This window comes from Streptomyces sp. NPDC058653, assembly GCF_042716895.1.
Lineage (GTDB): Bacteria > Actinomycetota > Actinomycetes > Streptomycetales > Streptomycetaceae > Streptomyces.
In genome coordinates this window covers 1-46,700 of the sequence record NZ_JBHXRM010000006.1, presented here as the reverse complement: position 1 = coordinate 46,700, position 46,700 = coordinate 1, and the positions used below count along the sequence as shown (strand labels likewise).

The window sequence follows — 46,700 nt, the reverse complement described above, 5'->3', positions numbered from 1 at the left end:
TGCGGCGCTGGGCGCCTTGGCGGTGGCTTTGGTGCTGCGGGGGGTGTAAGTTGGGCTTTCTCCGTTCTGTGTCGTTCCTTTGGCGGGGGTTGGGGGGTCGTTATCGCTTTACCCCTCCGCCGCCCTCCCCTATGACCTACGGCGCGTGATGACCTACGGCGCGTGCGACTCGCTCGCGCGGCGCGCGGGTCGCACGGATCAGATCCGCACCTGTACGGCGCGGCCGAGCCGGTCGTGCAGCCCGCGCCCGTCGCGGTCCCAGATGAGGGCGGGCAGCCCGAGGCAGAGCAGCGCGCTGCGGACGACGGCCCAGCCGATGCCGAGCCGCTCCCGGCCCTCGGAGATGACCCGCAGCCCGAAGACCCGCTTGCCGGGGGTGAAGCCGACGGTCCCGACGGTGACGATGTTCAGGACGAGGAGGATGCCGAGCGCGTAGTTGGAGGCGCTCTGCGCGTCGCGGGCGAAGAGCCCGTACGCGATCAGCATGCACAGCGCCCAGTCGAGGAAGAGCGCGCCGAAGCGCCGCCCGAAGGGGGCGACGGAACCGGGGCCCTCCTTCGGCAGACCGAGGCGCTCGCCCCGGTACCCGAAGTCCGCGCCCATCTCCTCGGCCGTCGCGCGCGGGCCGGAGAGCCACGATCCGATTGCTTGCCTGTTGTCCACCCGACCACGGTACTGCGCGGGGGTCCGCGCACAGGGCCCCGGGGGTACGGGGATACGGGACGGGCCACGGGGTACAACCGGGACAAGAGGTACGGCGCCGGAGGGCCGAGAGCCCGTCGGTTTCCGGCCGCCGTGGCTGATCTGTGGAACGCGGCACACCCGGGCCGGTTAACTTCGGCGAAACAAATGGGTCATGCTTGAGAAATCCCGCATACCTATGGTCGGGTCCTGCGTGTGCCACCGCACTGGCCGCACGACCAGTAGCGATAAACCCCCGCCCCTCCCCGGGGACGGGAGGAGGAGGAGCTGGATGTTCCAGAACGCCGACGACGCCAGGAAGTTCATCGCGGACGAGGACGTGAAGTTCGTAGACGTCCGGTTCTGCGACCTGCCTGGCGTGATGCAGCACTTCACGATCCCGGCGAAGGCGTTCGACCCGGATGACGAGCTGGCCTTCGACGGTTCGTCGATCCGTGGCTTCCAGGCGATCCACGAGTCGGACATGGCGCTTCGCGCGGACCTGTCGACCGCCCGGGTCGACCCCTTCCGTCGCGACAAGACGGTGAACATCAACTTCTTCATCCACGACCCGATCACGGGCGAGCAGTACAGCCGCGACCCGCGCAACATCGCCAAGAAGGCCGAGACCTACCTCGCCTCCACAGGCATCGCGGACACCGCGTACTTCGGCCCCGAGGCCGAGTTCTACGTCTTCGACAACGTGCGCTTCAACACGACGTCGAACGAGAGCTTCTACCACGTCGACTCCGAGGCCGGCGCCTGGAACACCGGCTCGACCGAGGACAACCGCGGCTACAAGGTCCGCTACAAGGGCGGCTACTTCCCGACCCCGCCGGTCGACCACTTCGCCGACCTGCGCGCGGAGATCTCCCTGGAGCTGGACGGCGTCGGCATCGACGTCGAGCGCCAGCACCACGAGGTCGGCACCGCCGGCCAGGCCGAGATCAACTACAAGTTCAACACGCTGCTCGCCGCGGCCGACGACCTGATGCTCTTCAAGTACATCGTGAAGAACGTCGCCTGGCGCAACAACAAGACCGCGACGTTCATGCCCAAGCCGATCTTCGGCGACAACGGCTCCGGCATGCACGTCCACCAGTCCCTGTGGGCGGGCGGCGACCCGCTCTTCTACGACGAGCAGGGTTACGCGGGCCTCTCGGACACCGCCCGCTACTACATCGGCGGCATCCTCAGGCACGCCCCGTCGCTGCTGGCCTTCACGAACCCGACGGTGAACTCGTACCACCGCCTGGTCCCCGGCTTCGAGGCCCCGGTCAACCTGGTCTACTCGCAGCGCAACCGCTCGGCCGCGATGCGCATCCCGATCACGGGCTCCAACCCGAAGGCCAAGCGCGTCGAATTCCGCGCCCCGGACCCGTCGTCCAACCCGTACCTCGCCTTCTCGGCCCTGCTCCTCGCGGGCCTCGACGGCATCAAGAACAAGATCGAGCCGGCGGAGCCGATCGACAAGGACCTCTACGAACTGGCCCCGGAGGAGCACGCGGACGTGGCCCAGGTCCCGACCTCCCTCCCGGCGGTACTGGAAGCCCTGGAGGCGGACAACGAGTACCTCCAGGCGGGCGGGGTGTTCACGTCGGACCTGATCGAAACGTGGATCGACTACAAGCGCACAAACGAAATCGCCCCGATCCAACTCCGCCCGCACCCGCACGAGTTCGAGCTGTACTACGACATTTAGGCCAAGGCTGCTGCTACCGGGAGCGCGGGGCGCTGATGACGCGTCAGTTCTGCTGCTGAGGGCCGTCGTCCTGATGTTCAGGGCGGCGGCCCTCGACGTTCTCTTGCTCGGAGAGTGTCAGGAGCCTGTCCCGGTCGCGGGAACGGTCGGAGCCTCCGCGAGTGGAAGTACGTATTCGGCAGCGAGGCGTGCCAGATGCAGCGGGAGGGGGCGGCCCAGCGGCGGGTAGTCGTCGTGATAGCGCAGTTGATGGGTGAGCGTGGCCCATTCCGCGGGGCGGTCAGGTGTCGTAGCGGCGCGGTCGGACTCGGTCAGGGCCTTCTCGGTGAGACAGCCGAGGACGGTCATCTCGAGTTGTGCGGGGTTCCAGGCGGTTTTGCCCGGTGCGGTACGGGATTCGGATGTCGGGACCAGCTTCCTCAAGCCCTTGGGGAGCACCGCCGTGTGGGGTGTGCTGGCCGTGCTGGCGAAGACCCGGTTCTCCGGCTCGGCCGAACCCCAGACGCCTTCGGCGAACCCGATCCGGTCGTCCCCGTCGTGTGCGTACCACTCGGGCACCTCTTCGCGGTTGTTCGCGTCACGTACCAGGACCACGCGCAGATCGCTTCCGTACATCGTCAAGCGCTGGTCCGGCTCGGTCCCGAAGCCGAGCATGTCCCGTGAGAGGGAGCCATTACTCAGCCGCGGCCAGCACTGACGTAGGTTCGCCGAGCTTGCCAGCAACAGCGTCGGCTGTTCCCTCAGTTGAAACAGGAGGGCCCTGATCTGCCGCTGGGCTTCCCTTTGCCACCGCTCGTCGACGCCATCGCTGTCGAAGTCGTGCCGCCGCCAACGGTTCCGAACGTTCCCGTCTGCCAGCGAGAGCAGAAGCTGCGGATAGGGGACCCACGTTGACCGCTCGTCGTCCCAGCCTTCAATTGCTCCCGGACCCTCCTGCGGACGTACGCGAACCGCGACGAGTCGACGGTCGGTGCAGCGGGTCGGCCCGTTAGCGGTGTAGCGCACCAACCACAGCGCCGCGTACTGAAGGTCGCCCGGGATACCGGCACCCACCCGGTGGGCGGGCGGGCTGATCGCGCCAAGTTGCCGGAAGGCGTCGAGCCAGGTCCAGCGGGCGCGGTGTTCCAGAGAGGTTGCCGCAGTGGGCAGGTTCATAAACTGGCTGATCCGCCCCTGCCTCGCCCACGCCAGGCGGAGCGCGTGCTTGGGATCGGAATCGGGCTGCGCGGCGAACTGGCTCTTGTCCGCGATCTCGGCGACCACGAGAGCAGCGCTGCTTCGTGGCGGTTCCAAGTGCTCGTCCGCCAGCGCGCAACGGTCGTTGATGGCATCGGCAAGACGGACAGCACGTCGCCGGGTGCGGTTTCCGGATGTCGGCAGCGGACTGAGAAGCGCTCCCGCAGGGCGCGTCCTGACGTTGATCTCGATGTCGTCCGCCCGCCACTGCCAGGTGTCGTCGCCGATCTCCCGTCCACTGCCGGGAGGCAGCCCGATGAGTTTCGGCAGTTCCACAAGTAGCGCCGCGCGTGTCTCGACGGATTGCCAGAGGACCTCGACATCCAGGGGACGGCCGCCCAGCGCACGGCCCAGCGCGGCCTGCCGGCGCAGGGCCAACTGCGCTTCGCGGGTCAAGGGTTCGTCCTTCTTGACCGAGCGGGGCAACAGCGAGGGGGTGTTCCGACGGGTGACCCGGCCCAGGTCGGCGACGCGGCGCAATACGGGCCGAAGCCCCTCCTCGACCCAGCCGTCGATCTCGGCCCGTTCGCGAGGCATGAGGCCCAGTCCGACCTCGTGGGAACCGAGCCTTGGGTGATGGACGATGCCGGCCGCGACATCGCCACGCCCAGTGATCCACTTGTCCGGTGAGGTGAACAGCTCCGCCGGGTCCGGATAACGGCGCACAATGTCCAGCTCGGGGACCAGCAGAGCGGGGCTGTGGCGGCGCCAAGCGATCTCCCGGCGCCGCCGGTCGTAACCGAGGGTGTTCCTCATGAGCCGGGGGTGCCGCCCGGGGCCCCCGGGCCAGGGAAGCGGGGCATCCAACAGGACGGTGGCACCGCTCATCTGATGTGGGCGCAGCTCCAGGCGGGTGGCCCAGCGGCGAACCCCGGTGGATACGTGCAAGCGAAAGCGGGGAGCGAAGGGCACCGTGTGAACAGTGATCTTTACCTGCGCGGAGTAGTACCAGGTCTCCTTGCGTCGTTCGTACCGCTGCGGTGGCCAGGAGATCAGTTCCGCGCCGCCGCCCGTACTCACCACCCGGAAGCGAAGAGTGGCCCCGCGGGTCCTGAAGGGGCGAGCGGCCAGACGCAGCGCGACCTGCTCAGGTAGCAGGCTGTAGAGGCGACGCAGGGGTTCCGCGGTGCCGCCAACGGACATCACGGTCTCAGTGAGGTCAACGGTCTCGGCCTCCCACGTCGGGAGCCCGAGCGCGGTAGCTGTTCCTTCGGCGAGCAGTTCGTCCTCAAGCTCCCAGTCTCCTGCGCCGTCCTCCTCGTCGTCCCGCCGAAAGATCCCGCCCGCCCAGGTCGCCACCAGCGGGGCAAGAACCTCGTGCGGTACGGGCTCGTGCGCGTACAGCCAGGGGAGCCGACCGTCGGTCCCGGCGTTGCGGCCAGTGGCGAGGACGCCGGGGGCCATGCCGAGCAGTAGGGAGTTGAGACGCTTCAGGGGGAGCCTGAGCGGGTGGTCGGCTCCGGGATGGGCCTGCTCCCAGCGACTCGTGAGTTCGGTGTGCAGTTGCTCACCGAGTCGCATCACCTGAAGTTCCTCCTGCCAGGGACCGTGCGCCGGATCAGGCTCATAGGCCGTGACACGGATGGTCTGATACACGCGGTACCTCCATGAACAGTGACATTGACGACGGGCTACGGCTGAGGACAGGAAGGGGTGTCGGCGAGGCAGCGGCCCAGCATGCGCCACAGGGGCTCGTAGAGAGCCCGGACCATGAACCGCTCGTCGGCGGGTTTGCTGTCATCGGCGAAGTACGGGTCGAGCACAGCGAAGACGCTGTGCAGCAGGCTGGACGTCTCGGTGTCGGGCCGCGACGGGCGCGCCGCACGGTTGGGGGCGAAGGCGGTGTCAACGAAGACGACCCGCGCCGGCACTCCGCCGCGCACCAGGCGGCCGATCACCTGCCACATCAGGACGAGCATGTCCCACGTGACCTGCTCCCGGTCGGAGCCCAGGCGGCTCCAGGCCAGCGGACGTTGCAGCAGTTGATACCAGCGTGAGCGGGCTTGGCGGCGGAACTCCTCGGCCCCCGCTTCGATGGTGCTCCCGCCGCGGATCCACGCAGCGAAGCGGCCGTTGTCCCGCATACGGACGATCCAGTCGTTGATGGCGTTGACTGCCAACGAGAGATCCTCGGGGTGCGGATTCGGGCGGGCAAGGAAGTACACGGTCCCGATGGCCGCCTCGGCATCATCGTTGAGAATGTTGTGACCCCGCTCGACGGCGAGCAGCGGCGCCACCAGGATGTCCCCTTCGAGATCCTTGAGATGCTCGACGTCTCCGCGCCGCAGTGTCCGTGCCCGGCCGGCGGACGCAGCGCGGTCCTCTTCGTCGATCTCTTCGTCGTCCGAGATCAGACAGAGCACCCTGTCCCGCCACCGGTCGTTGAGGCCGTGCAGGGTGTCGGCCACCAGCCGGGCCTCCTGGTAGCTGCCGACCAGCAACAGGATCTGGTCGCGGTCCTTCGGCAGGGAGAGCAGTTCCCGTTCCAGGGGCCCACCGTCCTCGACCTCCTCCATTCCGGCGCCGAGCCAGGTCGCGATTCGGCGCAGCTTCTCCGGCCGCTCATCGATGTCGGACCCCGAGATCCGCATCATCTCGTCTCCGTCATCAAGGAATTCGAAGCGCATGCTGCTCTTGGCCGCGATGCGCTCGGTCACCTCCCCAGGTGGCTCGATGATCACGCCGACCGGTACGGCGACGTGGTAGCGGCTGGACTTCGCTGCCCAGCTGCTGCCGGACATCAGCAGGAGGTGGGCGCCGGGACGGCCGTCGACGGATGCCAGATGCGGGGCTTCCCTGAGCAGTTCCCGGCCGACTCCGCTGCAGCGGAAGAAGGTCAGTTCACCACTGCGGATGCCTCCCTTGTCCTCGCCTTCCACCCGGAACTGGAAGCCGATCACATTGCCCATCGGAGCTTCGGGCACGAGTGGGCCGTAGTCCCGGGGTCTGCGGTACATCTCGTTGAAGCCGAGGCTGAGGGACGCCTCGACCCTCGGCCACATGGCGTTGATCATCGCCAGGCGCGGTTCCAGCGCGCTGAGTAGCAAAGTGAACTCGAAACGCCTGGCGAGTTCTTCGCGCCACTCCTTCGGGCTCTGAGGCGGTGGTGGCGTCTTGCGCTCTCGGCCGCTTCCGGCCGACTTGCGTTGGAGTTCCTGTTTCTTCCTCTGCCACGCGGCGAGGTCGTTGTCGTACTCCCTCTGCCTGCCGGCCATGTATGACTCGTCGAGATGGAAGACCTGGTCCATCACCGTCGTGAGGCTGCGCCGGGTGCTCTCCGGGTTCCCTGTGTGGAGCAGCTCGTTGAGGAGGGCGGTGAGATGTGCGAAGTTCTCCTCAGGTCGGCGCGGACGGTCGCCGAAGGGGTTGTCGCGGAAGGCGTCGAACAGTTCCCCCAATGCCTCTCGCGGAGCCCGGTTCGGGTCATCGGCATCGCCGTCGTCCGGCAATGGGTAACGCTCGTCCAGCAGCCCGAGTTGCAGTGTCCAGGCGCTGAAATAGCCAACGCGGACCCAAGTTCGCAGCTTCGGTTGCGAGACCAGCATCGCGTACAGCCTGTCCGTCGCCGTACCTGCTGTGTTGAGAGCAGCGGAGAAGTTCTCCACGTCGCGATCGGACAGTTGAGTACGGCCGCTGGCTGCGAGCTCTCGGATCTTGTGCCGGGTGAGTACGTCGATGAAGCCCCTTTCCTCGTCGCAGGCGAGCAGCACCGCGGGCGCGAAGGTCCGGTCGAGGTTCATCTGCACCCGGTCCGCCTCGTCGACGATCATCAGGTCGCTGCGGCGGCAGGCGAGTTCGAAGTAGCGCACACGTTCGCCGTTCTGCGGACGCGGCGGCGAGGAATCGATGAGACCAGGCGCCGTGGCGACCCAGATGGACGCGCCCACCAGTGCCCGGGATCCGTGGTGCCGGGGGCAGACGGACCACAGCGGGCAGCTCACCATCTGCTTCTGCCACTCCGGCGTGTTACCTCCTCCGCTACGTCGGCCGGGGGTGGTCGGCGGTCGTAGACGAGTGCAGGGAGCTTCGCCGAACGTGAGCGGTGCGGAGGCAGGAGCGCGCAAGGTGGGATTGAGGACGCAGGATGTGCCGAGATAGGTGAACGCCGGGTTGTCGTGGGCCAGCAGCCGGTGCTCCCCCCGGCCTGCGAGGCGGCGGTGCAGTCGCTGGGCGTGCCGCTCACGGCCATGCAGGCCGAGCACCGGAGCCGCGGCCCCACCGGTGTAGAGGTTGTACTGCTCGACCAACTTCAACACCTCGGCAACGTCGGAGACGACGACCGTGGTTCGTTTCCCTAAGCCGGCGAGGTGGATCGCGATGATGTCGCGCAGCGTGCTCTTGCCTGCGCCGACGATGCCCAGCAGGTGCTGGATGCCGTCAACGGTGAACTCGTCCGTCTTCTGGAAGGCCCCGTCCTTCCTGCTGGACATCTGGAACTCCCGGAGCCGTTCGAGCCAGCGTGGGGCACGGTCGGTGCCCGAGCGGTCGTGGATGGCGTCCATCTCCGCCGCAGTACGTTCCAGGTCGGCCATCCGGAAGGTCAGTGGCTCACCAGAGCCGGCCGGCTCAAGGTCCATGTCGTGGGCCACCAGGGGGGCGCGCGCCAGCGGCGGGATCTCGGCCACTGCGGTGGAACGGCTGAGGGAGAAGGCGTGGGGGCCCTGTCCCGCCACCGGCAGCCGCTTCCCGGCGATCGGCGGTGCGAAACGCAGCAGTCGGTCGTAGACGCCCCATCGGTCGCATCCGAGGGAGACCTCTCGGAGGCTGGCCGGGCTCTCCGGGTCCGGGACGTCGAATCCGCGCATCGGAGCCGGGAAGCGTTGGTAGCGTTCGAGTGCCTCACGCCACGCCCGGCTCCTGCGCAGCGTCCATAGGGAGTGCCGGGCCACTCGCAGGATGCGTTCGGCGTCCGGCGGCAGCGGCACACCGTACGCTTGGACGAATCCGTAGCCGCTGAACAGCACCCAGGCATGACCGGCGGGGGTGCCCTGCATGAGCTTTTGCTGGAGGTGGAGCCCCAGCTCGATCTGGCAGAAGAACTCCAGCGCCGGTGAGCGCACTTCAGGTCCCGCAGCTGTGTGCAGCTCGGAGATCAGTTGGGCCAGGGGCGGAGTGAGGCTACGCATCCGGGTCTCCATTCGTCTCGAATGTGGCCAGAGCGCCTGCCTGGCCGGGTGTGCCGGGGCTTGACCGGTCGACCGCACCGGAGGGCGACGCTGCCCGCGGCGCGACGGCGGCAAGGTCCCGTACCAGCTCCTCGGGTGTGGTCAGGAGAACGTTTTGCCGGACGGCTTCCGGCAGCGCCGCGACGAAGGCGGCCCGATAGCCCGCCCGGTCGGCGAGCCGACGCGGCACGACCACCGCCGTACCGTCGGCGATCTCTGCGGTACGTGAGGCGAGTCGGGCTGCCAGCAAGGTCGGTTGGAGACGGTCATAAGCGTGCAGGCTCCGCACCCGACGGCCGTCTCCGAGCAGGCGGTAGGCGTTGAGCTCACCCGGCAGGGCCTCGTATCCGACACCGAAGCGGTCGAGCTCGGTGAGCGCCGCTTCCTCGACGCGAAGCGGAAGCGCAACGAACGCCCGCAGTGGCCTGCTCAGGATCCGGACCTGGTCGGGATCACGGATCAGTTCCAGGCGCACGCCGTGCGGGCACTCCTCTGCCTCGCACCAGGTGTTCGCGCCGGACACCAGCGCACCGTGCTCCGGAGCCCTTCGGCCGGGAAAGCGGGCAGGTAGGCGGCAGTCGGCGCAGCGCAGGAGCGTGCCCTCGACGAGCAGAGCTTCGGGTACGGGGTGGTAAAGGTCGCGCACCCGACTCCAGACTGCGTTGCTCCAGCCGCGCCTGAAGCGGTCGTCCTTGTGCACCATGACCTTGTGTGCGAGGAACTGGCGGCAGCGGAGATACCGCTCCGCCGATCCGCATCGGGCTTCCAATTCGGCGAGGAGTTCCAGGGCCGTCGTCTCGCCCCCACCCCCGGGGCAGGTCGAGGCCAGTTCCAGGCATGTTCGGGTGGGAGCCAGGCCGATCCGGTGAACGAGCGTCGCCTCGGGCGTGACCAGGACCGGCGAAACGGTGAAAGGCCGGTCACCAGCGGATCGGAGTCGGCACCATTCGAGCAGTTCGGGCAGGCTGTTAGGCGGCACCTCCCCGGTGTGGAGGCAGTGGAGTACAACTCGGTCGAGCACGCTTTGCGCCATGGGCGGATACGGCAGTGTGAACGACCGCAGGCCACCGCGGTCGGCAAGAGCCACGACCATGCGCGACAGCTCACGGAAGAGCCGGGTTCCGGTGTCCTCATGCTCCGGGATGTCCCGGCTCGCGCTGTCCACATCCCCGGACCGGGGTCCCGTCGCGGGGGTCATCAGGCCGCCTCGTCCGCGCGGAGGGCCGAAGGGCACCAGCGGGCCACTTCGCACTGCATACAGGCAGCACCGGGGGTCGCCACGAAGTGGTCGTCACTGTGCCAGCCCCCGATGAGGTCCCGCAGGACATCCTCTGCGGCAGAACGCGCCGCGGGGGCGAACGGATCGATGATCTCCAGGTCGGCGCCGCCTGGACGCAGCACCTCCAGCTCGACGCGGCTGCGGCCCGGCTGCCCGCCCAGGTCCCCTCGTGCGAGAAGCACCACCCCCAGGGCCAGTTGCGGAAACCGTTCAAGAAGCGGCCGGCCTCCGGGCCGGTCGCCGGCCGATGTCTTCGTCTCCCGCCACACCCAGGAGTCCGCGTCCCGGTAGAGGACGTCCGGAGCGGCGATCACGACGACGTCGGCCGCAGTGTCATGGCGCACGACCCGCGGCTCGTTGCGCACGTCCGTTCCGTCCCGTACGCAGCGGAGCGGGCACACGGCGGCGTGCCTGCGCAGCAGCCGTGCGCCGAGGGCGCGTTGGTCAGGGTCCAGGTCGAAGCCCTCGGGGACCCACTCGTCGGGCACGTCTGCCGTACAGGGCCGCAGCACACTCCTGCTGTGGCGTGCGGCGAGGTACGCGTGGACTGCGCGGCCCCGTTCGGCGGCCGAGCCGCGTTCGATGGCATCCGCCGTGGGAAGGTGCAGCCGTCGAAGGTGGTCCCGCGCGGGACAGATCTGATAGTTTCGCCCGTTGGTGACGGACCAGGTCCGCCGCGGCCGCCCCGGGGCTTCGATGCCGAGCAGTCCGGGCGCCCGGCGCAGCGCGGGGCAGACAGACACGTAGGAACATTCCGCGCAGGAGGAACCGGGCCGGAAGTCCCTGCTGTCCAGCAGCGCCTTCAACGCTGCGGGGCCGTGCTCGCGGTAGCGGCTCACCGCCTCGCCTCGGGTGCCGTCGAAGAGCGTACGCACCTGGCCGTCGAGCAGCGCCACCTCCACGATCCGGACTTGCTCGGGCAGGGGACCCGGAACGCCCTCGGAGAGCACCAGGGCCGCTGCGGCGACGAAAGCCTCGGGTGGGGATTCCTGGCGCAATCGGTTCACCGGCAGCCGGAGTTCGCGTAGCGTCCCGTCAGCCGACCGCAGGCACCGGCCCCAGACGGTGAACCGGTACTCGCGGGCTCCCCACGGGTCGGCGCCGACGGGCTGGTGGCGATAGGTCCAAGGCTCCGTAACCTCCGTCAGAGGATTGTTCAGGTCAACAGGAAAGGCCTCCTCGTAAGAGGCCGACGCGTGCTCCGTCCACCGCTGCAGGCCGTCGTGCCCCCCTTTTTGAGGCCGTGCCCACCCGTCCCCCGGTTCGTCGGCTGGTGGGCGCGGGGCGCGTGCGTCGCAGGCTGCCATGAAGGGACCGAAGGTGAAGTGTTCCAGCAGTTCGTGATGGCGCGCGGGGCGCTGTGTGGGTCGATAGCCTCGCGCCTTGAGCGCATCCGAGGCAGGACAGCGGTATTCGGTTCCCTTGAACATTCCGACGGCCACCTTGATGGCGTCGGACGTCCGCCGGACTCCGTCCGGGGGCAACCACGAATCGGTCATTCTCGTTCCTTTCCGGTGGGTGAAGGGCCCTGGTTGGCATGCTGGAGGTCGACCGGCAGTGGGCCCGGGGCATGAAAGAGAGGCGACCATGGGGTTGATCAAGGACATCGGCGATATCGAAGAGACATACGAAATCCACGAGCTTGCCGGTAGCGGCGGGCAGGCGGAGCTGTACGTCGGATACGAAAAGACCAGTGGCCGGAAGTCGGCAATCAAAGTCCAGAACGAACAGGGTTTCGAGTCGACCCGTTATTTCGACCTCCTGTCGGAGGAACTGACAGGAGAAGGTGAGTACATCCAAAAGTTGGCCGGGACACCTGGCATCCCGCGTATATTCGCGTTCGGTCGTTACCGGCACCAGCGCTGTATTGTCATGGAGTTCATGGAAGGGACTCTGCTGACAACGGCCCTGGAATCAGTCCGGCCCGTGCGAGATGTCACCACTGTCGCGTCAATCATCGGACAGCTCTGTGAGATCCTTGATCACGTCCACGACAACAATCTCGTCCACCGCGACGTAAAACCGGACAACGTGATGGTGGAGCCGGACGGGCGAATCCGACTGTTCGATCTCGGTCTCGCCGTCGAGGCCGGAGCCTGCATCGAATTCCCCTGCGGAACCATGGGTTTCGCACCGCCGGAGCAGCTCAACGCAAACCCAAACGGAATCACCGGACAGGCTGACATCTTCGCGCTGGGCTGCATGCTGATAGAGATGACGGTCATGCAACGGCCCTACGGAGGGTCGAGGGCGGGCATTATCGGCAAGTGCCACCCGGTCCAGCCCGTTCTGCCGCCCGAACGCCTCGTGGCCCTGCTCCCGGAGCTTGCCCCGCTGGCACTGCGCATGGTGGACCGCGATCTGGAGCGCCGCCCTGCAACTGTGCGAGAAGTTTTCGCCGCCCTGCGTCCGCATCTGCCCGTGCCGGGTTCCCGACGCCCGCGAAAGCCGCTGCGGCCCGACCCCACCGAGTACTACCGCACGCATGCGCCGACGCTCTGACACAGGCGGGGCGGCACTTCATCTCAGCGTCCCCAAGCGGTCGCGAACCTCTTGGACGCCCGCACCGCCCATGTGCTCGCGTAGACGCAGAACGCGCTCCAATACGGCCGCCGCCTCGTGCGTACGCGCCCCCGCCACGAGAACGTCGGCATGCAACCACGAGACCTTGTCCTCATAAGCCCAGTGGCCCAACTCGCGATAGATATTCGCAGCCTGCTCGTAGAGCTTGTCGGCCTCGTTGCCCTCACCTCGCGCGTGGTGAATCTTGCCGAGTGTGTACAACACGTCGGCGCGACCGTTGAGGACGTGGTCCTGACTGTTCATGCTCAGGCCATCAATGGCGCGGAGGGCGTCCGCACACTGGCGCAACGCAGCGTCGTACTCCCCGCGGTCGTAGTGGATCGTGCCGAGCCCGGTCAGTGCCTCCGCCTCACCCACCGAGTCGGACAGCTCTCGATACAGCTCCAGGGCCTGTCCGTGGTAGTACTCAGCTTCCTCGTGCCTTCCCTGTTTGCGCAGGGTGCTGGCCAGAACCTGGATGGAGCGCGCCAGGCTCATCCGGCCGACCGCGCTGTCATCCTCCTCGCTCAACCGCACCGCCCGGCGCAAGGCACCCACTGCGAGCTCGAACTCCCCCAGCCTCCAGTGGGTCCCGGCCACTACCCGGTAGAACAAGGCGCGGTCAACGGGAAGGGCAGCGTCCTCTGCGGCATCCACCGCCCGATTGAGAAAGTAACGGGCATCACCGAGACGCCGTCGGCGCCACTGATACGTGACCAGAGTCGTCGGCAACAGCCAGGTGTAGGAGTTGAGCGACAGCCTCATCGCCAATTCGGTGCACTGAAGAGTCGTGTCGTACTCCTCGTCCATAAACTCCATGGCACGTTCAGCTGACTCCGGCTCTGCCACAGTGACGCCGTCGGCTTCTCCGATGGGCAGTCGCCGTTGGCTGTTCAGCAACCGGTCGCAGGCATGGATGTTGTGCAGCTGATGCTCCAAGATCTGCCGCACGGTCTCGGCTTCGAATTCCGTTCTCGGGACGGGAAAAGTCACCTCCATCTCATGGCGGGCGAAAGCCCGCACCAAGTCATGCAGGCAGTAGCGTTCGGCATGCAGGTACACCAGATTGGCCGTCGAGAGTTCCTCCACCGCGTGATCGGCATCCGTTCCGCCGCCGACGGCTCCGAGGTCCATCACCGCATCCCAGCCGATGCTCGGGCCGGGATGCGTGGCGAGCTGCCACAGCAGCCGTCTCGCGTTCTCACTCAGTGCCAGTGCGGAACAACTCAATGCGGTGAGCACGGACAGATCCTGGTCCGTCCGGTGCAGGACCCGCAGTCGCTCCTTTTCCTCCGCCATCTTCCGCACAAGAGCCGGAAGCGCACTAGCGGGACGGTGCTCCAGCCTGCTCTTGATCACGACGAGTGCCAGAGGGAGATGTCCGCACAGCCTTGCCAGTTCGTCGAAGGACTGGGCGTGCCTCTGGCGGTCCGCCGGGGAGAACCGGTCCTGAAGCAGTTCCTTGGCGGCCGGGTGGACAAGCGGATCCAAGGCGGCCACATGGACATCGCGGTATGCGCGCAGGTCGTCCAGTGTGCTCCGGCTGGTGACGATGACGGCGCAGGTGCCAGGCCCGGGGAGGAGAGGCAGGACCTGGTCGGCTTGTGCGGCGTCGTCGAGGACGATCAACATCGATCGGTGAGCAAGCGCTGATCGCAACGCGACGCTCTTCGCCTCCAGTCCCACGGCGGGGGCTTGCGGCGGAAGTTGGGCCAAAAAGCCGTCCAAGATGCCCTCGGGATCGATGGGCTGCACATCCTTCCCCGCGAACCCGCGAAGCTCGCCGTGCAGGATTCCGTCCGGGAACCGGTCCCTCAGCTGCAGAGCGAGGCACGAGGCCAGCGCGGTCTTGCCCACGCCGGCCAGCCCGCTCAGCAGGACGACCGCGGTTGCACCCACGGCCTGCCTGCCCTGTACGTGATCGACCAAAGACGACAGCAGCCCGTCCCGTCCCACCATCTTCGGCGGTGGGGCAAGCAACTGGTTCGGCGCCGGCAGCAGCACCCTGGCACGCGAGGCTGGGGCAAGTCCGCGGAGTCGTTCGAACACCGCGCGTAGTTCGGCCCCTGGTGCGCCCCACCGCGCCCTCCATCGGCTGATCAGTGCCGCGCGCTTACTGGGCGACATTTCCGGGCCGTGTGAGACCAGGTAGAAGCGGAAGATCGCCTCGCGGTTTGGCAGTTGTTCATACAGTTTTTCCGTTTCCTCACGAAGCCATTTCTCTTCTCCCGCATGCCAAGCGGCCTCCAACCGGCTGCAGACAGCCTCCAGCCAATCCCTGCGCAGTTTCGCCCTGCGTATTTCGAACGCCTCGCCGGTCAGCCCATGCAGCGGCTCACGGTCGTCCCATTGCCCTAACGCGAAGCACAGCTGCTCGAACTTTTCACGACCCCACAGATGACGCGCTCGATGCACCCCGTCGTGAAACCGCGTGAGGTCGAGGCTTCCTTCCGGCATGCGAATCGCACACACGCCCGGGGCGCAACGGGGGACGACGTCTTTGCCGAGCCTGCCCCGCAGGCGGCGCACCACTTGGTAGATGCTCTCGTCGGTCGGTTTCTCGCCCGGCCAGAGCGCCGCTGCTATCTCTTCCTTGGTGCACTGCCCGCCGGGCGCGGTCGCCAGCAGCGCGAACAGGGCAGTAACCCTGTTGCCTCCGGAAACCACTCTTCGGCCCTGGTCATCGACCCGGACCGCTCCCAACACATGTGCGTCCACGGTCCATGCCCTCCCTGCTTCAGCACGCTCCGGGCCGCCTCCCCAGCGGCATCGGTGGATGCGTACACCAATCACACCCGTCTCACACGTCTTTCGCTCCCGCGCGCCCCCAGCCCGCGTCAGATTGACGTCAGATTCGGCTCCGCGGACGTCCGCAGGCGCCGGGCACGATGTCGTCAGTTGCCGAGAACAGGAGGCGACGATCCGGTCACCTACCGAAGGGAATCCCTCATGGCCAATCGCCGTAACGCCCGCCCCGGGGTCCGCACCAAGCGGACCTCCGACACCAACTCCGCCCGCAAGCTCGCGCTGAGCAAGTCCCAGCCGGGGAACACCATCGCTGAGACCTCGGCGGTCACGGCGCCCACGTCCTCGCCGACCGCGACGGACTGACCCGCCTTGCCGGGTGCTCACCTTCTTGTGAGCACCCGGCACCTGGCCCGACCTCGCCTTTCACACGCAGTTCCGGCTTTCCCCACTCTCGGGGACGGAATTGGCGCCACTACCGCCGGAACCACAAAACGGAGCGCGTGTAGCAAGAGCGGGCCGTGCTTGAACAATTTCGTTACTCCTGATGCTCGTTCCCGTTTTGCCGGGATCACGAGTCACACCACGCAGGTATGTGCGCGCTTCCACGCACATCCGGCTCCGCACTCCCGTACCGAGAGAGGACCTGTATGACGTCTTCATTCCCCAGCGGCGCATTCGCCGCGGTCGGCCGGCACTTCGACGACCCCCGGATCCAGGACGTGGCACAACTGACCGTTCGGCTGCCCGGGGATGGGGCACGGTCGGTGCTCCTCTCTCCTGCCGAGGCCCGCGAAGTGACCGACGGACCGGCGACCGACCCGGAGCTGGCGGCTGCGGTCTGGCAGAGCGCCCTGGCCGAGGCCCGTGCCGAGGCGACGTCTCGCGGCCCGGGGCAACTCCTGCTGATCTGGCTGTTACTGCCCCGGCTGACCGGGACGGCCCGGAGGATCTGCGAGCGGCTGCGCGCCGATCGGGCGGACGTGGAGTCGGAGATGATGCTCGCGCTCCTCGAAGAGATCCCCGGCGTCGATCTCCCCGGAGAGCTCGCGGCGCAGGCACTGATCAGGGCCGCCCGCAGCGCCGGGTGGCGGTATGCGCGGACCCGATGGCGCGAGAAGTCGGCCGACTGGCTTGAGAACGTGGCCGACAGCGCCAGGGACGCTCTCGAGGAAAGCATCGTTGAGGAAGCGGAGCGGCAGTTGCAGTTCGACATGGTGGTTCCGCCTCCCGCCGGAACACACGGTCTGCGAGCGACGCTGCGAGTCTCCGCCCCCGCAGAGCAGGTGGAGGCGGCGGTGCTCACGGGGTTGGCCGATGACTACGGCGTGCGTGAGGTGGTACAACGCGCCGGGCGGGCCAGGCGACGGGTAGGAAGGCTGAAGTTGCGGCGCGAGAGGAGGCGTCGGTGAGGCAGCAGACCACGCGCACGCCGCTGGGCTTCGGGGAGGTATTCGACCTGCCGGTCGCCGTGGACCTCCGAACCGCCGCCCGTGCTTTCGGTATCCATCCCGGGACCGCCTACCGACTGATCCGACAAGGGGCGTTCCCATGCCCCGTGCTGCGCGTCGGCGGCCGGTACCGGATTCCGACGACGCACCTCATGCTCATACTCGGCATCCAGGAGCGCCCGGTGTACGCCGTGGATCTTGAACACGAAGATCCGACCGTGCCGCTCGACGCCGGCAGCGGATGACCCGGGACTGGGTGGAAGACTGGAGGGAAACGCTCTGAAGCGCGAGAACGCTCCTCACGAGTTCTCACCGCCACCGCTTGCTTTCCAAACCCCGTGCACCGAGCGCGCAGCGGCGGACTAATTCCCTGACGCGACGCCAGAAGCACTACGAGGGTCGCTACCCCGCAGTCGGGGTAGCGACCCTCGTCAGTCTGTTCGGACCCAATGTGCCGAAGTGACTAGCCGAGAGCGGTCATACCTCCAGCCCACCACGCACCTGGAAGGTCAACTGCGATCCATGAAGCCCGACTCATTCGGACAACAGATTCATCCGCGGACTCGATCATCCCAATGTCATTCATTGGGCATGCACATTAGTGCGAACCTGCTCGGGTGCGCCGCGCCGGCCGGGTTCTCGGTCCCGTGTGGAACCGGCCCCGGTCCCGGGCTAGTCGGGGTTCGTGAGTGCCTGTGTTGGGGTGGTGCGGAGGGCTTGGCGGGTGGGGAGTTCCGTGGTGAGGAAAGCGGTGCTCGCGATCGTCAGCGCGATCGCCGGGAGCAGCCAGGCCGGGCCCGACGGCCAGGGGCGGTCGAGGAAGCCGATGCCCAGGAAGGTGAGCGGGAGCGTGGAGATCGTGAGGCCGGCGGCGAGGGCGGCTGTCGCGATCAGCGCCGCTTCGCGGCGCATCATGGCGAGGATCTGGCGTGGGGTGGTGCCGTTGAGCCTCAAGGTGGCGATCTCGGTGCGGCGTTGGGCCGTGGTGGCGGTGAGTTTGTTGGCGATGGACAGGAGCAGGTAGCCGAGGAGTACGGCGATGGCCGCGAGGTTCACCCAGACCTCGGGCGGCGCGTCGCTCAGCCCGGCGCCGGTGGTGTCGGCGGGTTCGAGGGAGAGGCCGGGGCGCGCGGCGGTCAGCGCGGCAAGGTTGTCGTGTGCTTTCGCGGAGTCGTCCGTGCGGATGAGGATGGTCTGGTCGAGGCGCGTGGTGGTGTGCGCGAGCGCGAGATCGCGGGAGAGGGCGAGGGGACCGAAGCCGAGGCCGCGGTGGTAGACGGCGACCACTCGCGGGGTGACGCGTGTGCCGTCGCCCAGGACGAGAGTGATCCGCTGTCCGACGTTCGCGCCGCGCGAGGCGGCGACGTCGCCGCCGACCGCGATCGTGTCGCCGGTGAGACGGGCCAGGCTGCCGGAGCGCACGTCGAGGTCGAGTACGCCCGGCGCCGCGGGATCCAGGATCATCGCGGACGCGGACTCGACGACGGGGTCACCCAGCTGCTCGTACGGCCAGAGGACGGTGGTGGTCGTGGCGGCGGCGGCCTTCCGTACGCCCTCCGTCTCCCGTACGGCGGCGAGCGTGCCCTCGGGCATTCCGCCGAGGCCCGGCGCGCTGAGCCGTTCCTGGGCGAGGGTGCCCGCGCGGATCTCGTCCGTGGTCGCGGTCAGCACCGTGGTCTGGGCGAGGATGTAGGTCAGGGTGAAGGCGACCGCCATGGCGAGGGTGCTGACGACTCCGGCGATACGGATGGCGTAGCCGCGGACGTTGGACATCGCCAGCCAGGTGGCGGGCGAGGCACCGGCCGGCAGACGCCGGGCCAGCGTGTCGCTGACGCCACGGACCAGGGCGGGTCCTGCCATGGCGAGACCGATCGCCGCGATGATGCCGGCGAGAGAGGTCGCGGTCGCGCCGAGCGCGGTCCGGGACAGCAGCGGCACCACCGAGAGGGTGGTCGCGGCGACGATGAGCAGCAGGCCGGCACGGGTACGCAGGCGGGAGGGGTTACGCGGTTCGCTGCGCGACTCGGCGACCGCTTCGGTGGCCGGCATACGGGACGTACGCCGGGCCGCGCCCCGGGCGGAGACCTGCACGGCCAGAGCGAGCAGAAGGATCGTGGCGAGGGCGGGAAGCGGGCTGTACGTCAGCGGCAGGGCTTCCGGGATGACGCCGCGATCGACGAGCAGGCTCCTGAACCGGCCCGCCAGCACATAGCCGAGGGGGATGCCGGGCACGAGCGACACGGCCGCGATGACGGTGGCCTGGTCTGCGGCGAGCCGGCGGATCTGCTTGGGGGTCGCGCCGACGGCGCGCATCAGGGCGAGTTCGCGTCGCTGTCCGGCGATCGCCACGCCGAGCGCGCCGGCCATGACGAATCCGGTGATCAGAAGGATGACGCCCGCGAGTGAGGAGGCGAGCAGGATCAGCAGGGAGCGGGCGGCCACGGCGTCGGGGGCCGCGAGGTCCCCCCGGTCGGTGCCGGTGGCCACCACCAGCTCGGGGGTGGGCAGTTCGGAGCTCTCCCCTTCCTTGTCGGTGGCCCTGTCGGTGGCCTTGTTCGCGCCCATGCCGGAGCCCTTGTCCGTGCCCTCCTCGGCGCCCATCGCGCCGTCCGCCTGGGCGTCGCGCAGTTCCGCCCGTACGGCGGCCGCGACCTTCTCGGGGGCGGTGCCCGCCTCCGTACGGAGGCCGATGACATCCACCGTCCCGGACCTGGGCCCGGACCGGGACCCGCCCTCGGTGCCGGCCAGTTGGGCGGCGGTCGCGTCGGGGAAGAGGACACCGGCGCCGGGGGCGTCGATCACCGCGGAGACCTGGTAGTCGGTGGCGGCCCGGCCGGCGGCAACGACCTGTACCCGGCTCCCGGGCCGTACGCCCGCGGCCTCCGCGATCTCGCTGTCCACGGCTATCTCGCCGGAACCGGTCGGCTTCGAGCCGTCGACGCCGTCGACCTTGGCGCCGCCGGCGCCTGCACCGATGCCCGCCTCCAGCAGCCGGACCGAGGACCAGGTGTGTCCGGCCGTCCCCGGTGCCTCGATGGGCACGGCCCGACCCCGCGCGTCGAGCAGCCCGACGGGGAAGCCGATGTCCCCCACCGCGACGGTGACACCGGGCAGTCGGGCGAGTCTCTCGACCAGCGAGGCGGGTACGGTGCCCCGTTCCGGCAACGCGAGCGGCAGGTCCGGTCCTTCGCGGAAGGTCTGGTCGGTCGACACCAGGATGTCGGCGCCGCCGAGCCGGCCGGGCGGCAGCTGGGACCGGAGCCCCGACTCCGCCAGTACGCCCGTGCCGGTGATCAGTGCCGCACCGCCGAGCACCGCGCACACCACGGCCAGCAGAGCGCTGATCCGGTGCCGGGCCATCTGTACCGCGAGACGCAGCATGATCAGTTCTCTCCCAACGCGACGAGCCGGGCGGCCAGTTGGGAAGCGGTCGGCGCGGCCAGCGTGTCCACCACACGTCCGTCCGCCATCACCAGCGCCTCGTGCGCCTGGGCGGCGGCGGCCGGATCGTGGGTGACCATCACCACCGTCTGACCGAGCTCGTCGACCAGCTCACGCAGCAGCCGCAGCACCCCGTGGGCGCTGCGCAGATCCAGCGCGCCGGTCGGCTCGTCGGCGAAGACGACGGCCGGTCTGGCGACCAACGCCCGTACGATCGCGGCGCGTTGCTGCTGACCGCCGGAGAGTTCGGCCGGCCGGTGGGTCAGTCGGTCGGACAGTCCGACCCGCTCCGTCAGGGTGTGCAGCCACTCCCGGTCGGGGGCCCGCCCCGCGAGGCGCAGGGGGAGGGTGATGTTGTCCGCGACGCTGAGCGACGGAACGAGGTTGTAGGACTGGAAGACGAACCCGATGCGTTCGCGGCGCAGTTCGGTGCGGCGATTCTCGTCGAGCCCGCCGATCTCCTGGCCGTCGATCCGGACGCTTCCGCCGGTGGGTGCGTCGAGCCCGGCCGCGCAGTGCATCAGGGTGCTCTTGCCGGACCCGGACGGTCCCATCACGGCGAGGAACGTGCCGCGTGCCACCGTCAGAGACACGTCGTGCAGGGCGGTCACTCCGCCGGGATACGTCTTGCTGAGGTTCACCAACGCGATGGCGGGCGCGGCGCCCTCACGGTAGCCCCGGCCCTGGCCCTGGCCCTGACCTTCGCCGTAACCCCGGCCCCGACCGTACTCGGGCCCCTGCCCGACGGCGGCGTTCACCCCGCGCTTCCCGGTCCTCCCCACGGACGCCCTCATCGCCGGCCCCGCAGACGCTGCGCGACGAGCGCGATCACGCACAGCGCGGTGACCCCACCGCACACAAGATGGGCGGGCGCGCCGGAGCCGCTGTACGAGGCGGCCATGTTGCCGACCGCGCTGACGACCAGCACCAGCCAGAGCAGGGCGCGTACAACTCCCGCCCTGGTGACCTCGGTTCGCGACGCGTCATGGTTCCCGGCGGAGCCGGTCGGACGGTAGGGGTCGGTGTACGTCATGAGGTGTTTCCTCTTCCGCTCGGTGGTGTCCCGCTGTCGTCACCGACGCTATGAACCGCCACCCCGTGCGGCCGAGCCCGCCTGCTCCCCAGTCGTTGGTACAGCAGGCTGTACTCATCGACCGCGCGGCTGGCGACCGGCTGGTGGGCCACATATGGTCGCTGCCGAAGGAGAGGTGCATGTCCACCCAACGCAGCGCAAGCGACTCCAGCAGCGGCCCCATCGGCTCCGAGCGCAGCTCCGGAAGCAGCTCCGCCAAAGGCTCCGGAAGTGGCTCCGACACCCCCTCAAGCCGCGACGACTCCGCCTCCGGCGTCCGGGACCTCGTCGTCCGCTCCGGCGTCGCGGCCCTCGGCGCGCTCGAAAGGCTCGCGGGCGGGTTCGGTACGGCGCTGCTCGCGCTGTTCACCCTCCTCTGGCTCGCCGTCTCCGCCGTGACCGCCCTCGTCGGCGTCGGACTCCTCCTGGCGCCCGTCGGGCTGCGCCTCCTGCACTCCGTCGCCGACCGTGAACGCGGGCGGCTGAACCGCTGGGGCCCCGAACTCGTCGGTCCCGGCCCGGCCCCGACCGGGCTGCGCCCCGCCCTCACGGACCCCACCACCCGCCGTGAGCTCAGCTGGCTCGTCCGCCACGCGACAGCGGGGCTGTTCCTCGGACTGATCGGGGTACTGCTGCCGCTCTGCGCGATCCGCGACAGCACCTTCCCCCTCTACTGGCAGCTGATGCCGGAGGGTGCCACCAGCTCCTCCATCGGGCTCGGCGTCGCCCACGGCTGGTCCGACGCGATCGCCGTCGGGCTGCTGGGGCTGGGGTGGATCGCCATCATCATGGGGCTCACCCCGGGTATGGCCCGGCTCCAGGCGAGGCCGGGCCGACGGCTGCTGTCGGTGGGCCCGGACGCGGATCTGTCGCTGCGGATCGCGGAACTCACCGCCACGAGGGCCGCCGCCCTGGACGCCCACGCCACCGAACTGCGCCGCATCGAGCGCTCGTTGCACGACGGCACCCAGAACCGGATCGTCACCGTCACGGTCCTGCTCGGAGCCGCGCGGCGCATGGTCGCCCGCGATCCGGCCGGCGCCGAGGAGCTCCTCGAACGCGCCCAGAGCTCCGCCGAACAGGCGCTGGCCGAGCTGCGCTCGGTCGCCCGGGGCATCCTGCCGCCCGTGCTGACCGACCGCGGGCTCGAAAGCGCGCTCGCCGGGCTGGCCGCGGCCTGTCCGGTGCCCTGCCGGATCGATGTCGAGGCGCCGGAGCGGCGCGCGGCGTCCGTGGAGGCGACCGCCTACTTCGTGGTGGCCGAGGCGCTCACCAACATCGCCAAACACAGCGAGGCCGACCAGGCCGACGTCAAGGTGCGCGGCGGTGGGGGCAGACTGCGCCTGAGCATCCGCGACAACGGCCGGGGCGGCGCGGACGAGAACGGCGGATCCGGCATCATCGGCATCCGCCGCCGTATCGCGGCTCTCGACGGCACTCTCACCGTGGCCAGCCCCCGCGGCGGCCCCACAACCCTTGAGGTGGAACTCCCATGCGGATCGTGATAGCCGAGGACGACCCGCTGCTGCGCGAGGGACTCGCCCTCCTGCTGCGCGCGGAAGGTCTGGACGTGGTGGCCACGGCCGGTACCCCCGACGGGATCCTCGACGCGATCGACGAGCACAAGCCGGATGTCGCGATCCTCGACGTACGGATGCCGCCGACGCACACCGACGAGGGGATCGTCGCCGCGGTGGAGGCCCGGCGCCGTCGCCCCGGTCTGGCGGTGCTCGTCCTGTCCGCGTACGTCGAGCAGAGCTTCGCCACGGACCTGCTCAGCGGAGGCGTCACCGGACTCGGCTATCTCCTGAAGGAACGGGTGGGCCGCGTCGAGGAGTTCCTCGACGCGCTGCGGCGCGTGGCGGACGGGGGGACCGCGATCGACCCCGACGTCGTCGCGCAGCTCTTCACCCGCAGCCGCGACGACACCCGTCTGGAGAGGCTCAGTCCCCGTGAACGCGACGTTCTCGCCCTGATGGCCGAGGGGCTGGGCAACTCGGCCATCGCCGGACGCCTCTTCGTCACGGACGGCGCCGTCCACAAACACATCCGCAGCATCTTCGCCAAGCTCGATCTGTCGCCCACCGACCAGACGGACCGGCGGGTGGCGGCGGTGCTGCGCTACTTGGACGATGTCCGTCGCCGCAACTGACGTCCCGTCAGGGCGCGCTAGCCTGCGGGCCTGTCCTCCCTCAGCGAGGAGAGCGGGAGCGGGGTGAAGCGGATGGTCTCGTACGCGGAGGCCGTCCCCGTCTCGTACAGGATCCCGACGTGTTCGTCATCGAGCTGTACGAGGTCGGAGTAGGCGGCCTTGGCATCGGAGAGCCGGTGGCCGGCGGACCAGGTGGCGCCGCCGTCATGGCTCGCGCGTACGGTCATCCACGCCCGGTCGCCGGGGTCGGCGGGCGAGGCCATCAGCAGCGGGGCGTCGCCGTCCTCCTCTCCGCCGGTGACCTGGAGAAGGCTGCCCTGTACGGGCGGCGCGGTGAGGCCGGTGGCCTCCTCGAAGGGGCCGTCGAGCGTGGCGCCGCCGTCCCGGCTCCAGGCGTGGACCCGGTTGCCGGGCGCGCTGCCCTTCTGGTCGCGGGCGTTGAAGTAGACGGTGCCGTCCGGGAGTTGGGCGACGGCTGTCTCGTTCACGTGGAAGGTGCCCTCGTCGGCCGGGTCGACGTAGCCGATCCGCCAGGTCTCCCCGCCGTCGTCGCTGAGCAGGGAGTGGCCGGCGTAGTGGGCGGGCTCGGCTCCGGTGTCCGTACCGCCGTCGGCGGGGGCGACGGAGTGGTTGGCGCCGACGACGAGACGGCCCGCGTGGGGTCCGGCGGTCAGTTCGACGCCGTGGCCGGGGCCGGTGGCGTACCAGCGCCAGTCGGAGCGTTTGACCTGTTCGGTGATCTCTCGCGGCGCGGACCAGGTGACGCCCGCGTCCGTGCTGGCCTGGACGAACACCCGGCGGCCGTCCTCGGGGGCGGCCTCTCCGGTCATGATCGCGTTCTCGGTCGCGTCGCCGCCGTTGCGGGTGGTCAGCAGCACCAGACGGCCGCTGTCTCCGACGGCCACGGGTACGGGGTTGCCGAAGGTGTCCTGCCCGGAGTCCGCGACCGGCCGTGCCTCGGACCAGGTGCAGCCGCCGTCGTACGAACGCCGCCGTACGACGTCCACGTCCCCGTGGTCCGCCTTGCTCAGCCGCCGGCCCTCCGCGAACGCGACCAGCACGTCGCGCCCCGAGCCCGGCTCCTTCACGGTCACCACAGCCGGGATACGGAAGGTGTCGTAGCCGCCCTCCCCGGACACGAACACATCGACGGCGCCGCACTCCCCCGCCGCCCGCGCCCCGTCGGTCCCGTCCGCCCCGGAACCCGTCCCTGTTCCCGTTCCCATCTGGCACCCCACCATCAGCATTCCGAGCCCCAGGACGACCAAGGGCCCCGCCCAACCCACCACTGAACGTCTCATCTCCCCCAGCCCAGCCCGCCGAACCTTCACGACCGGGAACATCAACGGGCTTCGAGGTGAACAGAGCGCGTCGGCGTCCTGTCGGGCTGTTTACCGATGCGGGCGGGCGGCCGTCGCTGATCCTCCACGGCGTACGGGGAGGAGCCCGCTCGTACGAGAACACCGGCGCCGGGCCCCGGGCAGGGACCGCACCGCATGGGTGTGGCCCCGCGCGGCGTCCTCCGCGCGGGGCCACGGTCATGGGCGGACCGTCAGGACCTGGGGTCGGGGGTCAGGGGGTGACGCGGAGCGCGTCCACCATCCCCACCGATGTACTGCGGTTCACGATCCTGATCGTGTGCGAGCCGCTGGAGAGTCCCTGTTTCTGCCAGACGACCTGCTGGACCTGTCTGGCGCCGTCGGCGCGGAGGTTGACCGTCGCCTGGAAGACGTTGTCGAGATAGACGTCGACCGTCCCCATGTCGCCGTTGCGTTCGGACAGATACTGGATCCCGGTGCCGTTGAAGGTGTACGACGCGACGGCGTCCACCGTGGTGCTGTGGTGGGTGTCGTCGTTGAAGTCGCCGTAGCCCCGGCTGTTGGTGAGATGCCAGTTGCTGTCGTACGTCAGCGCGGTGTTGTTCACCATCGGGTCGGCGGTCCCGTTCGACCCGAGTGTGGAGCTGGTGCCGGACAGGGACTTCATGCCCTGGTTCGCGGTGCCGGTGAGCTGGGTCTGGCTGTACGAGCTGAGCGGCTTGGCCGTCCGCTCCACCACGTAGACCTGGTTCGCCCCGGTGTTGAAGGTGATCTCCGCGCTGCTGGACGTCGTCACGATCGCGTTGTCGGACGTCCTGCGGACCCTGACCTCCTGCGTGCCCCAGGGGTTGACGACCCGCGCGGCGTTGCCGAACTGGCTCTTCACACCGACGTACTTGACCTCGCCGGCCTCACGCTCCGAGCTGACCATGAATCCGCCCTTGGCCAGCAGGCTGAACTTGCCGACGAAGCTGGAATCGGTCGGGACGGCGGGAAAGACCCGGATCTTGTCGTTGTACGACTGGAGCAGCGACTCGTTCGTCGCGGCCAGATGCACGCCGAGGTATTCGAAGACGCCGTTGGTGTTGCTGGTCATTCCGTTCGGATAGTTCTGGTATTTCTGCAGCATGGTCTTCAGACCCTGGAGCGTCTGATTGCCGAGTCCGAGCCGGGCGGCCTGGATCGCGTCGTTGGCCCAGACGTTTCCGTACGGGAAGGGCCTGACGTTCCAGGTGTTGATCGCCTTCTGCTGGTCGGGATAGCCGATTCCGGTGAGGTCGTAGGGCCAGATGAGTTCGGCCGCGACATTCTCGTTGTTGCGTGTCTGCGCGATCGGCGGGGTGTGCGGCAGATAGGTGTTCGCGTTGGTGTCGGACGGATACGCGATCAGGTTGTCCAGGATGTTCTGCCACTGCGGACGCAGCGAGGCGTCCTGGCCCAGCTGGTTGCTCGCCTTGATGGCGAGCGGGAACAGGAGGCGTACGGCGGCCAGGTCCGTGATCGCGTTCGGCACGTTCCAGTACGTCTCGTGCGCGTGCGACGTGGCCACGTAGTACTTGCCGGTCGAGCTGTTGAACGACAGCTTCGCCTGGTAGAACTTGGCGACCTCGCGCATGAACGGATAGGCCGTGTCACGCAGATAGTTGGTGTCGTTCGTGTACGTGTACTGGAGGTACATGTTGTACGCGGCCTCGGTGCCGGTCGACCATATGTTGTTGGTGAAGTCGCTGTTGACCGTGCCGCGCGCGTTGCCGTCCCAGCCCATCGTCTCCGGCACCCAGATGCCGTCCACGTTGTACCGGGTCTTGGTGTATGCCTTCAGCGCGTCGAAATTGCGGCTGTAGAGCTTGTTGAACCCGGCCATGAGATCGGTGTGGTTGGAGGCCAGGAACGAGTTGTAGATGTCCCGTTGGTTCCAGAACCAGTACGCGTTGCTCCATTTCGTGGCGTCACCGGTCGCCCGGAAGACACCGTTGATGAAGTGGGCGGGATAGTTTCCGTATCCGGCCGCCGCGATCATGTAGGTGGAGAGGTAGTAGACGTTCTCCATGTAGTCCGCTTCACGGGACCCGTTGGAGTACTGGACGAACGACTTCTGCCAGAACGCGTGCCACCAGTTGAGGTAGCTGTTGTTGGTGCTGGTGTATCCGGTGGCCTTGACCTCCGCGAGCGCGCGCTTGGCCTCGGCCAGCGAGTTGTGGCTCGGGGCGTTGAGCCGGGTGCTCGCGGTGAACCAGATGGTGTAGCTGGAGTCCGGTGTGATCGAGAGCCGCACCTTGCGGCCGTCGACGACGCGCGCGGTGTACGCGGCGCCCTCCACGGTCGCGCCGAGGGTGTAGCCGAAGTTCTGCGGGTCGGCCTGGCCCCGGCTGATGCCGGCGCCGGTGGAGTCGGCGTAGGTGGAGACCGTCCGCCAGGTCTCGATGTTCGGCACGTCACCGCTGTTGCCGAGCCCGGCGACGTCCCAGAGGCTCAGGTCGAGATTGATCGCGGAGACCCCGGAGCGGGAGTCCTCGACATGGATGCCCATGACCTCGGAGTTGGGCTTGCCCATCACCGTGACGGTGCGGTTGTTGTCGTACTTGGTGGTGAGGGTGCCGTCGTAGAGGGAGAGGCGCTGCTGGAAGGTGGAGTAGCCGCTGTCCATCGCCGGGGTGGTGGAGAGGTTGAGCAGCCCGGCGCCGAAGGCGGTCTGCTGCGAGGTGTCCACACCGGAGACCTGCATGTTGAAGCCGTTGTTCTGCCAGGCCATCGCGCCCGTACGGCCGTTGCCGACGGTCAGGCCGTGCTTGGGCTCGGTGGTCGGCCGGTTGTAGACGATGTCGTGCTTGGACATGTACTTCGCGTAGTCCACGTTCAGCATGCCCGTGGAGGAGTTGAAGGCGGCGTCGGTGGGTGAGGCCGCGGCCGGTGAGACGCCGGACAGGCCGCTCACCATGCAGACGAGGACGAGGAGCGCGCCCAGCAGGCGCCCGGCGCGGGTGCTCCCGCGCCTCGTACGCGCGTCCGGTCTTGGTCGGTCGGAACTGACGGTGGTCACTGTGCATCACTCCCACGGGCGGTCATGGAGCCGGGACGGCTGATGCCGGGCCCGGTGAAGGTGTAGCTGTCGAGGTCGAGAATGGCTCCGGAGCCGCCGGTGAAGACGACGAAGAGATCACGCGGCTGCTCGACGGCGTTGGTGACGGACACGTTGACGTCGGTGTACGTCTCCCAGCCGCCGGTGTTGGGCACGGTCACGCGCCCGACCACCGGGCCGGTGACGGAGTCGTACCGGAAGGTCGCGACGTTCCCCGCCTTGTCGGAGGAGACCCGGGCCCTGATGCCGGTGACGCCCTTGAGGCTCACCGGGTGGTACTTGACCCACTCGTTGTTCTGCACGTCGCCCAGGCGTTTGCCGCCCTCGGCCCCCGCGGCGTTGATGACCTGCGGGCCGGACAGCTGCGCGAAGTGCTCCGCCTGCCACTTCTTGGGCCAGAGGCTGAGCTCCTTCTCCCCGGTCAGCGGTACGGAGCCGGCCGCGCCCTTGTCCGTGTAGCTGGCCCGCACCACGTAGAACTGGGTGGCGTCGAGCCCGGAGTGGATCGGTCCGGTGTTGAAGGTCGTGGAGCATCCCGTGCCTTCGGCGACCTCGTGCGCGTGCTCCTGGTGGCCCAGGGCGATCCGCACGATCACCTTCGAGCAGTCGATCGCGCCGTCCTGCGGGTCGGTCGCCGACGCGGTGATGGTGACGTTCTCGTTCCACTCGAAGGCGCCGCCCGCCGGTGGCTGCGAGATCGTCAGCGTGGGGCGGTTGTTGCCGACGACGACGGGGATCGTGGCGGTGCCGGTGCGGCCGGTGCCGTCGCTGACCGTGAGTCTGGCCTGGAAGCTGCCGTTCGACGGATAGGTGAAGGACGGGTTGGCGGCGGTGGAGTCGGTGCTGCCGTTGTCCGTGAAGTCCCACGCGTAGCTGAGCGGGTTGTTGTCCGGGTCGCTGCTGCCCGCGCTGGAGAACGTGACGGCCAGTGGCGCGAGTCCGTTGTCCTTGTTCACCGAGGCCTTGGCGATCGGCGACCGGCCGCCCTGCACATAGTTGATCTTGTAGAGACCGGCGTCCTCGGCGCCCGAGAAGTAGCCGCTGCCGTATTCGAGGAGATACAGCGAGCCGTCGGGCCCGAACTCCATGTCGATGGGGTGGACCAACTTCATGCCGTCCAGGACGGGTTCGATAGCCGTCGGCGTACCGGTGGCCGCGTTGCCGTTGTTGAACTGCACTTCCTTGATCCAGTTACGGCAGTACTCGGAGATCAGCAGCTTGTTGTCGTAGTACTGGGGCCACTTGACGTCGGAGTTGAGGTTCGCGTCGTAGTGGTAGACCTCGGTGTGGTTGGGCGAGCCGCAGCCACCGGGGTTGTCGAGCTGCGGCCACTCCTTGCTGCCACCGTGCTGCTCCCACACCAACGACGGCTTGGTGGGCGGCAGTTGCTGGATGCCGGTGTTGCGCGGGGAGTTGTTGACCGGGCCTGTGCTGCCGCCGCAGGGGAACCAGCCGCGCGGCTGGTTGGCCGCGAAGTCCCAGTCGTTGTACGCGGTGTTGGGTCCGCCGCAGTACGGCCAGCCGTAGTTGCCGGGGCCGGTGGCGCGGTTGAACTCGTCGTACGCCGCAGGTCCGCGCGCCGGGATGGTGGCTCCGGCGTCGGGGCCGACCTCGCCCCAGTACAGGGTGTTGTTCGCCTTCTTGTCGACCCAGACGCGGTACGGGTTGCGCACGCCCATCACATAGACCTCGGAGCGGGTGCCCGCGGTGCCCTTGGCGAAGAGGTTGCCGTCGGGGACGGTGTACGTGCCGTTGTCCTCCGGGTGGATACGGTTGATCTTGCCGCGCAGATCGTTCGCGTTGCCGGAGGTGCGCTGGGCGTCGAACTGGGCGTGCCGGGAGGTGCGTTCGTCGACCGGGGCCATGCCCTGGGCGTCGCCGCCGGAGTTGGTGTTGTCGCCGACCGCGAAGTAGAGGTTGCCGGCCGTGTCCCAGGACATGGAGCCCGCCGAGTGGCAGCACATGTCACGCTCGGTCGGCCACTCGATGATCATGTCTTCGCTGGACGGGGCGATGGTGTTGGTGCTCTGGTTGAAGGTGAACCGCGATATCCGGTTCACCAGCGGGGTGCTCTTGGGCGAGTAGAACAGCATCACCCAGCCGGTGGTGGCGAACTTCGGGTGCAGGGTGATGCCGATCAGCCCGTCCTCGAAGCGGGCGTCCAGGGGGATGGTCAGGGCGACCGTCGTGGACTGGGTGGCCGGGTTGTAGAGACGGACCTGGCCGCCGCCGGCGCTGGTGCCGCGGTTGATGTAGAGGACCTTGCCGCCGGGCAGGACGGCGAGCTCGATCGGCTCGCCCATGCCGAGACCGCCGTCGAGCTTCACCTTCTCGAAGCCGCTGGTGGGCGGCGGGGCCGCCGCCGCGCGGCCACCGGCTTTCGGGCCCCCGGCCTTCGGCGCGGTGGCTTTGGGGTCGGCGGCTTTCGACGCGGTGGCGGTGGCCGAGGGTCTCGCGTCGGCCTCCGGGTCGGCTGCCACGGCGCTCGGCGCCAGCAGCAGTGCGGTGAGGGTTAACAGGGCGGTCAGGTAGGCGACGGCGCGCGACAACACGGAACCTCCAGGGACGATCGTGGGGTGGGGGCACACCCCGACGGCCCGGGGCGCGACAGACGTGCCGTCGTGCCCCAGGTCGTCCGGGCGGTCGATCGAGTGGGACTGGTTACTGACTGGTGCCGTACACGGCCAGGTCCCAGAGGGAGTAGCCGTACTGCGTCGCACGTGTGGTGCCCAGGACCCGTACGTACCGCCCGGTGCCGCTCACGGCGAGCTCGTCGAGACCCCCGTTGCCGGCGGTGACGGTGCTGACGGTGCGCCAGGTGGCGTTGTCCGTCGACGTCTGGACGGTGTACGCCGAGGCGTGGGCGGTCTCCCAGTTGAGCCGGACCCGCTGGAGCGTACGGACGGCGCCGAGGTCGACGGTGATCGACTGCGGGTCGGAGTACGCGCTGCCCCAGCGGGTGGTGGAGTCGCCGTCCACCGCGTTGGCGCCGACGTGGGTGCTGCCGGGCTCGACGCTGGTGACCGTCACGGGCTTGCCCCGGGCGAGGTCGGTGGCGGTGGCGCCGTCCTGCTTGATGCGGACGTTGCGGTAGTTGATGTCCAGGCCCGCGCCGTCGTTCTGGAGGCCTATGTGGCCGAGGGCGATGTCACGGTTGCTGGTGTAGTCGTTGATCTTGACGCCGTTGAGCCAGATCTCGACGTGCCGGCCGTGCACCGCGATCTCGTAACTGTTCCAGGTCCCGGGCGGGTTGAGCGCCGCCGCGCGGGCGGCGCTGTCGGGGGCCTGGAAGCTGTAGACGCTCCCGGTCGTACGGGTCGGGTCGCCGTCGGAGGCGTCGATCTGGATCTCGTGACCGAGGTCGACCGGCTTCCAGGGGTCGCCCTGCGGGTCGGGGAAGCCGATGAAGACGCCGCCGTTGTCGTCGCCCGGCATCATCCAGTCGGCCTTGAGCGAGTAGTTGGCGAAGGGCGTCACCGGATACCAGAGCAGACCCATGCCGCCGACCGAGGAGAGCGTGCCGTCGGCGAGGCTGAAGCTGCCGGCGCCCGCCTGGCGCCACTTGTCGAGGCTGGCCTGGCTGCCGTCGAAGAGGGGCGTGTAGCCGGTCTCGGGGCGGCAGTCGGCGGCCTTGGCGCGCGCGGCGGTCTGGATGCCGCCGAGGAGCATGGTGGTGAAGGCGGGGTCCGCGTACGACTCCTCGGTGTGGCCGAGGCCGGTGTACCAGGAGCGTCCGCCCCGGTAGTCCTGGCACCAGGTGATCGGATGATCGCCCATGCTGCCGCCGGAGTACGACGTCTCGTCCAGGCTGGCGAGGACCTTCACCGCCGAGCGGGGGTTGGCGCGGTAGTTGTACCACTCGTCGGTACGGGTCCAGCGCTGCGGCAGATGCGAGGTGGAGACGGACGCGCGGTCCTCGACCTTGACGGTGGCCTGCTGGGTGGCGGGGTGGGAGGCGAAGTACGCGCCGACGAGGCCGCCGTACCAGGGCCAGTCGTACTCGGTGTCGGCCGCGGCGTGCACCCCCACGTAACCGCCGCCGTTCGCGACGTACGACTCGAAGGCGCTCTGCTGCGTCGGGTTGAGCACGTCACCGGTGGTGGAGAGCCAGACCACCGCCTGGTACTGCGCGAGGTTGGCGGCGGTGAAGACGCCCGCGTCCTCCGTCGCGGTCACGGTGAACCCGTTGGCCGCGCCGAGCTGCCGGACGGCGGCGATTCCGGCCGGGATCGAGGAGTGCCGGAATCCGGCGGTCTTGGAGAAGACCAGGACCTTGGTGAGGGGGGCGGCGGCGGTCGCGGCCGGGGCGGGGGCGGGGGTCGGGACGCGGGTCGATGCCGGCGTCGCCTCGGCGGGTGGGGCCTGCTGTACGGCGACGAGCGACATGGCCGCCAGTACGAGCGCGATCAGGGCGCGGGACACAGTGCGCACTATCCGGTCCTCTCTCGGGGCGCGCGAGGGCGCTGGGTGAGCGAAGCGGTGATTTGCGACGAGGCGGCGGCGTCGTCAGGCGTAGTGAACATCGGAGGTCTAGGGGGGTCAAGGGTCGGCGTCGAACTATCCGAAGATTAGTTTTCCTCCATGACAAAATGTCCCCCTTGCTCTCTCCCTTGGTGAAGACAGCCCTCAACAGCCGTGCGGGCAATGGGAATCGGCCACCACGATTGATCGGATCTTCGCGCGGCGGTGGGTCACGGCCGGTCCGGACGGAACATGCGCCCCGTTCAGCGGAGGTCGAGCACGGGACGGACCCCGAACCCGTCGGTCGTGTCCGCGCCCCCGGGCCCGTTGATGAATTCGGCCATGCCCGGATTCCGGTTGGCGGTCGCCAGGGGGAGCCAGGTGACGAAGGCGCCGTATCCACCGCAGGCCGCCTCGCCGCCGTCACCGCCGTAGACCGATCCGGGATCGGACGTCACCTCCGACTCGTAGACGTCCCGGGCTATGTGCAGCCCGAAGCCGTTCGGCCGGTGCCGGTGGTCGGCGGGGCGGTCCCGGTCCCGGCCCTCACCCGCGTCGTCGCCGTACGGGGAACGGTCGAGCGGGCAGGCGGACCCCCAGCGGAACAGCGTCCGCGCGCCCGCCCCGCAGGCGTGTTCCCACTCGTCCGGACCGGGCAGCCGCAGACCGCGCTCGGCAAGGGATTCCGCGACGGAACCCCCCTCGTCCGGCAGTTCCTCCGGCTCCACCGCCATCAGCACCGTCGGCACCGTGACCGAACGCCTCGGGGTGAGATACCGCGCGAGATGGTCGACCGGGTCGTCGTCGAAACCGAACCCGCCCGCCAGGCTCTCCGTCCGGTACGAGTCGAGCTGCTCGGGCAGTGGGCGCCAGGCGTCCAGGTCGAACCCCACCGGCACCTCACCGCCCGGTATCAGGGCGAACCGCTGCCCCTCGCACTCGATCACCGCGCGAAAAAGGGAACCGCCCGGGTGCGGGCCGCCGCCGAAGTCGACCAGTCGGCCGTCCACCTGCCGCGCGGCTTCACGCGCACGGTGGTGTGCGGCGTCCCGGTCCAGGGCGCGCCAGCGGTCGAAGGTCAGGTCGGCGAGAGACATGACGGAAATTCTGGCATCCGCCACTGACAATCCACGGCCTCGCGCTGCGCGCACGGCCGCCGGACCCGGCGGACGGCAGGGCACCCGCGCCCGCCGGTGACGGCGGAGGCGGGTGCCCCTCGGTGTCGCTGTTCCCGGACTGCCCGGCCCTCAGCGCCCGTAGCGGATCAGGGCGCGCACCATGCGGCACGTGGTGTCCGACGGCGGATGGATGCCTATCCGGGCCGCCGTCGAGCGGATCCTGCGGTTGTTCGCGTTCGCCGGGTGATACACGCCCGAGTCGAGCAGGGCGATGGCGAGGCGCATGGCCTTCAGGCGGCGGTTGTGGGTCTCGTACCACTCACGGGGCTGTCCCGCGGGCAGTGGCTTGCGCTGCACGGACTCGGCGGCTGGCGGTGTGATGTCGAAGAGCTTCGTCGTGATAGTGGCAACGGCCATCGGCGACCTCCCGGCACGGTGGTGGAACCCTCACGAACACTTGCAATTCTACCGCCCCCCACTGACAATCGCCCCTGGCCAGACGGGGTTTGGGGCCGCCCGGGAGCCATCGCCCCGATACTCGGGGGACAGGGGCCGACGGGCCCTGTACAGTCCGGTCCAACACGTATCGCGAGGAGGTGAGCCCGATGTGCGACACCCGAACTTTCCGGGCCCTCCTGGCCGTCGCGGCTGTCTGACCCGCGCGCCAGGAGCAGTCCGTACGACGGACAGAGTCTCTGAGCGAAGGAAGACATGACAACCGAGCAGTTCCGGATCTCCGTATCCGACGATGTACTCCACGACCTGCGTGACCGACTGAACCGCACTCTCTTCACCGCGCCCTCCCACAGCGGCTACTGGAGGGCGGGAACCGACCCCGGCCATCTGCGCGGGCTCGTCGCCCACTGGGCGGACGGGTTCGACTGGCGGAAGGCCGAGACCGCCCTCAACACGTACCCGCAGCGCATCGCGCGGGTCTCCGGCCGGCCGATCCACTTCGTCCACATCCCGGGCCGACGGGCCGAGGGCGCGCCCGCGCCGCTGCCCCTGATCATGACGCACGGCTGGCCGAGCAGCTTCGTGGAGATGCTCAAGGCGGCCGAGCGGCTGGCCGATCCGGGATCGTACGGGGGTGACCCGGCCGACGCCTTCGACGTGGTCATCCCCTCGCTGCCCGGTTTCCTCTACTCGGCCCTGCCCGACGGGCCGTTCACCCGCAGGCGTGTCGCCGAGATGTGGCACGAGCTGATGACGGAGGTCCTCGGGTACGAGAGGTACGGCGCCTTCGGCGGGGACGTCGGGGGCGGGGTCACGCAGTGGATCGGCGCCCTGTACCCCGAGCATGTCGCCGGTATCCACATCACCTCCGCCGTGATCGGGGGCGACTTCGAGAAGGCGCCCGCGACGCCCGAGGAACAGGCCTACCTCGACCACCTCCGCGCCTACGACGAGGGGGACCAGGGCTACAGCGAGATCATGTGCACCCGCCCCGACACCATCGCGGCGGCGCTGGCGGACTCCCCCGCCGGGCTGCTGGCCTGGATCATCGACAAGTACCGGGACTGGAGCGACTGCGACGGCGATCTGGAGAGCCGCTGGGACAAGGACACGCTCCTGACGGTCGCCACGCTGTACTGGGTGACGGGGAGCATCGGCTCCTCCTTCCGGCAGTACTACGACTACCCGCTCAACAAGCCGGTCCCGAGGATCGAGGTGCCGGCGGCCGTGACCCTCAGCAACGAGCCCGCGTTCAAGGGGCTGCCCCGCAGCCTCAGCGAACGGCTCTGCGCCGATCTGCGCCACTGGAGTACGCCGGAGCGCGGCGGGCACTTCATGTCTCACGAGGAGCCGGAGCAGATCGCGGGCGAACTGCGCGCGTTCTTCCGGCCGTTGAGGTCCGCGGGCTGAGGTGAGCCCGAGCCGGGCGGGCCGGGTGGGAAGCGGAACTGTGGCCGGAGTTACGGAAGTTGGTGCCGGGGCGCTTGAGCAGTACGCGCGCGGTCTTCGTACGTAACGGCACACGGAACCCATCCGGCCGCCCCCGCGGCCGGGGACAGGAGCCCCAGGTGTCGCGCAAGAAGTCGTTCAGCCGGAAGAAGAAGCTCGCCCTGCTCGTCGGCGCCGCCGCACTGGTCGGCGGTACGGCGGTGGCGATGACCGGCACCAGCCAGGCCTCGGTGGAGTGCGACGGGCTGAACACCGCCCTCGGCAACAACCAGCGCTTCATCGACGGTCAGCGGGCGGCTCCGGACGCGCTGTCCGAGGCGCGGATCGCCAACCGGCAGGACGTGATCGAGGAGATCAAGCGGAAGCAGGCGGCGTCCGGGTGCGAGGTGGGCGCGAGCGACACGGGCGGGGCGCCGCCGGCGGAGGCGGCACCGCCCGCCGGTGACGAGGGCGCGGGCGAAGGCGCCGGTGCGGGCGAGGACGGAAGCGCCGGCGCGGGCTCCGGCGAGAACGCGGGCGCGGGAGGCGCCGCTGAGGTCGGTGAGGTCGTCTGCGCCGGATCCACCGTGACGCTCTCCGGCGAGGCCGGAGCCCCCGCGGCATCGAGCAACGAGTTCCCCGTCGGCACCACGCTCAAGGTCACCAACCTCGACAACGACAAATCCACCACCGTGCAGGTCACCGCGCCGTCGGGCAGCTGCGCGCTGCTCAACGACGCGGCGTTCGAACAGGTCCGTGAGCCGGGCAAGTTCCTGATCCGCAACGCGCGGATCGAGCGCGTGGGCTGACCGGCCAGCTCCTGGTCAGACCCGGGTGATCTGCGCCTCCGCCTCCGCGAGGATCTCCGTCAGCCGCAGGCCGAACCGCACGTCGCAGGCGTGCGGTTCGCCCGTGCGCGCCGCCGTGAGCAGGGTGCTGATCGCGGTGCCGAAGATGTCCGCCGGATCGCCCCATCCCTCGGGAAGCTCCTCCGTGCCGTGCTCGCCCCGCAGTTCGAGCCCCGCGCCCGCGCCCTTCACGGGGGCGCTCAGGGTCAGCGTCGCCGAACTGCTCACGCCCGAGGTGTGCGTGAACACCAGATGCGTGAGGTCGGGCTCAGTCCGCACGGCGGTCACGGCCGTCACATCGCCGAGTACCGGCAGGAGCGCGGAGAGCGCGTGCGGGCCGACGTCCCACAGGCCGCCCTTCTCCCGGCGCCACGGGGAGTCCGCGTACGGGCTCGACGCGCCCTGCCCGTACAGCGCGCCGAGCCAGTGGGCGCGCGCCGTGAACCAGCCGCCCCTCGCGGACTGTTCCTCGACCCAGGCCGCCGTCTCGGGGGCGAACCGCAGCGTGCAGAAGACCAGGGAGGCCACCCCGGCGCGTTCGGCGGCGTCCGCGACGGCGCGCGCGCCGGGCACGGTCGTCGCGACCGGCTTGTCCATGAGGAGGTGGCAGCCGGCCGCCGCCGCGCGGGCGGCGAGTGGTGCCTGGACGTCCGGCGGCAGGGCGAAGGCGACCGCGTCGCTCGCGGCGAGCAGCGCGTCGAGTCCGTCCAGGCCGCCCGCGCCGGGGCCGCCTTCTCCGTCACCGCCGCCCGCGTACGCCTTGGTGTCGTGAGCGGCGGCGAGGGCGGCGGCGGCCTCGGGCCGCCTCCCCCAGACACCGCTGAACTCGACGTCCGGGTGGGCCGCGATGGCGGGGGCGTGCGTGCGCTCGGCCCAGGGGCCGGTGCCGAGGAGGGCGATGCGTAGCTGACTCATATGGATCAGTGTGCCGTCCGCGCCCCGCCCCGCCCAGAGCGGACCGGGAATTGGGCGGCGCCCCACGGACCCCCGGCGCCACGTTTCGAGGGCCGGCCGCGGGCCTCCGGTGCGACCGCTGATCGCGGCCCGGCCGGCGCTGCCGCGCTGACCGGGCACCCCGGCCTCACCCCCGGGGCTGGCACCGGGGTACCCCGGGCCGTAAGACCGTGTTGTCGGGGTTGTCAGTGGCCTGTGCCAGAGTGCTGCGCATGCTGGCCATCAGGGTGCACACGGAGAACTCGCGCGAGTACGAGCGGATTTCGGCGGACCGGCTCGGCGAGCTGGTCGGGCGGATCGGGGGTGCCGGCGACTCGTTCCTGGTCGCCGACCGTATTCCGGATCTGCCGTGGGTCTTCATCCAGGTGGCGCGGGGCGACGAGGGGTACACGCTGGAGTACCGGGACGGACCTGCCGAACCGTTGTTCGGTACGGAGGTGCCGGACGCGGAGTCGGTGACCCGGCTCATGGTCGCGTGGGCCCGGAAAGAGGCGGGGTGGGATGCGGGCGTGGTCTGGGACCGGGTGGAGCCGGCGCCCGACGAGCCGGTGCCCGAGCTGGACGCGGAGACGCGGCGCGAGGTCGAGGAGTACGTACGGGGGCTGATCCGCCGCGGCTACGACAGCCGCGCGCGGCTCGCCGAGGACGCCGAGGAGTGGCTGGTCGACGGTGACGAACGGCCCGTGTCCGGGGCGCAGGCCCGGCAGATCGTGGACCGGCTGTGGCTGGAGCGCGTGGAGGAACAGGCCGGGTGGGAGGGCGAGACCGATCCGGAGCGGATCACGTCGGTCTTCGCCGAGCTGGACGCGCGGGGCGTCGTGGCCCGGGAGAACTTCACCTGCTGCCGCAGCTGCGGACTCTCCGAGATCGGCGCCGAGCCCGACAACCCAGGCTCGGTGCGCGGTTTCGTCTTCTTCCACACGCAGGGCACGGAGGCGGTGGCGGCCGGGGGCGGCCTCTCGCTCTACTACGGAGGGTTCGACGGCTCGGAGACCACGACGACGGCGATAGGCCACGAGGTCACGACGGCGCTGGGGTCGGCGGGCCTGTCGGTGAGGTGGGACGGTTCACCGGGCTCGGCGATAGAGGTGACGGACCTGGACTGGCGGAAGCGGCTGGGGTGAGGGGGGCCCGCTCCGGTCGGCCGGTTTCCTGCCGGGCCGCTCGTCGGACCGGTCCGACGAGCGGGCCCTGAGGCCGACGGCCGTACGGCCCGGTGATGGTCCTCGACCGACTGCGCCCGCGCGGGCGACGGCCCCCGGCACCGGTCCGGGCGGGTTCGGCCCGGCGGGTCGTGTATCGAGGCTTGAGAAGGGGCCTCCTGCTGGAGGCCCCGGTCTGCTTCAATGAAGGTATGGCCAGCCTTCAGCACGACGCGTCGGGTCGCATCGACCTTGAGCCGTTCTGGCCGTCCCGGCAGCACCACGACTTCGACCGGGTGTGTTGCCGCGCGAGGAACGCGTCGGCCCTCTAAAGCCTGCTCCCAGGTCTTCGGCCGTCGCGAATGACGTACGTCCCGTCCTGTCGACTCGACGACATCCTTCGCGCGAAAGAGCTGACCCCTCATGGCGAACTCCCGCCCCGTCTCCACCGCCGCCACCCACCGCTCCTCCGGCCGCACCCGGCTTCGAGCCATCGACCGCGACGAGGTCGTCCCGCTGCCACTGCCGCTCCCGGCGGCCGACATCCCCGGTCCGCTCGTGGATCTTCTGCCTCCCGGGTCCACCTGGTTGCCCGCCCCGGCGCACACCCTGCCGATGCTGCCGGGGAGGCCGCCGATGGTCGGCTACCTCGTCCTCGTACCGGCCGACCAGCACCCCCCGGCCCCCGCCGCGGCTCCCGACGGAGTCACCGAGGCGGGGGCCGTACGGATCGACTCCGACGAGCGGACCGCCGAGGTCGACGGGCGGGCGCTGGATCTGACGTATCTGGAGTTCGAGCTGCTCGCCCATCTCGTGGCGCACCCGCACCGGGTGCACACCCGTGACCAGTTGGTGACCACCGTCTGGGGCTACGGGCACGTGGGTGACGGCCGGACCGTGGACGTGCATGTGGCCCGGCTGCGGCGCAAGCTCGGCGCCGAGCACCGCAAGACGATCCGGACGATCCGGCGGGTCGGCTACAAGTACGTCCCGTAGGCCGCCGGCGGACCGGCGAGGCCCCCGCCGGGCAGCGGACCGGCGGGGGCCTCGTACGCGTACCGGGCCCCGCTACGTGCGCGCCCTCGCCCGCGCCGCCGCGCCCAGCCCCATGTCCAGGAGCAGGAACGCCACCAGCGTGATGCCGAGCAGCGGTACGAACCAGCCGACCAGCGCCGCCGCCGCGATCAGCGGCAGCAGCACGGACAGCGGCACCTTCCGCCACGCCCCGCGCGCCATCGGCTTGCCCACGCCCAGCGTCCGGTCCTGGGTGGGCCTGCGCTGCCACCACATGCGGTAGCCCCACACGATGATCAGGATCAGCGAGAGGGCGAGGGCGGCGAGCAGCAGCTGGTTGACGAGACCGAACGTGAGCCCCATGTGGGCGTCGATACCGAACCGGGTGAGCTTGGCCAGCAACGGGTAGTCGGCGAAGCGCAGTTCGTCGATGATCAGCCCGGTGCCGGGGTCGACCGAGACGGAGTCCAGCCGGACCGGGACCGTGCTGTCCCGCTGCGCGACGACGTAGCCGGTGCCCTCGGCGGGCGGCTTCACGCTCACCGGGCCGTCGAGCCCGGCCTGGCGCGCGGCTGTCAGGGCGTTGTCGATGCCGATGTCCATGCCCTCGTGGTCACCGCCGGGCCCGCTGTCCCCGCCGTGCCCTTCGTGCTCCTCGTGCGCCCCGGAGCCGGCCCCCGCGCCCCCGCCGCTCTTCAGCTCGGCCGAGACGGCGGGTGTGGCTCCGCCCAACTGGTCCTGTACGGCGCCGATGTTGGCGCCCGCGTACGTCGACCACGTCAGGCCCGTCGCGGAGAGCAGCAGGAATCCGGTGGCCGCCCACATGCCGAGCGAGCCGTGCCGGGTGAGTGTCCTGCGACGACCGGTGGCCCCGCGTTCGGGCCGGAGCAGGGCACGCTTGGAGGTCCTCCGGCGGCCGATCCAGAGCAGCAGCCCGCCGAGCGCGACGACCCAGAGCCAGCTGGCGGCGGTCTCGCTGTAGATACGGCCGGGTTCGCCGAGGTGCAGATGGCGGTGGAGTTCGGAGAGCCAGGTGCGCAGCGGGAGGGCTCCGGAGGAGCCGTAGCTGTCCAGTTCGCCGCGTATCTGAGCGGTGTGCGGGTCGACGAAGACGGCCAGCGACTTGCTCTCCTCGCTGTCCGGCATCGTCATCAGGACCCGGGTGGATTCCTCGTCGTCCGACGAGGGCCAGACGGCGGTGACCTCGCCGTCGGGGTGCTCGGCGCGCGCGGCGTCCACCTGCTGGGAGAGCATCGCCGTACGGTCGCTGTCCGGGGAACGAAGCTCCTGGCGGTAGACGATCTTCTCGGCCTGGTACGAGAGCGAGTAGAGCAGCCCCGAGACGGCGGCGATGAGCAGGAGCGGGGCGACGAGCAGGCCCGCGTAGAAGTGCAGCCGCAGGACGAGCGGGCGCACGGCGCCCCAGGTGGTGGTGGCCGGGGCGGCTCCCGGCTTCTTGTCGGTCTTCTTCGTGGCGGGACCGGTGCGTGGGGTGTCGGCACCCTGTACAGGGTCGTCAATGGCCATGACTGTCCTAGGAGTTGGCGTGGCACGGGGAAATCGACCCCCCGGCCCCCGCCCGGGTCAGACCATGGCGGCGGCGGCCCGGGGGGCCGTCGTACGGAGCGGAGGCGCGCAGCACGCCGGCGGGCCGCGCCGGGACACCGCATGCGCGAGCAGGGCCCCGCGCGGCCGGTGCGGCGCGCGGGTGCGGTGCCGGGGCCGCGGGGGCCCGGGTACGGCGAGCGGCCGGGGCGCGGCGAGCAGCAGGCCCAGCGGCGTGAACGCGAAGGCGGCGACGGTCCGGGCGAGCCGGAAGAACGCGGCCTCACCGCGGGCGAGCCAGAGGGCGCAGACGGCGCCGGCGAGCAGGTGCGCGGCGAGCATGCCCGGCGGGGTCTCGCCGGTGGCGGCCAGAACGGCGGCCACGGTGGCGCCGATCCCCTCCGCCCCCGTGCTCGCCTCTCCCATGTCCATGCCCGCCACCGCGTGGGCGTGATCCGGCGGGGGCACCGTGTCGTACGCCGCGGCCGAGAACGTCACGTGCAGCGCGGCCTGGGCGCCGAGGACGGCGGGCGCGATGAAGCCGATGCCCCGGCGCCGTCCGGCGGCGAGCCAGGACAGGCCCGCGATCACGGCGAATGCCAACGTAAGGACACCGAGCGGAATTTCATGGGTGGACATGGACGAATGCCCCACCGCCGCCAGTGTCACGCACACCGCCGCGAGGATCGCGGCCCGTGAGGCGCGCATCGGCGACCGGGCATCTGTCATGGTGCGCTCATGCTGCCATCACCGTGGCGCGTGCGGCAGATGGTGTGAACGGCACCGACCTGCTATGCCCGCAGCAGAACCGATCCGTTAATCGGACAATCGCGTGCCAGAGTCGAGGGATGAGACTTCTGATTCTGGGTGGTACGGAGTTCGTGGGCCGCGCCGTGGCCGAGGCCGCGCTGGCACGGAAGTGGGAGGTGACCGTCTTCCACCGGGGCCGTCACGAGGCGCCGGCGGGAGCCCGGGTCCTGCGCGGGGACCGCACCGCGCCCGACGGCCTCGCGGCACTCACCGCGAGCCGGAACGGCGCCGGCGCCGCCCCTGATTGGGACGTCGTCGTCGACACCTGGTCGGGCGCGCCGTCCGTCGTCCTCGACTCGGCCCGGCTGCTGGCCGGCCGGGCGGGCCGCTACGCGTATGTGTCGAGCCGCTCCGTGTACGCGTACCCGACCCCCGCCGGACTCACCGAGGAGGGCCCGCTGGTGGAGGGCGCGTCGGCCGGCGCCGGGCCGCTCGACTACGCGCGGGACAAGCGCGGCGGCGAGCTGGCCGCCGAGGCCGCCTTCGGCGACCGGGCGCTCCTGCTGCGTGCGGGCCTGATCCTCGGCCCGTGGGAGAACGTGGGGCGGCTGCCGTGGTGGCTGGGGCGGACGGCGCGCGGCGGCCCGGTCCTCGCGCCGGGGCCGCACGACAACCCGTTGCAGTACATCGACGTACGTGACCTCGCCGAGTGGACCCTTGACGCGGCGGAGCGCGGGCTCGGGGGCCCGTACAACCTGGTGAGCCCGCCGGGCCACACCACGATGGGCGCGCTGCTGGACGCCTGCGTGGCGGTCACCGGTTCGGACGCCGAGCTGCGCTGGACGGACCCGGACACGATCCTCGCCGCCGGTGTCCAGCCGTGGACGGAGCTGCCGATCTGGCTGCCGCGCGGTGAACTGCACGAGATGATGCACCGCGGCGATGTCTCCAAGGCCGTCGCGGCGGGTCTGCGCTGCCGGCCGGCGCAGGAGACCGTCGCCGACACCTGGGCCTGGCTCCGGTCGATCGGCGGGGAGGCACCGCGGCGTCCGGACCGCCCGGCGGTCGGGCTCGCGCCGGAGGTGGAGGCGGCCCTTCTGGCTCGCTGACCCTCGGCGTGTTCCGGCCGTCCCGCCCCGTACGCCCTCGGTGGCCCCGATCCCCTGACTCCCCGTGACGGGACCCTCACACATCCAGGTCACAGGGGATGTCCGGAGATGAACGAGTGGTGCTAGCTACACCACCGATTGGGGGCGGAAACCGCTCACGGAGGACGGGCACCTCACGGCAGACTGATGGTCGTGCCCGTCAGCGGGCGAAGGGCCGGTCGCCGATGGGGCACGGGCGACAAGAAAGGATCCACGATGAACGGGACGAAGACGATCGCCGAGTCGGCCAGGACGACGGCCCGAGGACTGGTGCTCGGTGTCACCGCCCTCGTCGGCTCCATCACGCTGTTCGTCTTCTCGGTGGTCTCGATCACCCTGATCGTGGTCGGCATCGGCCTGTTCACCACCCCCTACGTCCTGACCGCGGTGCGCGGGCACGCCAACCGCCGCCGGCTGCTGGCGGCCACCTGGTCGGACGTGAAGGTGCCGGTGCCGTACCGCCCGATGCCCACCGATCTGCGGAGCGGCGTCACCGGCCAGGTGGAGCGGACCACGCTGATGCTCAAGGACCCGGCGACCTGGCGGGACCTGACCTGGCTGATGGTGGACATGACGGCCGGGGCGGTCTCCGCCCTCATCTCCGCCGCCCTCTTCATCTACGGGGTGGAGGGCCTGGTGCTGGCCGCCGGCCTCTGGCAGGTCTTCGAGGACGACGCGTACCCGTACGCCGGATTCGTCTCCGTCGACAGCCAGTTCACGGGCCTGCTCGCCGCCGGGGTGGGCGCGGTGATCGCGGCGATCGGCGTCCGGTACTCCAACGACATCCAGCGCGGCCACTTCCTGCTGGCCAAGTCGCTGCTCGCCCCCAGCCAGGACATGGAGCTGGCCCAGCGGGTCGCCCATCTCACCGAGACCCGGCACGACGCCGTGGACACCTCCGCCGCCGAACTCCGCCGCATCGAGCGGGATCTGCACGACGGCGCACAGGCCCGGCTGGTGGCCATGGGCATGGACCTGGGCACGATCGAGGCGCTCATCGAGAAGAACCCGGCCAAGGCCAAGGAGCTCATCGCCAACGCCCGCCAGTCCTCCGCCGAGGCGCTGACCGAGCTGCGCGACCTGGTCAGGGGCATCCACCCGCCGGTGCTCGCCGAGCGCGGTCTGGGCGACGCGGTGAAGGCGCTGGCGCTGCGGCTGCCGGTGGAGACCGACGTACAGGTGGATCTGCCGGGCCGGGCCGACGCGCCGGTGGAGTCGGCCGCGTACTTCGCGGTGAGCGAGATCCTCACCAACGCGATCAAGCACTCCAACGCGGACCGGATCTGGATCGACATGATCCACTCGGACTCCATGCTGCGCATCGCGATCGGCGACAACGGCGTGGGCGGCGCGAAGATCGGTTCCGGCACCGGGCTGAGCGGACTGGAGCGCCGACTCGGTACATTCGACGGCATCCTGGCCGTCAGCAGTCCTGAGGGCGGCCCCACCATGGTCACCGTGGAGATCCCTTGCGAGTTGTCCTAGCCGAAGACCTCTTCCTGCTCCGTGACGGTCTGGTCCGGATGCTGGAGGCGTACGACTTCGAGGTCCTGGCCGCCGTGGAGACCGGACCCGAACTGACCAAAGCCTTCAAGGAGCTGGAGCCGGACGTCGCCGTCGTCGACGTCCGGCTTCCGCCGTCCCACACCGACGAGGGCCTCCAGTGCGCCCTGGCCGCCCGACGGGACCGGCCGGGACTGCCCGTCCTGGTCCTGTCGCAGCACGTGGAGCAGTTGTACGCGCGGGAGCTGCTGGCCGACGGCAACGGCGGCATCGGTTATCTGCTCAAGGACCGCGTCTTCGACGCCGACCAGTTCATCGACGCGGTACGCCGGGTCGCGTCCGGAGGTACGGCCATGGATCCCCAGGTCATCCAGCAACTGCTCTCCCGCAGGGCCCAGGACAAACCGATCGGCCAGCTGACGCCCCGCGAGCGCGAGGTCATGGAGCTGATGGCGCAGGGCAGGTCGAACGCCGCGATCGCCTCGCAACTCGTCGTCACGGAGCGGGCGGTGTCGAAGCACACCTCGAACATCTTCGGGAAGCTGGGGCTGCCGGTGTCGGACGACGACAACCGGCGGGTACTCGCGGTCATCGCCTATCTGGACCGGGGACAGCAGTAGGACCGGGCGTCCCCGCGCCCCCCGAGGGGGCCGGCCGGGCGGCCGCTTGTCGGGGGACCGCCCGGCGGGGCGTGATGAGAGCATCCGTCCGGTTTGTTGATGGAGATTTCTATGAATTCCTTGTGGGGCTGAACAGGCCGCGAGTGACGTCCGTATGGAACGGAGCGCTTCCTCCCCCCGCCGGAGATCCCCCTGAACCGGCACTGAAGCTTGAGGAGTTCCATGGGACGCACGTCAAGAAAACGCTCGACACTGGCAAACCGGGCCATCGCGGCCGCGGCTGCCTTGATTCTGGGCGGGGGTGGGCTGGTAGCGGTAAATGTCTACGCATCCGCGGGAGAAGGCCGCTCCGGACAGGATCAGCAGATCCAGAATGCCGGACGCCAGATGTCCACCATCGACTGTCCAGAAGTCGCGAATGAGCTCACCAAGGTGCCGCGCCGGGCCCGGGCCCAGGTCGACCGGGAACTCGCCCGGATGGACACGCAGATAACTGTCGCGTACAAGCGGTTCGCCGACAACAAAACCAAGTTGGAGAGGGATCCGAAACTCACCGAGCGGAAGATCCTCAAGCCGCTGAAGCAGCAGAGGCTCGCCAGCCTCAAGCGCATTCGCTCCGCGCTCAAGCGCGCGGGGCACTGGCAGAAGAGCCTGGAGTCGCTGGCGCCGTGCACCATGCGCCCTGACGACACCCCGAACGAGGGTGACCCGGGCGGCGGCCAGAACGGCGGCCAGGGTCAGGACGGCGGCCAGGACGGCGGCCAGGGTCAGGACGGCGGTCAGGGTCAGAACGCGGGCCAGGACGGCGGTCAGGGCGGCGACACCGGCGGTGGCGAGCAGCCCCCGCCGCCGGCCGGCAACGGCCCCGACGCCTCCGACTTCGTCGACATCGAGTCCGTCGAGCCCAACGTGCAGGAGCCGCAGCAGCAGGAGCAGGCCTCGACCGGCACCTTCACCACGGAGTGCGGGCGGAACGAGAACGGTCTCTTCAACTCGGACAACGTGATCGCCGCGCCCGGCGTGAGCAACGGCGCCCACCACAAGCACGACTACGTGGGCAACCAGGCCAACAACGCCTTCGCGAGCGACGACGACCTGGCCAACGGTGAGACGACCTGCAACGAGCAGGGTGACAAGTCGACCTACTACTGGCCGGTCATCCGCCTCCAGAACGGCCAGAACGAGGCCGACGCGAACGAGGACGGCGGCGGCAAGGACGGCAACGTCGGCGAGATCCAGACCCCCGCCGAGGTCACGCTGCAATTCGCCGGAAACGCCACGTCCAAGGTCACGGCGATGCCCCGTTTCCTCCGCATCATCACCGGTGACGCGAAGGCGTTCGTCAACGGCAACGCCAACGCGAATGCCTCGTGGAGCTGCACCGGATTCGAGGACCGCCAGCTGAAGGACAAATACCCGATCTGCCCCGCGGGCAGCCAGGTCGTGCGTTCGTTCGCCTTCCAGAGCTGCTGGGACGGACAGAACACCGACAGCGCGAATCACCGTACGCATGTCGCGTTCACCGATGAGAACGGTCAGTGCCAGGAGGGATTCCAGGCGATTCCGCAGCTGAAGCAGCGGATCGTGTACGACCTCCCGCCGGGTCCCGGATTCGCGGTGGACTCGTTCCCCGAGCAGTTGCACAAGCCCATCACCGACCACGGTGACTTCATCAATGTCTTCGACGACAACGTGATGAACAAGATGGTCGACTGCATCAACACCGGCAAGGAATGCAACTGACATCGCGCGACTAGCGGTGTGACGTAATTCTCAGGCGCCGGACGGGCTGAGCTCAGCCCGTGCGGCGCCTGCTGTCGTCAGCTCTT

At 69.6% G+C, this 46,700-nt stretch carries 33 protein-coding genes; 15 read left to right on the top strand and 18 right to left on the bottom strand.

Features of this window, described 5'->3' with window-relative positions:
- Positions 1 to 198: 198 nt before the first annotated feature.
- The gene (locus tag ACFWU9_RS07175; RefSeq protein WP_384315390.1) at positions 199 to 663 is read right to left on the bottom strand and encodes an RDD family protein; all 465 of its coding nucleotides are present in this window, start codon (positions 661 to 663) and stop codon (positions 199 to 201) included.
- 310 nt (positions 664 to 973) lie between these two features.
- Here ACFWU9_RS07175 and glnA point away from each other — a divergent pair, with 310 nt between their 5' ends.
- On the top strand, positions 974 to 2,383 hold the full coding sequence (gene glnA / locus ACFWU9_RS07170) for a type I glutamate--ammonia ligase (RefSeq protein ID WP_384315389.1): 1,410 nt from the start codon (positions 974 to 976) through the stop codon (positions 2,381 to 2,383).
- Between the two features lie 117 nt (positions 2,384 to 2,500).
- Here the strand turns inward: glnA and ACFWU9_RS07165 are convergent, their stop codons facing one another.
- The 4 genes from ACFWU9_RS07165 to ACFWU9_RS07150 are packed head-to-tail and all read right to left on the bottom strand — an operon-like array spanning position 2,501 to position 11,061.
- A complete protein-coding gene (locus ACFWU9_RS07165; RefSeq protein WP_384315388.1) occupies positions 2,501 to 5,215 on the bottom strand; it encodes a pPIWI_RE module domain-containing protein in 2,715 nt (904 codons plus the stop codon).
- A 35-nt stretch (positions 5,216 to 5,250) separates the two neighbouring features.
- A complete protein-coding gene (locus ACFWU9_RS07160) occupies positions 5,251 to 8,745 on the bottom strand; it encodes a hypothetical protein (RefSeq protein WP_384315387.1) in 3,495 nt (1,164 codons plus the stop codon).
- Complete coding sequence (locus tag ACFWU9_RS07155) at positions 8,738 to 9,982, bottom strand: hypothetical protein (RefSeq protein ID WP_384315386.1); 1,245 nt, start codon at positions 9,980 to 9,982, stop codon at positions 8,738 to 8,740. The genes ACFWU9_RS07160 and ACFWU9_RS07155 overlap by 8 nt, the downstream gene beginning before the upstream one ends.
- Positions 9,982 to 11,061: a PD-(D/E)XK nuclease family protein gene (locus ACFWU9_RS07150; RefSeq protein ID WP_384315385.1), complete on the bottom strand. Its 1,080-nt coding sequence runs from the start codon at positions 11,059 to 11,061 to the stop codon at positions 9,982 to 9,984. The genes ACFWU9_RS07155 and ACFWU9_RS07150 overlap by 1 nt, the downstream gene beginning before the upstream one ends.
- Before the next feature lie 589 nt (positions 11,062 to 11,650).
- Here ACFWU9_RS07150 and ACFWU9_RS07145 point away from each other — a divergent pair.
- Positions 11,651 to 12,565 (top strand): serine/threonine protein kinase, encoded by a 915-nt coding sequence (locus tag ACFWU9_RS07145; protein ID WP_384315384.1) that lies wholly within the window; start codon positions 11,651 to 11,653, stop codon positions 12,563 to 12,565.
- Positions 12,566 to 12,583: 18 nt separating this feature from the next.
- On the opposite strand, the gene ACFWU9_RS07140 is transcribed toward ACFWU9_RS07145, so the two are convergent.
- Positions 12,584 to 15,343 (bottom strand): tetratricopeptide repeat protein, encoded by a 2,760-nt coding sequence (locus tag ACFWU9_RS07140; RefSeq protein WP_384315383.1) that lies wholly within the window; start codon positions 15,341 to 15,343, stop codon positions 12,584 to 12,586.
- A gap of 231 nt (positions 15,344 to 15,574) precedes the next feature.
- Between ACFWU9_RS07140 and ACFWU9_RS07135 the strand changes: the two genes are divergently transcribed.
- The 3 genes from ACFWU9_RS07135 (at position 15,575) to ACFWU9_RS07125 (ending at position 17,066) form a co-directional block, all read left to right on the top strand.
- Positions 15,575 to 15,736 carry a hypothetical protein gene (locus ACFWU9_RS07135; protein ID WP_384315382.1) on the top strand — a complete coding sequence of 54 codons (162 nt, stop codon included), beginning with the start codon at positions 15,575 to 15,577 and terminating at the stop codon, positions 15,734 to 15,736.
- A 356-nt stretch (positions 15,737 to 16,092) separates the two neighbouring features.
- Entirely contained in the window at positions 16,093 to 16,782 is a 690-nt protein-coding gene (locus tag ACFWU9_RS07130) for a hypothetical protein (protein WP_384315381.1), read from the top strand.
- The gene (locus ACFWU9_RS07125) at positions 16,779 to 17,066 is read left to right on the top strand and encodes a helix-turn-helix domain-containing protein (RefSeq protein WP_384315380.1); all 288 of its coding nucleotides are present in this window, start codon (positions 16,779 to 16,781) and stop codon (positions 17,064 to 17,066) included. The genes ACFWU9_RS07130 and ACFWU9_RS07125 overlap by 4 nt, the downstream gene beginning before the upstream one ends.
- 427 nt (positions 17,067 to 17,493) lie before the next feature.
- Here the strand turns inward: ACFWU9_RS07125 and ACFWU9_RS07120 are convergent, their stop codons facing one another.
- The 3 genes from ACFWU9_RS07120 to ACFWU9_RS07110 all read right to left on the bottom strand — a co-directional run bounded on the left by ACFWU9_RS07120 (position 17,494) and on the right by ACFWU9_RS07110 (position 21,295).
- Positions 17,494 to 20,202: an FtsX-like permease family protein gene (locus ACFWU9_RS07120; RefSeq protein WP_384315379.1), complete on the bottom strand. Its 2,709-nt coding sequence runs from the start codon at positions 20,200 to 20,202 to the stop codon at positions 17,494 to 17,496.
- 2 nt (positions 20,203 to 20,204) lie between these two features.
- On the bottom strand, positions 20,205 to 20,912 hold the full coding sequence (locus ACFWU9_RS07115) for an ABC transporter ATP-binding protein (protein WP_384315544.1): 708 nt from the start codon (positions 20,910 to 20,912) through the stop codon (positions 20,205 to 20,207).
- Between the two features lie 140 nt (positions 20,913 to 21,052).
- The gene (locus tag ACFWU9_RS07110) at positions 21,053 to 21,295 is read right to left on the bottom strand and encodes a hypothetical protein (protein ID WP_384315378.1); all 243 of its coding nucleotides are present in this window, start codon (positions 21,293 to 21,295) and stop codon (positions 21,053 to 21,055) included.
- A gap of 179 nt (positions 21,296 to 21,474) precedes the next feature.
- On the opposite strand from ACFWU9_RS07110, the gene ACFWU9_RS07105 reads away from it, so the two are divergent.
- Together ACFWU9_RS07105 and ACFWU9_RS07100 are read left to right on the top strand one after the other, a co-directional pair.
- Positions 21,475 to 22,839 carry a sensor histidine kinase gene (locus tag ACFWU9_RS07105; protein WP_384315377.1) on the top strand — a complete coding sequence of 455 codons (1,365 nt, stop codon included), beginning with the start codon at positions 21,475 to 21,477 and terminating at the stop codon, positions 22,837 to 22,839.
- Positions 22,827 to 23,486 carry a response regulator gene (locus ACFWU9_RS07100; RefSeq protein WP_384315376.1) on the top strand — a complete coding sequence of 220 codons (660 nt, stop codon included), beginning with the start codon at positions 22,827 to 22,829 and terminating at the stop codon, positions 23,484 to 23,486. Before ACFWU9_RS07105 ends, ACFWU9_RS07100 begins: the two co-directional genes overlap by 13 nt.
- Positions 23,487 to 23,503: 17 nt before the next feature.
- Here the strand turns inward: ACFWU9_RS07100 and ACFWU9_RS07095 are convergent, their stop codons facing one another.
- The 6 genes from ACFWU9_RS07095 to ACFWU9_RS07070 all read right to left on the bottom strand — a co-directional run bounded on the left by ACFWU9_RS07095 (position 23,504) and on the right by ACFWU9_RS07070 (position 33,880).
- Positions 23,504 to 24,712 carry an exo-alpha-sialidase gene (locus tag ACFWU9_RS07095; RefSeq protein ID WP_384315375.1) on the bottom strand — a complete coding sequence of 403 codons (1,209 nt, stop codon included), beginning with the start codon at positions 24,710 to 24,712 and terminating at the stop codon, positions 23,504 to 23,506.
- Between the two features lie 346 nt (positions 24,713 to 25,058).
- Positions 25,059 to 27,845: a glycoside hydrolase family 95-like protein gene (locus ACFWU9_RS07090; RefSeq protein ID WP_384315374.1), complete on the bottom strand. Its 2,787-nt coding sequence runs from the start codon at positions 27,843 to 27,845 to the stop codon at positions 25,059 to 25,061.
- On the bottom strand, positions 27,842 to 30,436 hold the full coding sequence (locus ACFWU9_RS07085) for a PQQ-dependent sugar dehydrogenase (protein WP_384315373.1): 2,595 nt from the start codon (positions 30,434 to 30,436) through the stop codon (positions 27,842 to 27,844). The genes ACFWU9_RS07090 and ACFWU9_RS07085 overlap by 4 nt, the downstream gene beginning before the upstream one ends.
- 109 nt (positions 30,437 to 30,545) lie before the next feature.
- Complete coding sequence (locus tag ACFWU9_RS07080; protein WP_384315372.1) at positions 30,546 to 32,315, bottom strand: ThuA domain-containing protein; 1,770 nt, start codon at positions 32,313 to 32,315, stop codon at positions 30,546 to 30,548.
- Positions 32,316 to 32,608: 293 nt separating this feature from the next.
- Positions 32,609 to 33,442, bottom strand: a complete 834-nt coding sequence (locus ACFWU9_RS07075; protein ID WP_384315371.1) for a hypothetical protein — start codon at positions 33,440 to 33,442, stop codon at positions 32,609 to 32,611.
- A 150-nt stretch (positions 33,443 to 33,592) separates the two neighbouring features.
- Positions 33,593 to 33,880 (bottom strand): hypothetical protein, encoded by a 288-nt coding sequence (locus ACFWU9_RS07070; RefSeq protein WP_384315370.1) that lies wholly within the window; start codon positions 33,878 to 33,880, stop codon positions 33,593 to 33,595.
- Between the two features lie 294 nt (positions 33,881 to 34,174).
- Between ACFWU9_RS07070 and ACFWU9_RS07065 the strand changes: the two genes are divergently transcribed.
- Both ACFWU9_RS07065 and ACFWU9_RS07060 read left to right on the top strand, forming a co-directional pair.
- On the top strand, positions 34,175 to 35,329 hold the full coding sequence (locus tag ACFWU9_RS07065; protein WP_384315369.1) for an epoxide hydrolase family protein: 1,155 nt from the start codon (positions 34,175 to 34,177) through the stop codon (positions 35,327 to 35,329).
- 158 nt (positions 35,330 to 35,487) lie between these two features.
- On the top strand, positions 35,488 to 36,156 hold the full coding sequence (locus ACFWU9_RS07060) for a hypothetical protein (RefSeq protein ID WP_384315368.1): 669 nt from the start codon (positions 35,488 to 35,490) through the stop codon (positions 36,154 to 36,156).
- A 15-nt stretch (positions 36,157 to 36,171) separates the two neighbouring features.
- Here the strand turns inward: ACFWU9_RS07060 and ACFWU9_RS07055 are convergent, their stop codons facing one another.
- Positions 36,172 to 37,110 carry a Gfo/Idh/MocA family protein gene (locus ACFWU9_RS07055; protein WP_384315367.1) on the bottom strand — a complete coding sequence of 313 codons (939 nt, stop codon included), beginning with the start codon at positions 37,108 to 37,110 and terminating at the stop codon, positions 36,172 to 36,174.
- A gap of 251 nt (positions 37,111 to 37,361) precedes the next feature.
- On the opposite strand from ACFWU9_RS07055, the gene ACFWU9_RS07050 reads away from it, so the two are divergent.
- Together ACFWU9_RS07050 and ACFWU9_RS07045 are read left to right on the top strand one after the other, a co-directional pair.
- Positions 37,362 to 38,273, top strand: a complete 912-nt coding sequence (locus ACFWU9_RS07050) for a DUF6891 domain-containing protein (protein WP_384315366.1) — start codon at positions 37,362 to 37,364, stop codon at positions 38,271 to 38,273.
- Between the two features lie 441 nt (positions 38,274 to 38,714).
- Complete coding sequence (locus tag ACFWU9_RS07045) at positions 38,715 to 39,287, top strand: winged helix-turn-helix domain-containing protein (RefSeq protein WP_384315365.1); 573 nt, start codon at positions 38,715 to 38,717, stop codon at positions 39,285 to 39,287.
- A 72-nt stretch (positions 39,288 to 39,359) separates the two neighbouring features.
- Here the strand turns inward: ACFWU9_RS07045 and ACFWU9_RS07040 are convergent, their stop codons facing one another.
- Positions 39,360 to 40,832, bottom strand: a complete 1,473-nt coding sequence (locus ACFWU9_RS07040) for a PepSY-associated TM helix domain-containing protein (protein ID WP_384315364.1) — start codon at positions 40,830 to 40,832, stop codon at positions 39,360 to 39,362.
- A gap of 57 nt (positions 40,833 to 40,889) precedes the next feature.
- Entirely contained in the window at positions 40,890 to 41,579 is a 690-nt protein-coding gene (locus ACFWU9_RS07035) for a hypothetical protein (protein ID WP_384315363.1), read from the bottom strand.
- Between the two features lie 119 nt (positions 41,580 to 41,698).
- On the opposite strand from ACFWU9_RS07035, the gene ACFWU9_RS07030 reads away from it, so the two are divergent.
- From ACFWU9_RS07030 to ACFWU9_RS07015, 4 genes are all read left to right on the top strand, one after another.
- Complete coding sequence (locus ACFWU9_RS07030; RefSeq protein ID WP_384315362.1) at positions 41,699 to 42,709, top strand: NAD-dependent epimerase/dehydratase family protein; 1,011 nt, start codon at positions 41,699 to 41,701, stop codon at positions 42,707 to 42,709.
- A gap of 255 nt (positions 42,710 to 42,964) precedes the next feature.
- Complete coding sequence (locus ACFWU9_RS07025) at positions 42,965 to 44,233, top strand: sensor histidine kinase (protein WP_384315361.1); 1,269 nt, start codon at positions 42,965 to 42,967, stop codon at positions 44,231 to 44,233.
- Positions 44,218 to 44,871 carry a LuxR C-terminal-related transcriptional regulator gene (locus ACFWU9_RS07020; protein ID WP_384315360.1) on the top strand — a complete coding sequence of 218 codons (654 nt, stop codon included), beginning with the start codon at positions 44,218 to 44,220 and terminating at the stop codon, positions 44,869 to 44,871. Before ACFWU9_RS07025 ends, ACFWU9_RS07020 begins: the two co-directional genes overlap by 16 nt.
- A gap of 222 nt (positions 44,872 to 45,093) precedes the next feature.
- Positions 45,094 to 46,614, top strand: coding sequence for a DUF1996 domain-containing protein (locus ACFWU9_RS07015; protein WP_384315359.1), 1,521 nt, complete (start codon positions 45,094 to 45,096; stop codon positions 46,612 to 46,614).
- The last annotated feature ends 86 nt before the right edge of the window (positions 46,615 to 46,700 follow it).

Excerpts from the sequence above, each read along its gene's own strand:
- glnA (WP_384315389.1), top strand. The coding sequence starts at position 974 with ATGTTCCAGAACGCCGACGACGCCAGGAAGTTCATCGCGGACGAGGAC.
- ACFWU9_RS07160 (WP_384315387.1), bottom strand. The coding sequence starts at position 8,745 with ATGCGTAGCCTCACTCCGCCCCTGGCCCAACTGATCTCCGAGCTGCAC.
- ACFWU9_RS07155 (WP_384315386.1), bottom strand. The coding sequence starts at position 9,982 with ATGACCCCCGCGACGGGACCCCGGTCCGGGGATGTGGACAGCGCGAGC.
- ACFWU9_RS07145 (WP_384315384.1), top strand. The coding sequence starts at position 11,651 with ATGGGGTTGATCAAGGACATCGGCGATATCGAAGAGACATACGAAATC.
- ACFWU9_RS07135 (WP_384315382.1), top strand. The coding sequence starts at position 15,575 with ATGGCCAATCGCCGTAACGCCCGCCCCGGGGTCCGCACCAAGCGGACC.
- ACFWU9_RS07120 (WP_384315379.1), bottom strand. The coding sequence starts at position 20,202 with ATGCTGCGTCTCGCGGTACAGATGGCCCGGCACCGGATCAGCGCTCTG.
- ACFWU9_RS07110 (WP_384315378.1), bottom strand. The coding sequence starts at position 21,295 with ATGACGTACACCGACCCCTACCGTCCGACCGGCTCCGCCGGGAACCAT.
- ACFWU9_RS07105 (WP_384315377.1), top strand. The coding sequence starts at position 21,475 with ATGTCCACCCAACGCAGCGCAAGCGACTCCAGCAGCGGCCCCATCGGC.
- ACFWU9_RS07100 (WP_384315376.1), top strand. The coding sequence starts at position 22,827 with ATGCGGATCGTGATAGCCGAGGACGACCCGCTGCTGCGCGAGGGACTC.
- ACFWU9_RS07095 (WP_384315375.1), bottom strand. The coding sequence starts at position 24,712 with ATGGGAACGGGAACAGGGACGGGTTCCGGGGCGGACGGGACCGACGGG.
- ACFWU9_RS07075 (WP_384315371.1), bottom strand. The coding sequence starts at position 33,442 with ATGTCTCTCGCCGACCTGACCTTCGACCGCTGGCGCGCCCTGGACCGG.
- ACFWU9_RS07070 (WP_384315370.1), bottom strand. The coding sequence starts at position 33,880 with ATGGCCGTTGCCACTATCACGACGAAGCTCTTCGACATCACACCGCCA.
- ACFWU9_RS07065 (WP_384315369.1), top strand. The coding sequence starts at position 34,175 with ATGACAACCGAGCAGTTCCGGATCTCCGTATCCGACGATGTACTCCAC.
- ACFWU9_RS07055 (WP_384315367.1), bottom strand. The coding sequence starts at position 37,110 with ATGAGTCAGCTACGCATCGCCCTCCTCGGCACCGGCCCCTGGGCCGAG.
- ACFWU9_RS07050 (WP_384315366.1), top strand. The coding sequence starts at position 37,362 with ATGCTGGCCATCAGGGTGCACACGGAGAACTCGCGCGAGTACGAGCGG.
- ACFWU9_RS07045 (WP_384315365.1), top strand. The coding sequence starts at position 38,715 with ATGGCGAACTCCCGCCCCGTCTCCACCGCCGCCACCCACCGCTCCTCC.
- ACFWU9_RS07040 (WP_384315364.1), bottom strand. The coding sequence starts at position 40,832 with ATGGCCATTGACGACCCTGTACAGGGTGCCGACACCCCACGCACCGGT.
- ACFWU9_RS07035 (WP_384315363.1), bottom strand. The coding sequence starts at position 41,579 with ATGACAGATGCCCGGTCGCCGATGCGCGCCTCACGGGCCGCGATCCTC.
- ACFWU9_RS07030 (WP_384315362.1), top strand. The coding sequence starts at position 41,699 with ATGAGACTTCTGATTCTGGGTGGTACGGAGTTCGTGGGCCGCGCCGTG.
- ACFWU9_RS07025 (WP_384315361.1), top strand. The coding sequence starts at position 42,965 with ATGAACGGGACGAAGACGATCGCCGAGTCGGCCAGGACGACGGCCCGA.
- ACFWU9_RS07015 (WP_384315359.1), top strand. The coding sequence starts at position 45,094 with ATGGGACGCACGTCAAGAAAACGCTCGACACTGGCAAACCGGGCCATC.